Here is a 57,671-nt window from a genome sequence, read left to right on the forward strand (position 1 = left end):
TGTGAAACGGTTCACCGTGAACCGCTCCTTCCATCAAGGTCCCATACCCCCCAAATCTCCCGCCGCGCAGCGGCTTACTTGAACAATCGCGTGCACCGGAGTACGCGAGTCGAGCGGTTTTGAAGTTGAAAATCTATTGCGCGTACCCGGTGACGCGTAGCGTTCTGATGCTAGAGACGGCATCCGGCCTGGCTCCACTTGAATTTGTGCGACGGCATCCATGCCGCCGAAAACAAAGGACTTTTCATGCCATACGGAATTCCGTGGACATCCGTGATCGGCTACCGATGCGTGAAATGCGGTGACGTTCACACCGACGCGCAGTACCGACCTTATTGCGGCCTCTGTGGCGCAGAACAACCCGACGAGAGACGAGCGCAAGCAACCGGCCTCGCCATCCCTGGTCCAACGTCCGGAAAAAAATCAACGCGGGAACTGGACGAAATCGCGAGATTCATCACAGAACACCATGGCAAAGCAATACGATTGTGGAACTATTGCGTATCGCATTGCGAACTGGAACTTCGATTGCGCCATTCCGGCGGGCCGTGCGAATCCAAAGAGCCGTGGCTCAACACTGTCATTTATTGTGCCGCGACGAAGTATATTCAAGTGCCAACGTCTGCTTGGGATTCCGCAATGGTCATCGAAACAAAGGACACCAAGTATGGAATCCAATACATCTTGGTCGATGTGCCTAGCAATGTGCGTATTGAATGCAGCATGCTGACGTTGTATTTTGATGTCGAACCGGGGTATTGAAATGCAACAGAACAATGGAGTGCAACGGAGGCCGCGAGTTGACGTTGTTGAAGTGGTGAGTGGTTCGCGCGGCCCCGCTGAACCCTGCCGTTGAACTTAATCGGCAGCGACTTCATTGTGGCGGGTGATTTCTTTTGACGTTGCGTTGAGTGTGTGACGGTGGCAACGTGTCTGTCTTTCGGCACGTTTGTAGGCGCTTTTGTGGTTAGCCAGTTGTACGCGCTGGGCATTCTTGCCGCCCCTTTCCCTGTGCTTTGTTTCGTCTTTTGACTTGCGCTTTTTGCTCGTTGACACACCCTTGTTGTGTTCCCCGCATGTTGCGGTTTGAACTTCTTTGAACTCTGTTTCACTACAAGGAAATGCACTCGTGATGTCACACAAAAAACGAAATTGCAAAATCACCAAACGACTTGCCGAAGACAGTTTCGGAAGTGTGAAGTAGGAAGTTTGAAGTGAGAAGGGATTTGGTTGAGGGGCTTCACACTTCAAACTTCACCCTTCCAACTTCGCAAACCCCTTCCAGCTCCATCTGATCCAAGAACGAAAGCTTGCCTACGGTTCGTTCAACCAAGCCGTTTGTGCTCTACGGTTTTACTATCGCCACACCCAGCCCATGCCCTGGCCGGTCACGATGGTTCTGCAAGGTGACGAAGCCCGGGAGGAGATGGTCGATCAGCTTGAAGCAAAGGAATGGGTCAGCTACATCGAGCCACCTTCGACCGAGAGCAGCCGCGGCGAACACGTGGTTCGTTACTTGACGCGTTATCTGACCGGCGGACCGATCAGTGACTACCGCATTATCGCTGCAGACGACGACGAGGTCACGTTTTGGGCCCGCGAAGGCCGCACCACGGGTGGTGAATCGATTCAAGTTCCGTTCACTCTCTCGACACCGGAGTTCGTCCGACGATGGTGCCTGCACATTCTGCCAAAAGAGTTGACCAAAACACGTCAGTTTGGAGGCTGGTCGAATACGAAAGCTGAAGAATATCTCGCGAAGTGCCGAGCGTCACTCACCAATGCCGACCGATCGCAGGCGGGGATTCTCGACATGCTCTCTGATGAAGTCGACTCGTCCGAGGCCGAGCCCGAATCGACGTTGTGCTGTGAGCACTGTGGCAGCGAATCGCTTCGCCTGACGCACGAGTCCGAGAAGCGACCGTGGAGCGAGATCTTCCGGCGGGACTCGAAAGATAGCCCACGTTGGTACCGAGAGAGTCAAGAAAAAGACGACATTCGCTTTTGGGACGAGGCAATGGGTGAGGGCTTTTCGGAATGGTACGCGTGGTATCTGAAAAGTGGCATTGAAAGTGCAGGGGAGCGGACGGCCCCCGAAACCGCACCCGAATCAAACGCCAACACTGGCACGCGGCAACTGCAGCTATTCTAATAGCGGTCGACCCGAACCCGGCCAAGTCGCGCCGACAAACTTCAACGCACGATCTATCCCGGCACGTCCCGTGCCCGGATAGATCGCATTTCGTTATGCCGGACAATCGATGAACTCACCGCAATTCTTTTTCGACGATCATTCTTTTTCGCTCAAGTCAGCCCGGCTATTCGCTCACCTGAACGATCCTCGTTGGTGCGATACATGTAACCGTGGAAATGACAAGTCGCTTCGTTGGTGCATCGATATTGAGGCTGAATGCACTGAAGTGGATGAGGAGGTAGTTGCACCAACGGTGGAAATTGATGACCTCGCAATTTCGGTATCGAACTGGACAGCGCTGTCGGGGACCGTGGTTAAGTGGGACAAGTCCATACGACCCGAAACGAGGGATCGTTACGGTATGACGTATGTATGGGATCACGTCTTGATTTCGTCGTGCTCCGTGGAAATTGGTGAACGAATCGGGGATCTTTTTGCTGTAGAGATCGACGGTGAAAACGAAGATCATGAGCGATTCAAGATCGTCCATACGGTTCGTTTCCACGGGATTCAGGTGTATTTCTCCGGAAGTGACACGGCCGAATCGGTGTCCGATCGACTGGCAGGTTATTTGGATATCTCAAATCTAAACCGATCTTCGTTTCACTCCACGGGAGCCAAGTACAATGCTGGCCATGTGGTGTTCACTCCCGCGGACAAAGCGGCATAACCAATAAGAATTTGACGTCGCGTGAATGACGAGCGGTGTCTCTCTCTAATCCCTGTTTGCAGCCGAAGGGCAGCGTCCACTCCGACGGAAGAGCCGATGCTCAAATTCTCTGTTCAAGAAGCTCGGAGTCGGCGAAAAACCCGATTGGGTTTTGCTCTGATTGGCACGGCAATTCACAAGCAGTGATTCGGCTCCCGTGCCTGATGAAACACCGAGAAAGCGATGGCATGTCTTTCGTGACGGACCGCAGCGGTGAGAAGTCCGCGATCAGATGACTCTTGAAGCGGCACTCGGAGGTGTTGTCGCTGCCACGGCGCGGACCGGTAGCCACGTGCCGTCGAGCGACATTTGGCGACGTTCGGTTCGCTGGGCTTTTGACGGTCATGCGATCGTCCCTCTCTCTCCCGGTGTTTTTGAACGAGCCACAGGTGGACCTCGCACGGCAATCTGGCGACGCCAGAGCCAACGGCCGTCGCTGTCGGTCACGCCTTCGACTTCCACCTCGCCGCCGCATCGATCGCACTTCGGAGGTTTCCGCTTGATCGTCTGCGGCTGGAGCATCCCGCTGGTCAACCAGGACGTCCAGCCCAGATGCATCCACACCAGAAGTTGCAGACCGTCTAACCCGATGGCCGAATTGCTGCTCATCCATCCGTAGTGCCGCACTTTCTGGAACCCGCTGGAGAGATTGTGCTGCGTGAAACCCTCGACGAACTTGTCGCCCTCGACGGTTCGCACGACCGCACTCCCATGTGAGGTGACCTTCTGCACATGACTTCTGGGGACACGGAATCAAACGGGCCCACGGATGGCAGCGCGTCTCCACGGATGAAATGCAGTCGGGGATCCGTGGGCACGCGCTGCCATCCATGGGCCTTTGTCGGGATTGCGCCCTCGGCTGCCCAAGTGACGCAATCCGGCGTAGACCGGCTTACGGAGTTGCGTCCCAAGATCTTCGTGAAAACCGAGTTGAATTTGCCGAGATCAAGGGCGAAAAATTTCATGGTTACTGAGTCCTTGGCTTTGGGGGGTGGAGCGAATGTGACTGGCAGTCGCAAGCTGCCAGAATCACGGGTCCGAGTCGCCAGTTTGCGAGCAAATGACTCCCGCCCATCAAACCTCGGACTTCCATGGATTCTTTCGCCGTACAAAGTCCATCTATTGTGTTGAAGTAGCGTGACACACCGATTCACAATTCAAGCTGATCTAGGAAACACTTCCGGAACGATCACTTGCGACGGGCAGTCTGCTGATTTCGGTTATGTTAACTCACGACCACGATTCGGGATCGGTTCAGTTTGCTTCAAGTGGTCTGGGGAGCCGAAGTTCAAGTCCTCTGTTCAAACAGCCCGGTCACCCTCGCGCGGCCGCCTAGATCTCTCTTGGATTTTACTGCGTCGTGTTGCACTTCACTCGAAATGTACTGCCCCGCGTTCTGCCTCGTCGATTCCAGCTGCGCGCCCTCCTGCTCGTCGTATTGGTCGTCGCCGTATTCTTCGCCTGGATTGGCAAAGACTTGATTCGCAGTCGCTTACAACGCTCCGTTGTTAAATCGATTGAGGCCTCCGGTGGTCAAGTCTTCTTCGACTTTCAAAAGACTTCTTCGAGCGGATTCACCGGCTACCTTCGGGATGCGCAACCTCACGGTCCTCGCGCCATCCGCGCGTTGTTCGGGGACGATCTGTACGCAAAGGCTTCTTACGTCGTATTTCACGATCCTCAAACGGTTGACGGTGACATCGAACGTCTGGGGGAGCTTCCCGATCTTGGCGAGTTAATGATCAGTGGTGTTGGCGTTACCGATGGGGGCGTTGAGAGCATCCTGCGAATCCGAAGATTACGTAGCCTCACGTTGACGCACACCTCCGTTTCTCCGCAGGGTTTGGCAGGGCTCCAGGCAATGAGAACGCTTCAGCATCTGACGCTTGCCGGAAGCAGCGTGACTGACAAACATCTTGGAACGCTGTCCGAGTTCGACGCCCTGGATTCAATTCAAGTTATCGAATCGCCTATCACTGACGATGGCCTCCGGAGCCTAGGCGGATTGCATCGCCTAAAACGGCTTGACATCTACAGATGCATGGCGATTTCGAGTGCAGGCGTCAGCGAACTCGGTCGGCTGGAAGGACTTGAACGATTGCATCTATTGCAATCAAACATTTCCGACGCATCACTAGAAAGTCTCGTCGGTTTGCGACGGTTGCGTGAGCTTCGGTTGGACGGCAATATCACGGATGTGGGATTTGGTCACCTTGGAAATTTGACAGATATGGAGTACCTGGATCTTCATGACACGGGTGTGGGTGATCTTTCCCTTGCAACGATCGCCCAGTTTCGAAGGCTTAAGTCTCTCGATCTTTGGGGCACACAGATATCGGATGAAGGTCTGCGACTGATTTCTAATCTGCGCGAACTTGAACATCTAAACATCGCATTTACCAAGGTCACTGGCGCTGGCCTCGAGCACCTGGCCGACATGTCTTCACTTGCATCGGTTTCAGTACAGATTGACCACAGCGTCACGCTCGATCGCGTCAAAGCCCTCAAAAGCCAATTGCCCGACTGTGCGATCTCCTGTTGGACGCAGAATCCAGACGGCAGCCAGCAATGCTCACGCACACTCTGATCCTGACGGGACCGAAAACTGGCACTCTCCGCCAGAATTCACTCTAATCCGGTCCTGTGACCGGCCCACCCGAGGACCGGCAGCGACGATGGCTGTGGCTGTGTCGTAAAGGGACTGTTTTTTGACGAGCCAACGAATACATGTGCGAATCGCCTGCTGATCGGCTTGACCAGATTGCCCACGCTCTGGCTGAACGGCTGAACTCAGACGCCAGTTCTCAATCTTGGAGAACGGAATGGTGGCATACTCTTTCGGGACACCTCGGGTGTTTGAAGTGCGCCCACGAAATTAAACGCGGTTGACACCGCGACGCCGGTGAGTCGGCGGGTCAGAAGCCGCTCCAGCGCGAGAGCCCTGTTAGGGCGGCACAGTACATCGTGCCGCGCATGACGTCCATCCAATTCGATTGCCATTCATTGCTAAACCTAGACTGGACAGTGCCTTTGTCGGCCTGGCTCTTTTTACCCTCTTGCTGAACAAGCTGATCCCATCGTGACAGACAATCCGTACCAATCACCCGCGACCATTCCTTCGACGACCAACTCCGACGCGCGGCGCGAACCGACCGCGCGCCCGATCGGGGTTTCGATCCTTGCCGTGCTTCACCTTGTCGGAGGCCTTTTCCTCTTTGGCGCCCAATTCCTCATGTTTGCGAATCTGGGATCCATGGAAGAATTCCTACGCTCGGTCGGCATACCGTTTGCGCTTTTGGTGATCGGCATGATGTTCTTGTCAATCCTCACGATCGCATCCGGCGTTGGCATGTGGATGGGGACGAAATGGGGGTGGTGGCTTGCGTCATTCTATTACGTTTACAGCATCTTTCGGAATGGTTCGGCGTTGTTCACCGTTGTTACCATGGCGGATCAACTCGAAGGCAGCGCTCGCGGACCGGAGTACTACATGACCAAGCACGGGGTGCGGATCGTGATCCATTGCTTGTTGGTGTTCTATTTCTTCAAACCCAACGTGCTTGAGTTCTTCGACATGGCGAGTGTGAACAAGGCGCGCGCCGTCGGCGTTCTGGTCGGCATCTGCACCGGCCTTGCCGTGGCGATGTCGGTGTTCGGGTTGGCCGTTGATTGATCGACCTGATGTTTATCCCTTATCATCGTGCCGGTGGCAGACGCGACTTTGAATTTCGTGTGATTGGCGTGTATCGTGGTTCCTTCAGCACTCGGTCAGTACGGTGAATTCGGACTTTCCTCACCGCCCGCCTCACACAGAGCCGTCCAGAGCTAGCGAGGACCGTTTGTCTGCGGTGCGACTGGCGTGCGTTGCGAGGTGGATTCGAACAATCGCACGAGCTTCTGCGGTAGGCTGTTTCGCGGTGACGTCGTGTGGATTCGTTTTCTATCCTCGCCCATGGGGATCGCACTGGTCACTCAAGAAACGGATCACGTTCGAGATCATTCAATTTGGCGGCAGCAGTGCGTTTTGGTCCCTTCTGATTTGCATCGTCGCGAGCTGTCTAGTTCGATGGGCCAACCCCGTACCGTATCGTCCCTTGTGGCCGGCCTACGCCTTTAATGTGGCCTCGCTCACGATGGTGATTTGCACTCCGCCGTTCTGACGTATCCAACCGTGTCGTGCCCGGCGGGCTGCATCAAAGCACACCGGCCTCGTTGTCCAATGGACTGTCTGCGTTGGACTCAATCCAATCGCCGCGGCGACAAACTTTCCCGACGCGTCGCGTCGAAGTGTGTATACTCCTGGTGGCTGCCGGATAGCCACGCAGCGGCATACTGATCATTGGTGCCTTCACCGGGGAAAAGCATTGACCCAAGAACCGAATTCGACCGACGCGGAAGCGTCGGAGGGCGAGGCGGGCGGCGATCCGCAGCCCATCGCGACGACCAAGACCGGCAAGCTGAATCGTCAGCTCTCTGCTCGCTGGATCGTTTTAACGCTCTTGATTTCGATGCTGATTGCGGCCAATTGGCCGCTGCAGTATTCCGTGGCTTTTTCCAGTGGGTCGGCCTGGTCCGAGTTGCCATTCGACTTCGGCTTTCGGTCCGAAGACGCCTTGCAAACGATCGACCCCGTGGAAGCCGGTTGGCCGTTCCGCTACTACATTCGACATTCGTTCCCCGACGGCGAGGCCCAGGTTCAATGGTTCGGACGCGCGCTGGGTTGGAATCTGGCGATCGCTGCGCTCTTTGTCGCCATCGTCTTATTCTGCTTGCGGCCGTCGGCAAGGAAATCGAATCGACTTTCCCTCGCCGATTTGTTGTTTGTCGTCACGCTGATCGGGGCGGTGATGGGCTATTGGAGATGGCAAATCCGTCAGTCCGAGGCCGACAAGGATCTCGCCGACAAGCTCTCGAGCTATGGGCAGGTGTTGCGTCAGGCCTACATGCCCGCTGTTTTTGCCGACCGGATCCCGGCGTCGATGCGACCGATCTGGCAGAGGACCACCGCGGTCAATCTCCAAGACCCCAGCGACGAACAACTGCAACTGGCGTGCAAGCTGCCGTACCTGAGATCCCTGCGGATCGGAGGCGGCCGGTATGACACCACACCGCTGCGCCGATTGCCCTCGATGCGTTATTTGCAGGATGTTCGAATCGCCGGCGCCGAATTGGACGGGGAAACCGTGTTGGCGTTGTCGCAGTGTTCACTGATCGGACAGTTGAACATTTCGCACACCAACATTGCCTCCGATGCGCTTCCGCACTTGGCGAAACTTCCGCGATTGTCACGGCTGATGGCGATGGAGACGATGATTCCCTTCCAGGCCTGGCAGCAGTGTGATCTGAAGAACAAGTTGGAAGTCCTCGTCCTTTCTCGGCCGAGAACGGGGACCGGCGGTGAAATCCGTCTTGAATCGTGGCCCAAGCTGCGTCACCTCACGTTTCAATCGTTCGACGAGCCGCTGAACGCGAGCCCGTTTGCGATTTCATTGCACGACATGTCCCAGTTGGAGCACTTCGGTTTTGATTCGTTTCAGTTCGTCGATCTCGATCTGCAGCGTCTGCCGAAGCTTGCGAAAATCCAGTTGCAATACCACAACACGCAAACGCGAATGGCTGACAATGACCAGATGCCGTATTACACATGGGTTCGCCGGTGTGTTTTGAAGGATCTGCCTTCGCTCGACTCCTTCCGGTTTTACGTCCGGGACTTCGAATCCATCGACATGGAAAACTGCGATGCGATGACGTATCTGGCCGGGTGCAGCAGGATCCTGCCCGGGACCGGGGATGCGACCTATGACCGGTCGATCAGCCGCGAGTGTATTCAACGGGTGATCGACCAATTCGGAAAGCTGACCGGGCCACCGTTGCTGTCATTGCGGGGGTGTGATCTTCAAAACGTTGACTTTGCACCTCTGAAACAGAACTCGGCGGTTGCAACACTTGACTTTCAAAACAGCTCACTGGCAAAAAAATCAGCCGACGAGATTGCTTCGCTGTCTGCGACAACCATTGACCTGCGAAATGCTGAGGTGGGGGTCTCGTTTGTCAACTCGCTCAGTTCCCAGATGGCAAATCTTGAATCGCTGCTGATCAATTCGGACGTCAACGCGATTCGCGTGGAAGACAAACCGAAACTTGAGACGATCATTTTTGACCAACACAAGAAATCACAGATCACCGCCTTGCGCTTGATCAACGTCCCAGAACTTCGGTCTCCCCTGGTTCTCAGCCCGATCGGAAACTACCTGCATGTGGAGTCTGCTCCCAAGCTTTCCGGTTTGGCGGTTTTGAGTTTGCTTCCGGAGGTCAAAATCAGTGGCGTCGCCGGATTGAAGTGGTTTGTCGGGGGCGGCGCGGGGATGAATGACGAAGCGGTTTCAGAGGTGCTCAAAGCCGAAGGGTTGACTGAACTAACGATCGCGTATCCATCCGCATCGTCGCAATCGTTCAACGGGGTTCCGGCCCTGCGATCGCTCAAGCAACTTGCCCTTCCCGGGGCGGCATTGGACAACGATCTATTGCAAACGTGGCAGATCCCCGAGACGCTCACCGAGTTGGATCTTCGAGATTGTGGCCTTTCGGCCGCGACGACGCGTCGTATCATCGCTCGCGGACGCTGGGAGCGACTGCTGCTCCGCGGGAACACGATCGATGTCAGTTCCCTCTCCGAACTGCAAAACAGCCCCTCGCTTTTTGAGCTCAGCCTGAGCGGAATCACCGTCAACAAGCAGGTGATCGACGCGATGGGCCCCCTTCAATCTCTGATGAAGTTGGATCTTGCCGGCGCGACAATTGAACCGGGCGGATTTGCGGCGATCGCGGACACTGCGGAGTATTTGACCGAAATCGACCTTACCGGCGCGAGCGCTGACTGGTCGGAAATCGCGCCGGCGATCCGAAACAACTCGCTATTAAAGTTTCGACTTTCGCCGGTCGATGCGACGGTCGAACTGATCACCAAACTGACCGTCGAGGAACGGTTGGTGATGGATCGTGATGCCTATGAAACGTGGTTCCAGCCGTCAATGCCAGCCCTGCTTGGCTACGACGCAAGGGGGCTTCCGGTTTATGAAGATCCCGATCGCGACAAGGGACCGAGCGAATTCGAACGCCCCGACTGGTCGACCGAATTCTTTCGCCCCGACCCCGATTCTATCTCTGCGGCTGGAACCACGGGTGCTTCCAATGCTCAGGTCGGCGCGGGCACCGGTTCCGTGATCGGTCAGTTGCTTCAATCAATCAACTTGGCCGGCGCGGCCGCTGACGACATCGACAACTCAGACGAGGTGAAAGACGAATGAAGCGTCCAGCGATGGTTTACCTATCGGTCGTTTCGGTGATCGTGTTATCCGGTTGTGATCCGGTGCCGCCAGAGCATCCGTTTTCTGTCCCCAGCGACGAAACGCTTGTCGCTTCACACTCGGCCGCGAATCAGATCCGCTGGCCGGTGATCGAAAAAAAGTGGCAAGCCACGAAACCGACCGACAGTGCCTTCCTCCGCCAAATCGAGCCCGGAGCGATCGGCAGAATCGCCGACCAGATCATCGCCGACGGTCAAAAGCGGATCGAAGAATCGAAATCCAGTCCTGAGCCGCCACCGTGGAGCGTCGCATCGAGTGGGCTGACGGGCGAAGCATTGACCACGGCCAGACTCGCCCTTGAAGAGATTGACGGTCATCCGATGCTTCGTGAGACGATCGCCATCCCTCCCGAAGTTTCCAACCCGACCGTGTGGCTGGACAAGACGGCACGCCATCTGGTCATCGCAGGCGACAACGGGCTGTGGATTTCCCGATTGCCGTGGCGGCCGTGGTGGGCGTTGCCGGGCACGCCGCCGACGGAACTGGACGAACCGGGGGACGCAAGCACGTTTCAACAAATTGCATTGCCCCGTCGCGACGACCATTCGATTCAAGTCGGTTTTTTCGAGCGACAACCGAACGGTTCGGATTCCCGCATGATCGTCGCATCGGGAAACCAACTTCACCTGGTCGATTGCATCAATGCCTCCGTGCTTGCATCGCATTCATTCGACGAGAACATTGCACACCTGAGCGTGGCGGCGGAAACGGGGCATGCAGCCGTCGTCGATCAATCGGGCAATCTATACGTAACCGACCCGGAACTGGGCAAAGCGACAAAGATCGGCCAGGTCAACATGCAGCTTCCGATGCCCGCGATTTCGCCGGAAGCGGCTCGCATCGCGACATGGCACGATGAACGAACCGGCCGCGTTTTCAAACTCGACGAGGGGGTCGTGGACGACGATTTCTACGTCACCCATAGCAGTCCCGGCGAACCGATGATGATCCGATGTTCGCGAGCCTATGACCTGTGGATCGAGAAGAATGCCTGCCACAAGCGTCCCCATTATCCGCACAAGCCCGGAGCGGACCGCAAGAGTTGGCGGGCGTCGATCTATTGGGACATCGTTGATGTGATCGACCTGCACAATTTCCCGAACGAAAGCTCCCAGCTCTGTCTCGCTGATCGTCCACTGGCCGGCGGCGGAAGCGAGCGGGTGATGTACCACGCCGTGCTCGGCGGTCGACGGTTTGACCGACCGACCCCGACAGAGAGTTTCGGCGATCGCAAACTGGTGGTCGCCGCAACCGGCGACGTGATTGCATACCACGACGATCGGACGATCGACCTGTACGCGCGCATCATGAACGCGCCCCAGGGCGTGTTCTACTTGGGAAAGATGGCCCGGTATTGGGCTTGGCAGAATCATTTTGACGATTTAGAAGCGTTGCATTCGGTGATCCGCTCTCTACCAGAGCGGCGATTCAATCGGACCAAAGAACAACTTTATATGACATTCGTCGAGTCGATTGCTGCGCAGTGGATCGACACCGAACAAATGATTGACAATGACCAAAACAGTGAAGAAGACCGCAAAGTGGCAGAAGAGCGGTTGGCAGGGTTCGCCGAATGGGACAAAAAGCAGTCGCCCCTTTCGCTGGCAACGAGAATGCAATACTGCGTTCGAAAAGCGTGGCTGGCGAGGGGCAACGGCTGGGCCAATTCCGTCTCGGAGGAAGGCTGGGGGACGTTCGAGTCGGAAAACAAACGGGCGTTGGAGGCGTGGAACAAACTGCGTCAGACCGGTGACGTCCCGGCATTCGCTTACGGGGTTTTCGTCGGCTTGGCCCGCGACGCGTCCCTCAGCTACGAAGCGACCGATGACGAGGCTCGTGAGTTTTTGGAACGCTTCCCTCATGACGACATGCTGCATCGTCAAATGATGAACCGGCGTTTGGAACGCTGGGGCGGAACACGCGGATCGGGGGCCGCCTACGCCGCCGCGGTCGCCCGGGCGATTGGACCGCCGATGGGCGATTTCATCTACTCAAGATGTATCGATCAGGTTGCGAGTGTGTTTCCGTACGCGTTCTTCAATTACGCCCATGTCGACGGAAATCGCGTTCTTGCTGGCATTCAGTACGGATTAGACACGGGATACTACCAAGAGCAGAGCACTCCACAAGCGATCAGGTTGGTCGCCGGTTCACACAGCCGAAGCAATGCGCCGGGCGCCCGTTCGGCCTATGCCAAAAACGCACGTCGACTTTGCGAGGACTTGGCCGAGTACTATCGATCGAGGTACCCGATGTTGACCAACGAGATCGCTAACAGCACGGGGTATGAAGATCACAATCGCATGAAGTCCTATTTGCCGGAGTGATGCACTTCGTTGGCTGGAGCGGCTGAGGGATCGACGCAGAGCAACTGGGCAAGCCGACCACGGCGACGATCCCTTTGTCGATCTGCATCCGCTGCAGATCCTCGTCGGCCTGACCGCCGATGACCGTCGGACGAAGATAAGGGGTCAGGCCTCTTTGTTGTCGCATGTTCAGGTTGGGTTGCCTCAAGTGAACCGTCGACAAAAGACTTCGTAGAACGCAATTGGTGCCCCCCCATCAAATTGCGGGCAACACGCGACTGCTGGAAAATCCATGGTGCCCGCTTGAATCGCGGGTGACAGCATTCGCGATTCGGCAGCCGTGATTGAACACATCACGTCGAAATCATTGCCAGCGTTGAATGGCACCACTTGCACATGGTTTTGAATCGCAGAGGCGCAGAGGACGCAGAGATACGGAATTGAGTGCATCATCCTCTGCGCTCTCTGCGCCTCGGCGTTTAAATCTCTTTCCCTGTCTTCGTTGTCATCACGCCGATTTGTTGCCACCCATTAACCAGCCGAGAACGTGTGAAGTGAGACTGCTGGCAATTCCATGTGGGAGCGATTGATTCAGGGGCGGCACCATTTGGGGTGGCTCTTCCCACGGTCGGTCACCCTTGATCAGTTGCCCTCGCCTGGTACTGTCTTTCGTTAGTGATTCATTTGGTAGACTGACCTCTCGAAAGAACCTGAACGAAGTACAGGGGACTTTCACCCCACAAGATCACGCCGATGTTGGGCGTACTGCACGACGAGTCGCGGCGTCGTGGTTATTGAAGTGAAGGATCGCTCGCGGCGGATGCGTGATCCGTCACGTTCCGTCGATTGAAAGACCTGCAATGCGATGGCAACTCTTACTTGCGACATGCGTCACTCCGTTGCTGATTGGTGCGGCAGTTTTCGTCGTAGATGCCCGTCGGACCGCGGCCAGGATGCGTGCCCAAGGACGATTGAGCCAGCTGCATCTGGCGCTGCTGAACTATCAAACCGTGAATGGTTTTCTTCCTGATCGAAACGTGACGGATCCAAACGGTCGTCCTCTCTTTTCTTGGGTCGGCTCGATCTTGCCGTACATTGAGCAACATGAAATTGCAAGTTCACTCGACATCTCCCAACCATGGAATTCGCCGTCAAACGAGAAATCGCTCGTGAGCGGCGAGAGATTTTGGAATTGGTATACCGAGGACGGGTACTTCATTAGCACTTTCAATGGAGCTGGTTCGATGTGGGATGCCGACGGGAATCCGCTCGGAAAACTCGCTGACTATCCCTCCCATGTCGTGCTCGTCGCGACAGCTGTTGATGGCGTTCACCCACTGGAACCCTTTTCCTTGTCAGAGGCGCGGCTTCGCGAAATCCTAGCGGCTGGTCATAAGGCAGTGTATGTTGATGCAGATCGGACTCATGGAACGGTAAAGCTTGACGGCGAGTCGATCGTCTTCGCTCGTGGCACGGTGCAATAGACGACAGGGCAATCGCGTGCACGGAGTACGCGAGTCAGTCGATTTCGCAATTGAAAGTCATTCGCGCGTAACCGGTGACGCCTTTCATTCGCTGGACAAATTGGATCGTTATTAATGAATCGTCGACTCTTCGCCGTTGGCCTGTTTTCTGTGATTGGCTTTGCTCTTGCGACCAATGCAGGTCATGCTGAGGATTCAGCTTGGATCTATCCACAATCTAAGCTTTTGTCTAAGGCAGGGCCTGAAGGCGAGAACGCTGCTTGGCCGAACGAATCCATTGATGTCCGTTCGACTGACGACACAATCGAGAAGGTCGTCGCGTACTACGTCAAGCACTCTGGTTTCGAGCCGCCAAACTGGAAGATTCTCGGACGGGAATTTCCGCATCAGACAAAGTTGCCGGTTGGATTTTGGATTGGCCCCGGAAAGACCAAGACCAGTGCTGCCCGGGTGACGATCACACACCATCTTCGTTCTGACCTCGCGCACGTCACTTTTCTCGTGGTTGCCGAGGCTGGCGAAATCACATCGATTTCCGTGACTCGTGGTAAGAATGAAGATCAAACATGGATTCAAGTGCATGAGCACTCGTTCAAGAACGCGTCTCCACAGCTAGGCCAGCGAACAAAGCCGTGAACCGGTGCACTCATTCACGCGTCAACTGAAATCAAAGTCTTTATTGACCAACTCTCCTTCCGATTCACGTCCTGCTCGACCCTCCACGGCCAGCTGCGGAGGATCCTGGTCAACGCCAGGCGACGACGATGAAGGGTCAGGACTCGCTGCTGTCGCATGGCCAGGTTGGGTTGCCCCAAGTGAACCGTCGACAAACGGTTTCAGGGGACTGCCTCTAACCCGGAATCAAATCAGCCCACGGATGGCAGAGCGGACCCACGGATGGAATCGAGCCTGCCATCGGTGGAATCACCACCGCTTCCCTTGCCCGGGCGGGTATAATGGATTACCACCCTGCCGGCCGGTGCAGGCCGCGGTTTTCATCGTCTGTGAACGAGGAATTGAGCCATGAGATCGATCCGGTTGGCCATCGCGCTGATGATCCTTTGCTCGAGCGGCTTGCTGTGCTCGAGCGCATGGGGGCAGGCGGATCCACAGAAATTCGCGGAGTATCAAGCCCGGATGCAGCAACGAAGGGCCGACGCGCTGGAAATGCGGCGTCAACAGCGTTTGGCCCCGCAATCACCGACGAGCAATCGGTTTCGCCCGGCACTGGACGGTTACGTCCCGCAACCGGCCCTGCGGGGTTATGTTCCCAGGCCGGCATTGCGTAGGTACACGCCCCGCCCGGCGCTTCGCGGCTACGCCCCCCGTCCGGCACTCTACGGTTGGGCTCCTCGGCCTGCCCTGCGCGGTTACGTTCCCCGTCCGGCGCTCCGCGGCTACACGCCCCAACCTGCGCTGCGCGGGTATTCCCCTCAGCCGGCACTGCGTGGTTACACGCCCAAACCGGCACTTTCACCGAACTAGCATCGGGGCAATACCGTCACGCGGCGTCGACTGTTCAGGCTTTGGCCGCCCCACTGTCGCTGCAAAGCAGCGACCGGGAATCGCCTCAAGGCTAGACACCAGCGATGATGCCCGTGCCATTCGGATTGCGCGCTGCATGGACCCCTCGCGTGGTCCACGACGGCTTGCCGGTATACAGGGGCGAGCGTTGTGTCAGGACGTTTTGGTGAGCCGTTTTTCGATCTCGGCTTTCACCGTGTCGGCGTCGGCGGGCAGGTGGACGGCGGGGTTGGCGTATTCGCTGGTCACTTCATCCAGCCGTGATTCGTGATAAGCGACTTTAAAGTCGGTGAACTTCAGCCCGTGGGCGGTGCTGATCACAACGGTTTTATCGTCGGACTTGATCACGCCTTTCTTGATCAGCTTGGTCAACACCGCCAGCGCGACGCCGGTGTGGGGGCAAGTGAACATTCCGGTCAGGTCGGCGTGGGCGGCCGCCGCGGCCAGTTCGTTTTCGGTCGCCTGTTCCACGATCCCATCGGTTTCCCTGATCGCCCGTTCGGCTTTGGCGTAGCTGACCGGGTCGCCGATCCGGATGGCGTTGGCCAGCGTGTCCTGGGCCGTCACGCGAACCTTTTCTTTGAACCCCTGCTTGTAGGATTCATAAAACGGATTGGCCTTGGCGGCTTGGGCGGCGACCAACCGGGGCATCCGAGTGATCAACCCCAAGTCCATCATCAGCCGGAATCCCTTGTGGAGCGCGCTGATGTTTCCCAGGTTGCCGACGGGGATGACGATCCAATCGGGAACTTCCCAATCGAACTGCCGAACGATTTCGATCCCCACCGTCTTTTGGCCCTCGATCCGCAAGCTGTTCATCGAATTGGCCAGGTAGATCGAATTGTCCTGCGTCACTTCCTGGACGATCTTCATGCAGCCGTCAAAGTCGGTGTCGAGCGCCAAAACATGCGCGCCGTTGGCGACCGGCTGGATCAACTGGGCCGTGCTGACCTTGCCCGCGGGCAGGAAAATGACCGCGGGGATGCCCGCGTAGGCGGCGTAGGCGGCCAGGGCCGCGCTGGTGTCACCGGTGCTGGCACAAGCGACCGCTTTGACGGGGCTGCCCTGGGCCATCATCTGTTTGACGACGCTGACCAAGACCGTCATGCCCAGGTCCTTGAAGCTTCCGGTGTGGCTGTTCCCGCACAGCTTGATCCACAAATCCGGCACGCCCAATTGCCGGCCCAGGCGTTCGGCCCAGAACAAATTCGAATTGCCCTCGAACATGCTGACGACGTTTTCATCTCGCAGCGCCGGAATCACCCACTCCCGCATCCCCCACACGCCGCTGCCGTAGGGCCACGTCGACGTGCTGGCGCGGGAATCGAACAGCTGCTGCCACTGGTAGGGGTTCCGTTTCCGCAGCGGCTCGCGCTCGTGATGCACCTCCAGCAAGCTGCCGCACGAGGGGCAGGTGTAGATCACGTCAAAGATCGAGTGCTTGGCGGAGCAGCCCGCGATGCAACGAAAATAAACGGTCTGATTTTCCAGTTCCGACTTGGGCTCGACAGCAGACGACATGAGTGATTCCCGGTAGATTCGTGAGAAGTCCGCATTATGTCCAAATCGCCCAAATCTGGCAAAGGGCACCCGTTAATTCCCGCCATTTGAGTGCCTATCGTTGCGAACCATCGACAAAACCTACTCCGACCCGCTGGACCTGGTCTGGATCCACGCCGCCGGCCGAATGGGCATGCGGGTCGAACGCAGCGATCAAGTCAACGCCTCCTGGAACGGACGCGACGTGCTGACGATCGGGACCCCGGAAACGCTGGACCGAGACGATTCGCTGGCGCAGATGGTCCTGCACGAGGTCTGCCATGCCCTGTGCGAGGGCCCCGAAAGCGTGCAGCGACCGGACTGGGGGCTGGAGAGTTTTGATCCGTCCCAAAAATTCCATGAACACGCCTGTCTGCGGGTCCAAGCCGCCCTGGCCGACCGCTACGGGCTGCGATCCTTCTTTGCCTCGACCACCATGTTTCGGCCGTACTACGACCGCTTGCCGGCCGATCCGCTGGAAGGCGGCGACGAGAAAACCATGGCGCTGGTCCGGCCTGCCTGGCAACGCGCCAACCACGGCCCGTGGGCCGAACCGCTCGATGACGCCCTTCGCCGCACCGCCGTTATCGCCCAAACCCTCTCGGGACTGACGCCGAAGGATTCTCTGTGGCACGGCCAGGGAACAATGGTGGATCGATCATAGCGCACGTTGGTGTTTAGCCTTGAGGCGACTCCCCCTCGCTGCTTCGCAGCGAGAGGCGACGGCCCGGAAGGGCCATCGTACCCAAGCTTGGTCCCTCATCCCGTAGCGGAAGCCGCCAAGGCTTTCGACTCGAAGCAATCCACACGGGAAAAGCCGAAATTCTTGGCGAATTCCGCTACCACATACGCCCCTTGCCGAGTTTAAGGACAAAGCCTAGACACCAGCGCATTCGCTTACACCAACGTCTGCTTCGCTCCGCCCAGCAGGTGGAAGTGCAAATGCGGCACCTCCTGGCCTCCCGCCTCGCCGCAATTGACGACCATGTTGTAACCCTCTTGCAGTCCTTCCTGGGCAGCGACTTTAGAGAGCGCGACGACGCAGTGCCCGACGATCGATTCGTCTTCGTCGGTCAATTCCGCCAACGACACGATCTCTTTCTTGGGGATCACCAACACGTGCACCGGTGCCTTGGGGTTGATATCGCGAAACGCCAAACAGACGTCGTCTTCGTAAACGATGTCGGCGGGGATTTCGCGGTCGATGATTTTGCTAAAGATCGATGGCATGGTCGTCGGAGGAATTGGGGGTCTGTGAAGCGGGGGCCGGAGGCAAAGGGGGCATCTCCCAAAATGCGACCTGCCCTTCGGGCTTTTCGTTTTTGAGGCCCCCGTTCGTCATCGGGTCAACGGTAGTGGACGACGCGAGGAGTTCCGGCAGTTGGCAATCCGAAAGGACTCGTCGCCTCGTCCACTACTCGAAAACCAAGCTGACTGGGAAGACTAGGGTTCCAACCAAGCCTTGACGTCCATCGCATCGGCCTGGTCGGGCTGTCGAAACTTGCTGATTCGACCGGCCGGTTCATCGTACAACAGCATCGTCGCGGCGGACAGTTCGCTGGCGACCGGCGAATCGATTAGCAGTGACGAATCGGACGCGTTCAATTGCCCCAGCACGCGCAGTTCGACATCGTGTTGTGATTGCCGCGGCAACCAGCGGGTCAAGATCTCTGCCCCGCCGCAGACCAGAACACAGTAGACGTTCGCCGGCGGTCCGTCCTTGAGCACCTCACGCAGCGCTTGGCCGCCCGACATGCTTCCTTGTGTGGCGTCGAGCGAAAAACTGAAGGCGTCTTCATGGCGAAAATCGCGAAAACGATCCAGCGGATCGATCACGATCACGATCGGATGCACTCCCTCGGCCTCGTCGCCGCGCTGCTTCACCAACTCGGCCAGCTTGCCCATCTCCGGCGCACTCTCGCGTGGCTTCACCTGCCGCACGTTGAACCCGCCGCGTTGCAGCCAGGGATACAGCGACGGCGTTTCGTTGGGGCGATTGCCGTTGAAGTAAATCACCTCCAGATCGTGGTTGGATTTTGCGAATCCGGACACCACCGACGAGAGCAATCCCGGCCGGGCTTCCGGCGGCGGAATCATGACCACGTTGCGGCCGGCGTTGCGTGACAATTCGATCGCCACCGGCGGACCGATCTCGACCGCTTCGCCCAACAGCCCGTGCAACTCTTCGCCCGCCCGGGCCCGGTCGCTGATCGCGGCGGCGGCCAATGCGGCCGACCATTTGCAGGGGCGATTGCCTTCGAAAATGACCGGTGGGGGCAACGTTTCGGTGAACGCCCTGTCCCGCGTGGCGATCTTGGTCAAAAAATCACGGTGTTGATCGCTGCTCAGCCAGGCGACTTGGAACGGTTGGTTGCCTTCGATCAAACCGCCGGCATCGTTGTAAATCGCCTCGCCGGGACGTGAAATCAACCGTGCGGCGGTGTTGTCATCGGACAAGATCAACGCCGCGTCGGATTCGCTGCATTGCATCGCGATCCGGACGGCCATCTGCCCCAGCGTCGCACGCGGCAACGAATACGCCCCGGCCAGCGACTGGCTGCTCAAGATCACGTGGATTCCGAACGACCGACCTTGCCGAACCAAACGATCCAACAGCATCGAGCAATCCGCCGCGACCCGGTCGTCGCGAATGAATAACTCCTGGAACTCATCGATCACCAGAATGATTCGGGGCATCGGCTTGCCGCTCGCGGTGCGATAGTCCGACAATTCCTGTGTCGACTGCGCCCGGAACAGTTCACCGCGCTGTTGCAGTTCCTGGTCCAGTCGCTGTAACACGCTGCGGCCGAATTCGCGTTCGCTTTCGATGCCGATCACGCGGGCGTGTGGCAGACCGCTATCGGCATACGTTTTGAACTCCACGCCCTTTTTGAAGTCCAGCAGGTAGAACTGCAATTGATCCGGCGTGTAGTGATGCGCACCCGAGGTGATGATCGAGTGCAGCAGGGTGCTTTTTCCCGACCCCGTTTTACCGGCGATCAAGACGTGCTGGCGGACGCCTTCGCCCAACTCCAGCCCCAGCGTCCGCTGCCCGCCCTGGCTGCCGATGGTGATGTCGATGCCATCGTCGGTCCGCCCCCGACCGCCTTGGGCCGGCAAGATCGACTCCAGCGGAATCTCGACTCGGGCCGACATGGTGGCGGCGGTGCCGATTTGTTCGGCCAGCTCGCCGCGCAGATCGGCGGCGACGTTCTCCGCCGGCAAAAACTCCAATCGCTCCAGCCCCTGGTGCCGCACGCTCCAACGCCCCTCCTTGTCCACCGCCAATTCCAACACGCGATGGTCATGGGGCAACGGCAAATCGCTGGGCCAGGGGTGGTTGTCCTTGCAAACCATCAACACAAACACGCCGCAACGAATGCCGCTTTCGATCAGCGCCTTGAGATGTTTGTAGCCGCCACGCGTCAGGCCTTCGGGGAATCCCACCGCCGCGACCGCCTGATAGGGTTCGGCCATTGAACCGGCGATCTGGTTGTAATCTTCGACCCGTTGAAACTGGTCGCGCAAACTGGACTGCAAGACGTCCTCGGCGTGCTGTGCGATCTCGCCCAAACGCGTTTCGATTTGGTTCTCGGTCGTCCAGACGCGATGGCTGACCAAGCTGGGGTCATGATCGGCCAGCGACATGAACGAGGTAAAATTCTGGCCGCGACCGATCGGGTCGATCAACGTCAACTTGGTTCGGCCGCCGGAAGTACCCGAAAGCATCCGCCACAACACCTGATGGACCACGTCGACCGCTTGCGGCATCTGGTCGGCCGCCGCATGGATGATCAATCCGCTATGCAGTCGCCGGTGCAGTGCGACGGGCATTTCGTCGGGCAGGTCTCCGCTGCGAAAGATCGGCTTGACCTGTCCGGAATGGTTTCCCGACCCGTCGGAGGCTTCGCTGACGTTTTCAGAAGTCAACGTGCGGGCCAGAAACTCGGTCACCTTCAAATGGCCCAGCGGCACAAAATCCAGCTTGTCGCATTCGGTGTGCGGATCGGCGGCGACCTTGTCCCAGGGCGGAAATCGCAGCGAGCATGCCTTTCCGGTCGATTTGATCCGCTCCAGGCCCCCACGTACGCCATCGCGCATCCGATCGGTCACCCGTTGCAATTCTTCGTGTCGTCGACGCGCGTTGGATTCGCGTTGCCGATGCAAGGTTTGATCGGTATCGGCCAACTGCTCGGTGATGGTCGCGGCGACCTGTTCGGCGCGGTGATGCATTTCGGAATTGATCTTGCCATAACCGGCCAGGAAATCGTCGCCCAGCTGCGTCAATCGCGCCTTCAACTCGGCTTCGGCCGCCTGCTGTTCGGCGGCCAATTGCTGCGTCAAATGCTCCAGCTGTTCTTCGCGCCAATGTTTGGCGGCTTCCAGGTGTCGGTCCCGTCGGTCTTCGAGTTCCGCCAGTGCGTCGCGCGCGGTGTCCTTGGAAATCTTTCGCCCGGCCGCGGCCGCCTCTTCGGCCGCCGTCGCCGTTCGCATGATCAGTGGGTACATCCGCCGGGTTTGTCGACGCAGCGGGATCAGCAACGCCGCGTAGATGGCAAACCCGATCAACGCGGCGGCGACGACGCCGGAAATCATGAACACCCAGTATTGATCCGGTTGGGCGACCTGGACCCCGATGCACCACAAGAGGACGGCGACCGCGACGCCGCCGGGCAGATAAAACGAATCGTCAAACTTAGCCGCCGCACTGGTCTGTAATTCGGTGACAAAGCCGCGGCACTTGCGCGAAAGCAGGTACACCGTGTCGATCGCCTGCTTGATCGACTCCGGCGGCGGCTCACTCATGTCCTCTTCGGAGGATTCCGGCGGAGGCACATTGGGCAGGCGATCCAAGCGACGGATCGTCAGGTCGCGTGCCCAGGCGACGTCTTCACCTAGCGGCACCAGCGACGCATTGATCTGTTCGATCTCCTTCTTGCTCTGTTCGCCCGGTTGGTGCCGCCGGGCTTCGAACTGATGCAAAACGGCTTCCCGCCGCGCCTCGACCTTCCGCTCGATCGCAACCTTCCCCTCCGCCGACTTTTTGCGATAAAGCGATGCCAGACGGTTTAGCTCGGTTCGCAACCGCACCGTGTCTTCTTCATACCCGGCGAACACCTTTTCTTCGGCGGCATCCCACTGGCCCAATGTGATCCGTCGCTGGCGCCGACATTCGGCCGTCACCCCGCTGCGATCGGAAAGCAGTTGCTGTTCCTCTTCGTCCCGCTGGGCGGCGTGCCGATTGATCAGTTCCTGACGCTGCTTTTGACACGTTTCAAACCGGGCGACGAGCGCATCGATCAGACGGCGTTGTCGCTCGGGCGCGAACAGCCCGGCCGGTGCGACCGAATGGTCTTTCATGGTGCGGATCGAGATCGAGGAGTTAATCGGAATAGGGATTCAGCAATCGCTGGTGTCTCGCCTTTAGGCGATTCCCGTCGCTGCGATCGCAGCGACAGTGGGCTAAAGCCTGCACACCAACGAGGATGCCCGGGCCGTTGGTTCCTGATCCCCTTACCGTTCTAGTATAGCTCGCTGGAACGCTGATCGGTGTCGTCGATCGCGGCCTGCGATTTCCGTAGCGTCTCGGTGAACTCGGCCAAACAGGACGCAAGTCGCGACAGACTGGGCCCCAGCGGCGCCAGGTACTCACGCTCGAATTCCGCCGCGCGGTCGTCGCGCCAGTCCTCTTTCGTCGCTTGCCACAGGCGGGCGAAATCGTTGAAATCTCGCCGGAAGCGCGCTTGTGCATCCGTCAGGGGGGCCAGGTTCAGCGGATCGAGTGGCATCGCTTTAGCGGTTGATCTGTTCGCGTGCGTGGCGGGCCAGTGTTTCCTGGTACTTCTTCTTTCCCGCTTCGACGCTCTTGCGAATCGCCCGCGTGCTCTCTTCACTCTCCTTTCGCAGTTCGGCGATCATCTCCAGCGACTCGATTTGGAAATCGCTGATCGCATCGACCAGTTTTTGGACCGACTCGGGGTTGATCGTGCTCCCGTAGCCGGCTTTCAGAGCGGCTCGTTCGAGTTCCCGCCCCAGGTTGGCGACGTCTTCCAAGCCTTTGTTGACGCCATCCTTCATTGCCTCGGTCGCCTGGGTGACTTCATGCAACCCGTGCTGGCTTTGGTAGACCGTCCCCAAAATGGTGAAGACGTGCTCGTTGGTGGTGAAGAACGTCACCGCGCGACGGTACACGCGTTCTTTCACGTCGTGCGTCTGCTTCAGTTTGGTGATCAACGTTTCCCCGACGTCGTACCCGATTTCCAGGTTTTCGGCGATGTCTTTGAGCAACTGGTAGGTTTCGTCCTCGTCTTCATAGTGTTGACGTGACTCATCGCGTGCCAGTTCCAATTGGCTCTTCCCACTTTCGTCGGTGCCGGTATAAGCGTCGAGCGCCGCCTGGGCATCGGACAATGCCTTTTGCGCCGCTTCCAACCTGGGGGCGTGGGCATCGAGCAGTTCACGCGCCAGCACCTCAGCCTCCTTGAGCGCGAATCGAAAGTCGATGTATGCCTCCATGATCCGGTCTTCGCTCTTGAGTGCCTCCTTGGTGTCCTTGGCGACGTCGGCGTAGATTTCGACGATTTTTTCGAAGCGATCGTTGGGGGTTCCGCGGCGAATTTTCATCCACCAGTTGGACAGTTTTTCCGTCCCGCTGATGCGACCGTCATCCAGTTGGGCGATCAAGCGTTTGCTGTCATCGCGGACCGAGTCGAATTCCTGCGAGATCGCCAGGTAGCGGTTGCCGACCTCGATGCTCTCGACATTCTCACGCACCAACGCGTTGAACGCCCCCATGTGCTGAATCACGTCGGCGATCGCCAGCACCTTCCCTTCATCGAGATGCTTGACCCCCTCCAGCAGCGAGATCAACTCTTGCGGGGCACCGCTCTTGCTGTCGACCCCGAAATCCTTCAGCACCTGGACCGCGTCGTTCAGGTACTTCCGCATCTTGCTCGTGTCGCGTGGCTGAGACTGGGATTGGGAGGCAGTCGCTTGAGCTTGCTGGGCCATGTTTTGTGTCTTCGGCGGATGGATTTGGCGGACGAAAAAGCGGTCGACGAGCGTCGACGTGCCTACCAAGTTAGCGCACCGATGCCCCCGACGCAATCGAGACGGTATGTTGTATCCTCGGGCAACGCCCCTCCTGCCCCGTTGGCACTGCCCCCAATGGCACTTGTTTCCCATCTCCACCGCGATGAGCCAAGCACAAGCACAACAGTCACCGGTCGAATTGCCCGGGCATTCCCTGACGTTACAGGAAACGCTGCGGGTGATGGACGTCGCCCGAGAAATGCGGGACCAGCGCGAGCAGGCCGAAGAGATGTTTCGCCGCGACGACATCCGCGTCGCCCTGCGCGAAAAATTGATGCGGACCGCCCGCCTGTCCGGCGACAACGTGACCGAAGCGGAAATCGATGCCGCGATCGGCCAATACATGGAAACCCTGCACACCTACCAGGACCCCCAACCGGGGATGAAAAATTTCCTCGCCCACTGTTGGGTTTGGCGAAACAGGATCATTTGGTCGATGGCCGGTGTCGCGGGCATCGCCGGCGGACTTTGGTATTTCTTCGGTTAACCCAGGATGGTACCCACGATGACGATTTCCGGTCCGGAAATGCACCGTTTGCTGATGGACGGCTACAAAGATGTCCAACAGCGGCTGGACGAGATGCGTTCGAAGATCTCGTCGATCGATTCTCAACGCGATCAGTTGGGCGACGACCGCAGCGATGCCCTGGTCAGTCTGGCGGAGTATTACCTGCCCGAACTGACCCGCGACGCGATCGAATCCTCTTGGGGTGAAGTCCGTGATCGCGTCCGACAAGTCTTGATGCGCAAAGAAGACCACCGCCGCCGCGTCTCCAGCGCCCTGGCCGACGCGAACGAACGACGCACGCTCCAAGAAGATCGCTTGCTAGAGATCAATTCCGAATTCGACGAAGCGAAATTGAAACAGGACGAACTCGCCGCAAAGGTTGAATCCGAACTGGCCGCCGACGAAACATTTGTGTCGCTATCCCAACGCGCCGCCATGGCCGAAGCGGCCTTGGAACGGGCCGAAGCCAATCTGAACGAAATCGAACAGGACGCCGCCCGCAAACTGCCGGGCTATGAAAACAGCTCGCTGTTCACCTACCTGCGCGACCAGAACTACGGCACCGACCGCTACGGCAAACGCGGCTTCACTCGCCGCATGGACCGCTGGCTGGCCAAGTACATCGATTACCACAAGGCCAGCCAAAGCTATCGGTTCCTGGCTGAAACGCCCGACCAGATGCGCAAGATCATCGCCGACGACCGCGCGGCGCTCGACACGGTGATGGATGAACTGGAAAAACGGCGTGATCTGGTCGTCAAGCGTCTCGGGCTGGCCGCCGCGGTGGCGAAAGCCGAACAATTGGGAAAGCGACGTGAAAGCCAGCTCGTCGAACTGGACAAGACCCGCGACGAAACCGATACGCTGGAACGCGAGCTGACAGATTTGGAAGACACCCGCGGCGAATATTACCGCGAGGCCGTTTCGGCGATTCGCCAACAGCTTGCCGAGATCGATACACGGGACCTGGCATCCAACGCCCGCCGAACCCCGTCGCTGACCGACGACCAAATTGTCGCCCGGATCCAGGGGGTCGACCAGCAACTCGATGACTTGGACGGCGATACCAGACGCCATCACGACGACATCCGCGACATGCAGCGCTGCATCGAAGCTCTCGGACGGTTGATGCAGCGGTTCCGCGCGGCCAAATTCGACGCCGCACGCTCCCACTTCGAACCCTCGCTGGACATCCTGGACCTGTTGCATCGCGCCAAGAACGAACGCGACATCGACGACGCCTGGGATCGACTCCGCAGCGCCCAGCGTTGGGGACCAACGATCGGCAAACAACTCGGCAACGTCGCCTCGCACCCGATGTCCCAAGTCCTGATCGGCGCGATGGCACTGGCCGCCGGAGCGGCGATGAAAGACCACGCCGGCCGAGCCGCCCGCCGCCGCGAACGATAGTCAAAACCCCCGCGGCGCACGTTGGTGTTTAGCCTTTAGGCGACTCCCTCCTTCTCGCATGTCACGCGAGTATCCCGTCAACGACATGCGACTCTTCCACGCCGGTCAACTTGAAATCAAGCCCCTGGTGGCGGTGGGTGAAACGGTCGTGGTCGATGCCGAGCAAATGAAGCGCGGTGGCGTGTAGGTCGCGGACGTGAACGGGGTTTTCCACCACGTTGTAACTGAAGTCGTCGGTCGCGCCATAGCTAAATCCCGGCTTGATGCCCGCACCGGCCATCCAAACCGTGAAACAACGCGGGTGATGGTCACGGCCGGCCAACGGAGAGTCCCACTTGCCCTGCCCGGCGACGCCACGCCCGAATTCGCCACCCCAGATCACCAGCGTGTCATCGAGCATCCCTCGCCGTTTCAAATCCGCGACCAACGCCGCGCTGGGCTGGTCCGTGTCGATGCACCGCGAAACGCACCACGAACGGAGTCGTGAATGATGGTCCCAGTCGGGATGAAAGAGTTGAATGAACCGCACGCCGCGCTCGGCCAAACGTCGCGCCAGAATGCAGTTTGCGGCATAGCTTCCCGGCCGTCGCGAATCGGGGCCGTACATCTGGAACGTCGACTCGGATTCGTCGCTCAGATCGGTCAATTCTGGGATGCTTGATTGCATCCGGAACGCCATTTCGTATTGATCGATCCGCGTTTCAATTTCGGGGTCCAGCGTCTGTGCGTGGTGATGCCGATTCAACGAGGCCAGTGAATCGAGCATGTCGCGACGAAGCTCTCGCGGAAACCCATCAGGATCATTCAAATACAGCACCGGGTCTTTGGCACTGCGCAGTTTCACTCCCTGGTGTTTGGACGGCAAAAACCCGCTGCCCCAGTAATGGTCGTACAGCGGTTGATCGCTGCCCCGCTTCATCCGCGAAAGCAGGACGACATAGTCCGGCAGATTCTTGTTCATGCTGCCCAGCCCATAGCTGGCCCAGCATCCGAAACTCGGCCGCCCCGGCAACTGATGGCCCGTCAGAAACTTCGTCATCGCCGGGGCGTGATTGATCTGGTCGGTGACCATCGATTTGACGAAGCACACGTCGTCGGCGATCGAACCGAGGTGCGGCAGCCACTCGCCGATCAAAGCCCCACACTGACCGTGGGCGTCGAAACGGGTGATCGGCGGCAGAATCAGTTGTTTCTGGTTTTTCGTCATCCCGGTCAGCCGCTGCCCCTGGCGGACGCTGTCGGGAAGTTCCGTCCCGGCCAGTTTATGCAAGTCGGGCTTGTAATCGAACAGCTCGATTTGCGACGGCCCGCCGGATTGCGTCAGGAAAATCACTCGCTCGGCCTTTGGCGCAAAGTGCGGCAAGCCGCGTTCGACTTGCGAAGCGGCCAGCTCATCGCCCAGCATCGCGGCGGCGGCCAAGGCGCCGAAGTTCAATCCGGCCTGGTTCAAGAACGCGCGGCGCCCAAGTTTGGAATCGATCTCACTCACGGGTCATCGCCTCGTCAAGGTTCAAAAGTAAACTGGCAACGGTCATCCAGGCGGCGGTCTGCGGAGCGAATTCCGGTCGCGGCGGCGACTGCTGGCCCACGGTGCAATACTCGACCGCCATCTTCGGATCGCCGTCGTAAATCTCCGTCGCCGAATCCAACACCGCTTTCAATTCAGCTAGCTCCTCTTCGCTCAGCTCGCGCGACAGCACCCGCATGGCGAGATTCTGCAGTCGGCCATCGACCACCTGGTCTTCGGCGCCCACGACCGCATCAGCAAGCGCCCGCGACGCTTCCAGCATGCTGACGTCGTTCAGCAACGTCAACGCGTGAAGCGGCGTGTTGGTGCGACGAACACCGACTTCGCAAACGCGGCGCTGGGCGCTGTCGAACAAGAACGTCGGGGCGCTGCTGCGACGCCAAAACGCATACACCGTTCTTCGGTACTGTGCCGGACCGACGCTGGGTTGATAGTCGAAGCGTCCCATCGTGATCTCGGCCCAGACGCCTTCGGGTTGATACGGCCGTACCGGCGGCCCGCCAACCGCGGTCGACAACAGCCCGGAAACATGCAACGCGTTGTCGCGGATCATCCATGCCGGCAATCGAAATCGCGGCGCCCGCGCGAGTAGGCGGTTGTCCGGATCACTGGCCAGCAACTCCGCCGACGCCACGCTGCTTTGGCGATACGTCTCACTGGTCGCGATCAGCCGGAGGATGTGTTGTAGATCCCAATCACTTTGGATCAACTCGACCGCCAACCAATCCAGCAATCGCGGATGCGTCGGCAGCTCCCCCTGCAACCCGAAATCGCCGGGCGTTCGGACCAGCCCCTGGCCGAACATGATCTGCCAAAGATGATTCACCGCGACACGTGCGGTCAGCGGGTTTTCGGAATCGACGATCCAGCGGGCCAGATCCAGTCGTGACGTTGCTTGGGTCGCCGGCCAGTCCAGCACACTCGGCAACACCGCACGCTGCACCGTTTCGCCTTTGGCGTCCCAGACACCTCGAACCAGGATGTGTGTTTCGCGCGGTTTCTCCCTTTCGGCCAGCACCATCACCTTCCGCGGTTTGGCTTGATTTTTCAGGTCCGCGAGCTGCTTCTTGGCCGAGTCGCGTTTCTTTGCCACCGCTTGGTAGTCCGCATCGCCCAGCAGGTACTGTGCGAGCAATCGTTTGCGGAGTGCTTCGTCGACTTGATTGCCGTCGTTCAAAGTGCGAACCAGTTCTGCGATCGGAGAATCCCCATCGACTCTCCGAACCGTCTCGCCACGCTCGGCGGCCAACGCGATCTTGAATCGTCCGATGTTGGCGCGGCCGTGCGTCGAACGCTGACGCAGCAGGATCACAAACTGATCGCCGGGACGCACCTGCCACGGCGTGGCCAATTGATAAACCGCGACATGCGGCTCGATCTTCTCGACACCCTCGGTCGTCCAACCGTCGCGGGCGTCGTCGTTCAACGTCTTGCCGACCTTGGCGTAACGCTGGTCCCATTTCGTGTCGCGTTTCTCATCGGCCTCCACGTCAGCGACAACCGAACGCAGCTCCAACGGAATCTCCGATGGGCTTCCCTGTCGGCGGACCATCGCCAGGACGCTGGTGAGCGTGAATTCTCCGTTGCCGTCACGTGTGAATCGCTTCTCGACATGAGCATCATCCGGCAACACTTCGATGCGGAACCCGGACACTTGTTCCATCGGCGTCGGGACCTCCAAAGCGACTCGATAGTCATCCTGTGTCGGTTTTGGGCCATGGGTCTGGACGGTTTGATCGGCTTCGACGCGAAATAGCGTCCCCTCACTGCTGCTCACGCCGGGTGTGGGGGTCCACCAGACTTGGTGATCGGCCGGTTTCGATTCGACTCGGTCGTGCAACCAATCGTCGAACCGCCGCTCGGCCGATTGACGCGCCCGTTCGTGTTCCGCCTCGCACTGCTGGACGAAGGATGCCATTTCGTCGATGCGATCTTGGACGTGCGGCGAGGTGTACTCCAGGTACGGCTTGGCGTTCATCCCCGCCTTGCCGTCTTCGTCGATGCTGTTGAAGAACGCAGACAGCGAGTAGTAATCTTGGTGCGAAATCGGATCAAATTTGTGTGAATGGCATTGCACACAACCGAGCGTCAGCCCCAACCAAACGGTGCCGGTGGTGTTGATTCGATCGATCACGTAGTCGATCCGGGATTCTTCCGGGTCGCGACCGCCTTCCCCGTTGGTCATGTGATTGCGGTGAAAGCAAGTCGCCAGGATCTGTTCCTCGGTCGCATCGGGAAGCAGGTCGCCGGCAAACTGTTCGATCGTAAAGTCACGAAACGACTTGTTGTCGCGAAATTGGCGAATCACCCAATCACGCCACGGCCAATTCTGACGCGTCGCGTCTTGCTGAAACCCGTCGGAGTCCGAGTAGCGTGCTGCGTCTAACCACCACATCGCCATTCGCTCGGCATTGCGGGGTGATTGCAGCAAGCGATCGATGGCGTCATTCCATGCCTGATCCGAACCGTCGAAATCCGCGACGTCTTGCGGAGTGGGTGAGAGCCCCGTCAGATCCAACGTCAGCCGTTTTAGTTGGGTGTGCGGTGCGGCCCGACCACTCAGTGAGAAACCTTCGCCGGCAAGACGTGACTCGATAAATGCATCGATCGGATGCCGGTCGGCCGCGGGCGGTTCGGGCCGTGTCGGCACCTCCAGGGACCAATGCTTGCCCCACGTCGCTCCAGACAGTATCCACTCGCGAATCGCCGCTCGCTCCGATTCGGTCAGCGGCTTGCGGTGTGAATCCGTCGGCGGCATGACTTCATACTCATCATCCGTCGTGATCCGCCGCCAGAGTTCACTGTCCTCCAGATTTCCCGGAACGATGGCGGCATAACCACCGCGATCCTCTTTGGCGTGTTCTTCGACATCCAAACGAAGGCCCGCTTCGCGATTGCTTTCGTCGGGGCCGTGACAGTGAAAACATCGGTCGGACAGGACCGGCAAGACGTCGCGTGAGAACGAGACGTCATCGGCGTGGGTGACGCTTGCCTGGGCAAGTAACGCCAGTGACGTCGCGACGGTCGCCAACGCGTGGGCGGTATGGGAGATCCACCTTCGGGCAAAGGCGGCGACGTGTGTTCTTGAATTCATCTTTCTTCTGTTCCAAACCTCTTGCAGCTTGCCGCGACCACTCGCGAGCTGTCGATTGAATCGACATCCCGCTCACGCCAAGCCCTCGGAGTTTACTCCTCCCCGCTCCAACCGTCTTGGACGCCTCGGTCGCGTTTTGGTATGTTTTGACCATGAGCGATGGAACTGCGCAAGACTTTCAAGCCGATTTTTTTGCCCGCCATCCGCTGGCGGTGTCGGTCATGGCGTTGTTCGATTCGTTGCCGCAGACGTATTTTTATGCCAAGGACACGGCCAGCCGATTCGTCCGGGTGAACCGGCAATTCCTGGAAAATCACGGCCTGAATTACGAACACGAGGCGATCGGCAAGACCGACCACGACTTTCACCCGCCGCTGATGGCCGAGGCGTACATCAGCGAGGACCGCCGGGTGATGGCCGGCCGCAAACCGGTGCCGGGACAGGTGTGGCTGGTTTTGCACCGCCGCAGCGTGCCGCGTTGGTATGTTTCCACCAAGGCACCGCTGTTTGGTGCCTCCGGCGAGGTGATCGGCATCGCCGGGGCGATGTATCGTATCGAACAGCAAGACGAATTGACCCGGTACCTGCAGGAGCTGCTTCCGGTCGCACGCTACATCGAGCGACACTATGCCGAACCGATTTCGATGAGCGAGATGGCTGAACTGGCGGGCCTCTCCTCGACGCACTTCAATCGCCGGTTTCGACAACTGCTGCGTGTCTCGCCGACGGAGTACCTGCGTTCGGTCCGCGTCCAGGCCGCCCAACACTTGCTGTCGACCACAGCGCGAACACTCGGCGAGATCGCCGTCGACGTCGGGTTCACCGACCAAAGCCACCTCACCCGCCGCTTCCGCGAAGTCACCGGCATGACCCCCGCCGCCTGGCGCAAACGTTTCGTCCGCTAATCAAGCGATTCCCAGCGCACGTTGGTGTTTAGCCTTTAGGCGACTTCCCCCTCGCTGCTTGGAACGTCGATTGTATTAGTGATGGAATCAGTTGCTCTTGTTCCGTGTGTCATCAATGATCACTATGCTCGGTTCGCCAACGGCGATCTACAACTTAGCCTGGGGTGAGACCGGATGAGCCCCAGCGAATCCGGGCGTAACCCCAGGTCCACGCACACCAAGAAACCTTCCCCCCTTTCGATCGGCCGGCGGCAAAGCCGCCGGCCGATCGAAAGGGGGGAGAAGATGGGCTTTCTTTCCTGGGGTTGCGGTCACTTCGCCGCGCTCGTTCCCTGACCCCAGGCTATGGATGTGTATGCCCCTTGGGCAAACGCTTTGGAATGAATTGGGCAGCATAGTGAAACAGCCTTCTGGGCTAACAAAGAAGATCGATGATCACCACTGAGCGGTACTCACCAAAAAGTCGCTCAGTAATACAATCGACGTCCCCCGCAGCGATCGCGCGACCGCCCGGAAGGGCCGTCGTACCCACACCAGCGCACGTTGGAGTTTAGCCTTTAGGCGACTTCCCCCGCTGCTCCTCGGCGAGCGCGCGCAACACGTCATCCAATCGCCGCCGAATCAATTTCGACCACAACTCATACCCTGCGTCATTGAGGTGCAGTCGGTCGTCGACAAACAGCTCAGCCCGCGGCGTGCCGTCGGCTTTCAAGTAGTGACTGGCCGTGGGGATGAAGTACGTGTTGGGCGTCGAAAGTGCGATCTCGCGAAGTCGGGCGTTGACCGCTCGGATTTTCGGCCAAGCGTCGAATCGGCTTTCACAAGGGGTGATTTCGATCAGAAAAAATGGCGCGTCGGGCTGATGCTGCTGTGACACCGCGACGATGTGCCTCGCGAGTGCCTCGATCTGGTCGGGCGTGTGATCGTCTTCTTTTCCGACCACCCCGTTGCCGACGAACATCACGATCGCGCGGTACTGATGAGGCGTGACCAAGCGATCGACGAAAACTGCCATGTCGGTGAACTTGGCCCCGCCATAGCCGCGGCGGATGGTTTGGTACGGCGCCATGTCGACCGCCATCGTTGTCCACCGCCGGATACTGCTGCTGCCGATGAACAAGACCGCGTCAGCCGTGTTCTCCTCGGTGTTGTTCAATTCCTCAAACGCGGCAATGTCTTTGGCCCAACGTTTCTCCGCCGCGTCACGGTAGGGTGCCAGCAAGTCTTCGGAGCTGTCGGTCACCTGCGGCGCCGACTCTTGCGCAGCAAGCTTGGTGGCAATCGATGGTCCAACAAGCAAGCAAGTCATGATCAACAAAAACAATCGCATCATCAATTCAATTTCAATCGTGGAATGGTAAAAGTCATCAGCGGTGTGTTCAGCGCACGTTGGTGTCTAGCCTTGAGGCGACTCCCCTCGCTGGTGCACAGCGAAACGCGACCGCCCGGAAGGGGCGTCCTACCCAAGCCAGCGACACCGGGGTGACTAAAGCCTGGACGCCAGCTCGGCGCCCATCATACTCAAACACCAACCGCCCAGGTCGCGTACTTGCGGGCTGAAAGCACTCGCGCGACGATCGGATCACGTATGCTGTGGAATTATCCCACCTTGCCGAGGCGTTCCAACGATGAATCGGATCCGAATCGCGACTGCTTTCCTGGCCGTGACATTATGTTGCCACGCGGCCACACCGGTCGCAGCCCAAACCACGTTGCCCGACTGGATTTGGGGCAGCGCTGATCGCGCGCCCGGCCAGCAAGTCACGTTGTCCAAAGCCTTCGAAGTTCGCTCCGCCATCGCTCGAGCAACGCTGCATCTGGCCGCGGATTTCACCCGGTGCACCATTCGTTTAAATCGCCGGCCGCTTGCCAAACTGGACGAATACGCTCCGTGGATGCAGTGGGATGTGACCAACCGTCTCGTGACGGGACCCAATCTGGTCTCGCTCGACTGCACCAGCGGCGAAGGTCCCGCCGCAGCGGCGTTCAGCCTTGAAATCATTTACGCGGACGGAGCGGTGCAGAACGTCGTCAGCGGCGATGACTGGAAAACACGCCACGGCGCGGCATTCTCCTTGGGCACCGTCGCCCGGCAGTACTGGAACGTTTCAGACCTGGCCAAGATCTCCCCGCTGGAGGATTACGAACAGTGGCGGCGTGCCAGCGGTGCGGACGTGGGAACCGATCCCGCGACCTTCGTGACGGAGCCCGGTTTTCAAGTCGACTTGATCCGCTCGGCGACCGCCGACGAAGGATCCTGGGTCAGCATGGCGATGGATTCGCAAGGACGCATCACGATCGCGCGCGAAGACAAGGGGCTGCTGCGGATGACGCTCTCGCCGGACGGCAAACACGTCCGACAGGTCGAAACGATCAATGACGAATTGCTGGAATGCCGTGGGTTGCTCTATGCCTATGACAGCCTGTATGCCAACGCGAACAATTCCAAAGGCCTGTATCGCTTGCGTGACACCGACAATGATGATCGGTTCGACCAAGTCGAACTGCTGCGTGAATTCCCGGGGCAGGTGGGGCATGGCAGGAACGATCTGGCGCTGGGGCCGGACGGCCTGATTTATTCGATCCACGGTGATTCAGTCGAACTTGCGGTCGATAACATTGATGACCTCACGTCGCCACTGCGTGCCGCCCGTCGAGGACAGCGTTCTGAAGAAGGCCATTTGATCCGCACCGATCGCGACGGATCGAATTGGGAACTGGTCGCTTCGGGATTGAGAAACCCGTTCGGAATCGATTTCAATGACGACGGGGAAGTGTTCACTTACGACGCCGACAATGAATACGACATGGGCTCGCCCTGGTATCGCCCGACTCGGATCGTGCAATTGATTTCCGGGGGCGATTACGGATGGCGGCGGAAAACCAATGGACATTGGCCGCCCTATTTTCCCGATCACAGCGACAACGCACTGCCCACCGTCGACGTCGGCAAAGGATCCCCGACGGCGGTCAAATCCGGTCGACGCAGTTCTTTCCCCCCGCATTACCGACAAGCGATCTTTGCGCTCGATTGGGCCTATGGTCGTATCCTGGCCTGCCACCTTGCTCCACGTGGTGCCGGTTACGCCTGTCGCGTCCATACCTTTCTCGCCGGACGCCCCCTGAATGTGACCGACTTGGACTTCGATGCCAACGGGGACATGTTCGTGATCACCGGCGGGCGCAAGACCAAATCGGCGCTTTATCGGATTCGCTACGTCGGTCCTGAAACAAAAAGCCAGCAACCGACAACACAGCAAATCGAGCGACAGCTCTATTCGCAAACCTCTCGTGAAAGACGCCGATCCCTTGCTTCATTTCATGAGCAACGACCCGTCAAAACTCTCTCACAGACATGGCGCCACCTCGATCACCCCGACCCCGTGATTCGCAACACGGCGCGAGTCGCGATCGAACACCAACCGGTCGAGCGGTGGAGAGACATGGCGATCGCCGAGGTTTCGCCCGAGCGCGCCGCGACGGCATTGTTGGCACTCGCACGCTCCCGGCGACCTGCCGATCATCGCGTCGTCTTGCAGCGATTGGACGCAATGGACGTTGAGAAGCTAACGGGATACGGGAAACTGTCCGTGCTGCATGCGTATCGCCTGACGCTTCGAAATGCGTCGCTCGATGCAGAAGTCATCGATTCGACACATCAGCGGTTGCTCCGGTGGCTGTCGTCGGAAACCGTCTCGACGGTCGCTCCGCTGGGCAGCGGAGCCTCGGTGCGAGAGGAACTGGCAAGATTGATCGCCGACCGAGAGGTTCCCGGTGCCGTCACCCCGTTGATCGAAATGCTGCGCACCGCTCAAGGCCAGCGCGAACGGATGAACGCCCTGTCCATGCTGTGCCATCAACCGGAGGGATGGACGATAGGCGACAGAACGTTGTTCTTCGAAGCCTTGGGCGAATTGGAGCGGACGGCGTTTTCCGGAGCCGGAATGCCCGGCCGGCTGAAACAGATCCGCGACCATGCCATCGGGCACCTGTCGACCGAAGAACGCGAAACACTCGGGGCATTGATTCAGCCGGCGACGCTCGACGAGACGCTCGTCAAGAAGGTGTTGCGTCCGCATGTTCGAAACTGGACGCTTGATGAACTGGTCAATGCGATGAAAGAATTCGCCCCCCCGGGCGATGCACGTCGTGGCGAAACATTGTTCGGCGAGGTCTTGTGTGCGTCGTGCCATCGTGTCGCCGGTCGCGGCGGTGTTCTCGGTCCCGACCTGTCCTCCATCGCCGCCCGCTTTAGCACCCGCGACATCCTTGCGTCCATCGTCACACCGTCGGACGTGATCGCCGATAAGTACCGTAGTGTTCAAGTTGTGACAACCGATGGAAGAATCGTCAGCGGGCAAATCATCACCGGCGGGGACTACCGATCGTCGACGCTGCGACTGGCGACCGACCCGCTTGACCCGGCAAAGGTCATCGAAATTCCAAAGCAGGACATCCAACTGCACCGTCCGTCAGACGTTTCGCCGATGCCCGAGGGACTGCTCGACACGCTCACGGCTGCCGACATCGCGGATCTGCTTGCTTTTCTGACCCAACAGCACTAATCCTCCCTGGAAGAGGTGACGCGGATTTATAAATCCTTGATTCCAAGGTTTTCTTGCAAATATCTCTGGCCGCCCTGAACCACAGGGAGGTCGATTGCCCACGGATGGCAGCGCGAACCCGCGGATCCCAGACTGCATCACATCCGTGGGTTCGCGCTGCGATCCGTGGGCTTTTTCGGTTCCTGCAGACCTCCTGTCCGAACGCTCCACCTCAACGCAAGCTTCCTGCCAAGGGGAGTGAAGCGTGCAAACGCCTCGTCTCTCCGAGCTTAAAAACCGCACGACCTCTGGAAGGGAGCGTGTCTTCAAGAATTCGAAGTCTACGCATCTTAACGTGATGCGGATGGCGTCGAGCACAGCGACGAGAGGGTCACTTTCAACAGGACAACCCATTCTGAACGCGGTGATGCATCTCCACCCCGCAACACAAACGTCACACAAACTCTCGGCTGGCCTGGTTGCGAAATCCTCTCACGCGGATCGTGCCGTCTTGTCGAATCTCCATCGTGGAGTACCCGTTGTTTTCTTCTCCAGCCCCTTCGACCATCGCCACAAGCGTGCAGTAGTGGATGCCGCCGATCTCTTTGAGATCGTTTTGGTGGCTATGCCCTTGAAACACCGCCAGCACGTTTCCCGACGCTTCCAGAATCCGTCGCACGTCAGCGTTGTTCTTCACCCCGTGATTGTTGCTGACGTCCAAACGCTGATGCGCCAGCACGATGGTCCGGTTGTCCGTCGCGGCCAAGTCCGATGCCAACCAATCCAGCTCTTCTTGGGGCACATTCGCGTCGGTCCAGTGAAAGTTCTTTCGGCCGTACGGCTGCCCGTCAGCGCGAAAGCAGGAATCCAGAACGACGAAGTGGAATCCGTTGCGGTCGAACGAGTAGTACGACTTGGATTGCCCGACCGCACCCAGGAACTCGTCTTTCTTGAGCGTGTCGACACAGTGGTTGCCCAGCACATAATGCCGGTCGTCGCAAATCGCCGAGAACTCTCGGTTGACGGTCGCGAGATACCGCTGCTCGGTTTCGACCGTTTCGGCCGCGTCGATCAAATCGCCAAGCTCGACCAGCACATCGATTTGTTGGCGGCGAAACTCAGCCGCCGCTTCGGCAAGTTTCACCAGCGTTTCACGATAGTGTCGCGTGCCTGCGGGCGGCTTGTCCGCGTAATGCAAATCGGTGACCAATCCGACTCGCAATCCAGCGCGATCGTCATCGGCAAACAGCGCGTCGGAAAACAACGCCGTGCTGGAAAGCGTCCCGGTTGCCAGCACAAGCGTGCCGTTACGAAGTACCGCCCTGCGGCCGAGTCGTTCAATCATCATTCTGCCATGCCTCCTGCGATTCTCACCAAGTTGACAGGGCTCCGTGGTCGGGTGGAGAGGTAGGAAGATTTTGGAGGTAGGAAAATTGATTCAATCAAATGGATCGTGCGTTTCAAAATCTTCTTACCTCCGAAATCTTCTTACCTGATTACCGCTGAATTAAAAAGAGTAACCGCTTTGAATGACACCAGCGATTGCAGCGTTCCTTTTGACTTAGGCCCCGTTCCATTCGAGGCCGCTTTCATTTGCGTGCGCCCCGCAATTTGACGCAGCCCAGATTCAGCCTCAGCCGTCCGACCTGGCCGACAATTCCACGACCGAGAAAAACGCCCGATGATCCGAGGCCACTGCCTCGTCCAGCACCCGCGTCTCGATGACTCGCCAACGGCTTTGCGGACGAAAAAGGATGAAATCGATTTGTCGTGTCGGTTTTGCAACCGGAATCGTCGGCAATGCGACGTCGCTGACCCGCGTCCAGTGCGTCTCCAACCGCGTCAATGTCCGACTGCCTGCAACATCGTTCAAATCACCCATCAACAGCATGGGCTGTTCGCCAGACGACTGCTCGCGACTGGCGATCCACTGCTCGATCGCCGCCGCGGACGCGAATCGTTCCCGGTCGTCGCGGCGATGATCAAAATGCGTCGCCCACACCGCGATCGGCATCGCCGCCGACGGCACCTGAATCTCCGCTTCGATCACACCACGTTGCTCGCCATCATCAATGTTCGGCAGCAGATGATTCTGGTGGCGACGAATCGGGAACCGTGACAGGATGGCGTTCCCGTAGTGTCCGCCCTGTAAATCGATGTTCGCGCCAAAGACGACGTCCATCTTGGTTAACCGGGCCAGTTGCTGCGGTTGGTCGACCGAGCCGCTACGGCTGACATTTTGATCGACTTCTTGCAACGCGACAATGTCCGGATTGACGGACGAGATCACCCGCGCGATCCGCTCCACGTCCAACTTTCCGTCCACGCCCTCGCCGTGGTGAATGTTGTAGCTGAGCACACGCAGTCGAACGGGACCGTCCGCGGGGGCATCGGTTGCGACCAGCATGGCCGCACAAAGGGCAATCAGAAGGAGTCGAATTCGGAACATTTCGAGATTAAAAAACAATGCCAGCGGGACGCGTCAGCGAGCGGCCCGCGTAAGGACGGTATGTCAAAGAAGATGGCAAACTGATACGGGGCAGAATGATGGAGCAAAAATGCCAGCGGGACGCGTTAGCAAGCGGCCCGAGTATGGAAGGCATGTCGAGGGAGTTGGCAAAACGATGGGGGCAAAACAATACGAGGCGAAACAATGAGAGATGATAGTCGGGGCAACAAAGCAATGGCAGTCACGCAAGCGATTCGACAGATCGGCCGCCCCCCATCGTTCTGCCCCCATCGTTTTGCCCCACTCGAACGCCCTATCAAAAATCCGTCTCCGCTTCATCCAGCACCAATTCTTTGATCCAAGCATTGCGATAGCGCACATCATGGCCCTCGCATTGAAGCTTCAACCCTTGCGGTGAATCGGTGATGCCGAACCCGTTGTCATTCCCGCCGTCGACCCCCGAATTTGGACCGCCCCAGACTTTATTGATCGTTTGATTGACGTGCACCTTTTGACCGTTGAAGTACATTGTCACCATCGGTTTCTCCACCAGCGTGCCGTCCTTGAAACGCGCGGCGCGAAAGACGATGTCATAGGCGTTCCATTTTCCGACCCCGTTGTAGGCGTGGTAGGGCGACTCGGTTTCATTGATCACCGCACCCATGCCGTGTTTTGATTTGTCACCGTCGAGCACCTGAATCTCGAATCGGTTTTGCAGATACACGCCGCTGTTGCCGCCGGGTTTCATGATCAGGAATTCGATGTGCAATCGGAAATCCCGGTACGGCTTTTTGGTCACGATATCGGCCGTCCCGTACTTGCCTCCGTCGGCCGCCCGGTCATCGGTCATCACACAGGTCCCACTGTCGACCGGATCATCGACAATTTTCCATTTGATCGGCAACGAGGAACTGAACCGCGGACCCTCCCAATACGTCCATTTTTCGTCCAACATTTTGCGGGTGCCATCGATGATGACCTCCGCACCGTCAATCGGCTTGGCGCCGACACCGACGTGATCGGCGGACCAACCGACCGAGGCGAGTAACGCGAGGGGTAGAAACAGCAACGCGTGAATGGATTTCATGATGAAGTGCGAGGGTGGGATGGCAGGAGGGAACGGGAGGGAAAACGTGAAGGGGCGTCATTCTACTACGTTCCGCGAGCGCCGGGCATCGCTTTTTGCGTTCCGATCGGCCAGCCATTAAACTTTGCCCTGCGTTTCGCGTCCGTCATCTGATCCAGCATCCAACCGGGCCACGTCCAATGCGTCGCTACACAGTCGTCGTTTCCAGTGCAGCGTTTTTCTGCTTCCTGTGTCTGTGCCAGGGATTCATCGGCGGAGACGAGGCGACGGCGGGCGACTGGTCGCAATTCCGCGGAACCAACGTCGACGGCGTGGCCTCAACGGGCGACTATCCGACCGAGTGGTCGGCCACCGAGAACGTTCGTTGGTCCGTCGCCTTGCCGCAACCCGGCAACGGCAGCCCGATCGTGGTCGACGGCAACGTTTTCGTCTGCAGCGTCGAAGACCCCAAAGGCCTCGCCCGCAGCCTGCTTTGCTTTGATGCCGACAACGGCCGTCAACGTTGGTCTCGGACGGTGACGCTGGCCGAAGAAATGCCGACCCACAAGACCAACCCCTACGCCGGCGGAACGCCCGCCAGCGATGGGAAACGCGTCGTCGTTTGGCACGCCACGGCCGGCCTGCACGCGTACAACATGAACGGCGCCCCGCTTTGGTCGCGCGACTTGGGCGAGTTTCGACACATGTGGGGTTATGGATCCAGCCCGATCATCGTCGGCGACCGCGTGATCTTGAACTCCGGCCCCGGCAAGCAAGTCTTCGTCGCGGCATTCGACATCGATTCGGGGGAAACGCTGTGGCGGCACGACGAACCGGTCGCCGGCGACGGAGAGCGGAACGCGGAAGGGAAGTACATGGGCACGTGGTCAACGCCGGTGCCGATCCAACGCGACGGACGGCCGTTGGTCGTCGTCGCGATGCACGAACGGATCTTAGCCCTCGATGTCCAAACCGGCGTCGTCGAATGGTTCTTTCGCGTTGAAAGCGATCGTGGCGACCTGGCCTACAGTTCACCGATCATCCAAGGCGACCTCTGCGTGTTCAATGCCGGTTTCAAAGGCCCCACGGTGGCGTTTGAAATGAAAGGCCAAGGCGATATCACCGGCCAGCAACTCTGGCGGACCGAAAACAATCCCCAATCCATCGGCACCGGCATCATCCGAGACGGACTTGTCTATCGCTTGGGCGCCGGCCCCAACCTGATCGAATGCCTGGACCTGAAATCGGGAACGACGCAGTGGCAACAACGCAATAAAGCCGCGTTCTGGGGCTCCATCGCCTTGGCCGGTCAAACCGCTTATGCCACCGACCAATCCGGCAACACGATCGTGTTTCGGCTGTCACCGGACCAGTTTGTTCCGATCGCACAGAACCCGCTGGACGATTCCAGCAACGCGACGCCCGCGCTCGCCGCCGGCAGGATCTACTTGCGGACGAATCAAAAACTGTGGTGCGTCGAGTGATCCGATTGCCGTTTCGCACACCGAATCAGGCCGGCGCCGATGTCTGAACCATCCAACGTCACCGGCTGGATCGACCAAGTCAAAGACGGCAACTCCGTCGCGGCGGTCGAATTGTGGCATCACTACTACGACCGCCTGATCCGAGCCGTCCGCAACCGCCTGCGGGGACAGAACCGCGCCGCGTCGGACGAAGAGGACATTGTCGTCAGCGTGTTCGAAAGCTTCTACCGGGCGGCGGGCCAAGGCCGGTTCCCCGAAATGTCCGACCGCGACGACCTCTGGCGACTGTTGCTGAAGATGTCGGCGCGAAAGGTGATCGACAAACGAAGACGCGAACACCGACAGCGCAGAGGCGCCGGCGATCAGCCCCGTTCGCTGGCGACCGGCCGCGGAGACGAAGATGCGATCATCGACGTGATCGGCGACCAGCCGACTCCGGAAATGGTCGCGATGATGACCGAATCCCTCGAGCGACTGCTCGCACGTCTCGGCCAAGGCCAGATGCGGGAGATCGCGGTTGGGAAAATGGAAGGCTTCTCCAACGCCGAACTCGCCACACGTTTGAACTGTTCCGAGCGGACGATCGAACGCCGGCTGCACCTGATCCGCGAAACCTGCCAACAGCAGTTGATGAACGAGAATGAGTCGCCGCACTGAGACCGACCCGCCATTGAGCTTCAGGGAGTGTTGAAAAAGAAGAAGAATGGGTCAAAAAATGGGTTGGTCAAAAAATGCAGCGTGGACGTCGACTCAACTTTCGAAACCCTCCTGGCAGGAGAAGTCGAGCGCAGTGGGGGCATAGGCATCAAGTTAAGACGAAACCCTCCCTGGCAGGGAGGGTCGAGCGTAGCGAGGGGAGGGTCGATCGGTGGTGTTTGAGCGAACCCGCGGCACAGCGAACCCTCCCCGATGTCCCCAGTCTTCAACCACTCGCGATTGCCCCATTTTTTGACCAACATCTCCCACCTCCCCATCTCCCACCTCCCCATTTTTTGACCACCCCATTTTTTGACCCACACATCTCCCGACCTCCGCATCTCCCGACCTCCGCCAACCGCCCCCCCACCGATCCGAAACAACTATCCTATCAATACGTTCGGCCCCCCGATCCACACGCAATCGAAGCGAGCGGTGAAGTCTTCATGAGTGCATTCTGGAAGGACATTCTGCTGCAATCGCGGTCACGCGCGTTGGCGCTATCGGTGTGCCTTTGCCTCTCTCTGCAGGTCACCAGCGCGAACGTCGCGGCAATCGATTTCCAGCGTGACATCGAGCCGATCTTCCAAAACCATTGCATCGACTGCCACGGCCCGGAGGAACAGGCCAATCAGTTCCGACTCGATCGGTTGGCCAACCTGCTTTCCGGCGGCAACTCGGGCGAACCGGCCGTCGTGCCGGGCGACCCGGACGCCAGCTATCTGTTACGGCTAATCAAACACGAAGAACCCGACCGGGAAATGCCACCCGACGGCAAGTTGTCTTCCGACGAAATCGAATTGATCCGGGGGTGGATCGCCGACGGCGCGAGGACTCCGGCCAGCTACGGTCCGGCGAAGGAAACCATCCAGCTGGATCATTGGTCGTTCCGACCGCTCCATCGCCCCCGCGTCCCGGCCGGCAACAGCGCCGCGATCGATTGGTTGATCCACCGCAAGCTTGACCAGAACGGCTTGCAACCGTCACCGGCTGCGGACCGTCGCACCTTGATCCGCCGACTTTCTCTCGTGATGACCGGGCTGCCACCGACACCCGAGGATGTCACGACCTTCCTTCGCGACGACCGACCCGACGCCTGGCAGCGACTGGTCGATCGCACCCTCAGCAGCGAACACTACGGCCAGCGCTGGGCCAGTCACTGGTTAGACCTGGTACGTTTCGGCGAAACCAACGGGTTCGAAACCAACCGCGAACGCCCCGACGCTTGGCCCTACCGCGACTGGGTCATCGATTCATTGAACGAAGACAAACCGTACGACCAATTCGTCCGCCGACAGATCGCCGGCGATGCCCTGGGCGACGACGTCGGCACGGGATTCCTGGTCGCCGGTCCACACGACATTGTCAAAGGCAAGGATCCGAAACTCGGACTCGTTCAACGCATGAACGAACTGGACGACATGATCAACACGACCGGCACGGCCTTTCTCGGGCTGACGACCGGCTGCGCCCGTTGCCACAATCACAAATTCGATCCGATCAGCCAACGTGATTACTACGCGATGCAAGCCGTCTTCGCCGGAGTGCATCACGGCAGTCGGTCGTTGACTCCATCGCGTGAAACGAAACAGCAACTTGCGAAACTTGATGCCGAGATTGCCGACCTGACCGAAAAACTGAAACGGTTTCTGGCTGACGAATCGACTTCGAACTCCATGCCACGTCCGGCGGTGAATGCCGTCAGCAACGAAGAGCGCTTCGAGCCACGTTTGGCGAGCGTGGTGCGATTCACGATTAAAAAAACATCGGGCGGCCAAGCCTGCATCGATGAATTGGAGATTTACTCCGGGGATCGAAACGTCGCCCTGGCAAGCTCCGGCGCCAAAGCGACCTCGTCCGGCGACTTCAAACATCCGCTGCACAAGCTGCGTCACATCAACGACGGACAATACGGCAACGCCCGCAGTTGGATCGTCGATTCGGTTTCCGGAGGCTGGGTGCAAATCGAATTCGCCAAACCGACCGTGATCGATCGCATCGTCTGGGGACGCGACCGCCAGAAGAAATACTCCGATCGTTTAGCCACCGTCTATCACATCGAAGCCGCCGACGGAGAAAACAACTGGGTGCCGCTCGCCTCCTCCGACGACCGTCGACCCTTCAAAGGCGTCCGTTCGAACACGCCGACGTACCAATTCGAAAGTCACCCCGAGGCCGATGCGGCGCAGGGGCGGGCCTGGCTGAATCGTCTCCGTCAGGCGCGGTCGGGTAAATCGTCGCTCGAAACGTCTGCACAGGTCTACGCCGGAACCTTTTCCCAACCCGGCAAAACCTACCGCTTGTACCGTGGAGAACCCGACGCGCCTCGGGAACCGGTCGGCCCCGACACGATCGACGTGTTCGGATCGTTGAACCTGAACGAAGACGCCCCCGAACAGTCGCGTCGCTTGGCCTTGGCCGACTGGATCACCGATGCCACCAACCCGCTCACGCCTCGCGTGATCGTCAATCGGATTTGGCAGTTTCATTTCGGCACCGGAATCGTCGACACGCCCAGCGACTTCGGCCACAACGGTGCCCGGCCCAGCCATCCCGAATTGCTGGATTGGCTGGCCAGCGAACTGATTCAGCATGATTGGTCACTCAAGCACATTCATCGCTTGATCTTAAACTCCCACACCTGGCGACAAAGCAATCGGCCGGTCGCGGCGGCGATGACCGTCGATGCCGATTGCCGATTACTGTGGCGATTCCCGCCGCGACGCTGCGATGCCGAAACGATCCGCGATTCCATCCTGACCGTCAGTGATTCGCTTCGTCACGACGCCGCTGGCGGTCCCGGGTTCAGCGCCTTTGCCGTCCAGTTGGAAAACGTGCGCCACTACCATCCCAAACAAGACTACGGCCCGGACGACTGGCGGCGGATGATTTACATGACCAAAGTGCGGCAGGAGAAAGACCAGGTGTTCGGCGTCTTTGATTGCCCCGACGCCAGCATGGTCGTTCCCCGGCGAAGTCGCTCGACAACGCCACTGCAAGCACTCAACTTGCTCAACAGCCGATTCGTCATGCAGCAAGCCGGCCGCTTCGCGAAACGGCTCGAACGCGAATCCGATTCGACGTCACGACGAGTCACGCTCGCCTGGCAATGGTGCTTCGGTCGGCCGCCAAGTGAAGAAGAGTTGTCCGACAGCGCCGCATTCATCGGCCAACAGGGGCTGACGCAATTCACCCGCGCGCTTTTGAACTCCAACGAGTTTGTGTTGATCCCCTAATCGAGTTCCCATGAAACCCGCTTTCGACCGACGACAGTTTCTCTCGCAGACCGCCAGCGGTTTGGGAAGCATCGCGCTGGCCAGTTTGCTGCAACAGAACCTTGCCGCCGACGCCGCTCCGATTCGACCCAAGATCGATCCGGCGCGCCCCTTCGCCGCGCGAGCGACGCATCATCCGCCGGCGGCGAAAAACGTCCTGGTCATCTTTTGCTCCGGGGCGTGCAGCCAAATCGATACGTTCGACTACAAACCTGAACTGGTCAAACGCCACGGCCAACCGATGCCCGGCGCCGATAATCTGGTCACCTTTCAAGGCCAACAAGGCATGCTGACTAAGAGCCCGTGGGAATTCAAACCGCGTGGCGAGTCCGGGAAAATGGTTGCCGATCTCGTGCCGCAACTGGGCGAGCTGGCCGACGACATGTGCTTCATCCACTCGCTGACCGGCAAGACCAACACGCACGGCCCGGGCGAAAACTTCATGTCCACCGGTTACACGCTGGACGGTTTTCCCAGCATGGGCGCCTGGACCACTTGGGCATTGGGAACCGAAAACGAAAACCTGCCCGCCTACGTCGCCATCCCCGATCCCCGTGGGACGCCCCAATCAAGCGTCAACAATTGGGGGCCGGGATTCCTGCCCGCAGCCTTTCAAGGGACCCAGTGGAGTGCGAACAAGCCGCTGGGCAATCTGGCGATTCCCGCCGGCACGAGTGAAAAAACCGATCGCGCCACCCGTCGCTTTTTGAAACGGTTGAACGAGCGACATCTGGAACAATTCCCCGGCGATGCCGAACTCGCCGCGCGGATCTCCAGCTATGAACTCGCCGCGAAAATGCAACTGTCCGTCCCCGAGGTCACCGACCTGTCCAGCGAGTCCAAGACGACGCTCCGTGAATACGGCGCCGACGACTCCGAGAACACGTTGAAAGCCCAATTCGCCAAGAACTGCATCCTCGCCCGGCGTCTGATCGAAAAAGGCGTGCGGTTCGTCCAGCTGTTCAACGGCGCCTACCAAACCGGCGGCGAAGGCGTCAGCAACTGGGACGGCCACAAGAAGATTCACGAGCAATACAGCAAACACGGCCCGGTGCTCGACCAACCCTGTGCCGCACTGCTCCGCGATCTAAAACGACGCGGACTTTTGGAAGACACGTTGGTGGTGTGGACCACCGAGTTCGGCCGGATGCCGACGTTTCAAAAAGGAGCCAGCGGACGGGACCACAACCCCGATGGCTTCACCGCCTGGATGATGGGGGCCGGAGTCAAAGCGCCGTACAGCTATGGCGCCACGGACGAATTCGGGTACAAGGCAGTGGAAAACGTCACCACCGTCTACGATTTCCACGCCACGATCCTGCACCTGTTGGGCCTCGACCACCGTCGGCTGACGTTCTATCACAACGGATTCGAGCGTCGTCTGACCGATGTCCACGGCTCGGTCATCCGCCCGATTTTGGCATGAAGCAGCAAGCAGCCTTTCCACCAGTTAAGACAAAACCCTCCCTGGCAGAGGTCGTGCGGTTTTTAAGTCGATGTTCGTAAAGGGTTTTCTTCACGCTCCCCCTGGGCATTGGCGGCTACCCAAATCCTCAAGCACGACTGCCGGCCGGCGTCAAGAGAATTCGGCCAAAGGCCGTTTACACCCATAGCCTTGGGCATCGCCCAAGGTCTCTCAGGAATACCGAGTTCGATTGGCCAACGGCCATAAACAAAAGCTGATTCTGTCTATGGCCGTTGGCCAATTCGGAGAATGTTGCGTCCGGTTTTCCTGGGGCGGCGCGGCCTTGCTGACGCTCGGACCGCTTGCCCCAGGCTACGGATTTGCATGCCCTTCAGGCAACGAGACTTGTGTCGACCCAAAATCCCTTTGGGAGGGGCGAGCACAGCGGGAGGAGGGTCGCTTGTCTCGTTCCCGGGCTCCACCAAGGGACCAAGCCAAGCAAGCCCTTCGTTGCCCGATCACCGGTCGGCGTCTACAGTTGCCCCATGCACTACGTCGAACTCCACTGCAAAAGCAACTTCTCGTTCCTGTGCGGAGCCTCCCATCCGGACGAGCTTGTCACCCGGGCGGCGGATCTCGGCTATGGCGGGATCGCCTTGACCGATTCGGAAACGCTCGCCGGCGTAGTGCGTGGATTCGGTGCCGCCCGCGATCTGGATTTCAAGTACATCGTCGGTGCCGAAGTTCACCCGATCGACGCACCTTCGATGGTCCTGTGGCCGACCGATCGAGCCGCCTATGGACGCCTCTGCCAGCTGCTCTCGCGAGGACGATTGCGCTGCGAAAAAGGCCACTGCGAATTGCACTGGTCCGACATCGTTGAATTCAGCGAAGGCATGATCGCCGGCGCGTTTTCATCGCCCCCTAACGGGGCGTCAGAATCTGTGCCGGACGCCGCCCGCAAGCGTCCGGACCTGAATTTGAAATTCCTCCGCGATGACTTTCGCAAACAGTTCCAAAATTCCGCCTACCTGCTGTGTTCGCTGCATCACGGTGTCGACGATCGCGACCTGCTTCGTCAAATGCACACGCTGTCGCTGCAATCCGGCGTGCCCTTGGTGGCGTCGGGAAACGTTTATTATCATACGCCCGATCGGATGCTGATGCACGACTGCGTGACCGCGATTCGCAACGGCGCGAGCATCGACCAGGTGCACGAGCAACGTTTTGCCAACAGCCAACACCATCTGCGACCGCTTGCCGAAATCGCCGAACTGTTCCGCGACGTTCCCGAAGCCATCGAGCGAACGGTGCAGATCGCCCGGCAATGCACGTTCAGCTTGTCCGAGTTGCGATACGAGTACCCCCAAGAGATCGCTCCACCGGGAATGACGTTGGTGGAACATCTCAAACGGTTGACCTGGGAAGGTGCCAAGCAGCGTTGGCCCGGCGGCGTCCCGCAACGCGTCATCGAACTGCTGAAGCACGAAATCGAGCTGATCCAGGAATTGCACTACGAAGCGTATTTCTTGACCGTCTGGGACATGGTTCGCTTTGCCCGCAGCCGAAACATCCTGTGCCAGGGCCGCGGCAGCGCCGCCAACTCGACCGTTTGCTATTGCCTGGGAATCACCAACGTCGATCCCAGCCAAACGGACTTGCTGTTCGAACGGTTCATCAGCCGCGAACGCAACGAAGCCCCCGACATCGACGTCGATTTCGAACATCAGCGGCGCGAGGAGGTGCTGCAATACTTGTACGACAAATACGGTCGCGACCGAGCCGGCATGACGGCCACCGTCACGACCTATCGTGGCAAGAGTGCGATTCGTGAAGTCGGAAAGGCACTCGGTTTGTCTGCCGATCTGATCGATTCGCTGTCCAAGATCGCGGGCAGCTATCGCGCCGACGACGCGCTGCCGACCGGGATGTCCGAATGTGGTTTGGATCCCGAATCCCCGCTCGGCCAGCGTTTCAGCTACCTCGTCCGCACGTTGATGGGATTTCCGCGTCACCTGTCCCAGCACGTCGGTGGGATGGTGATGTCCGCGGGACGGCTTTGTGAGTTGTGCCCGATCGAAAACGCCGCCATGCCGGGCCGGACCGTGATCCAGTGGGACAAGGACGACCTGGATGAACTGGGGATTCTGAAAGTGGATGTGCTCGCGCTGGGCATGTTGTCAGCGATCCATCGCTGCTTTGACTTGGTCGCCGATCACTACGGAGACACCTGGTCGCTGTCCACGCTGCCTCACGGCGACACGCCGACCTATGACATGATCTGTCGCGCCGACACGATGGGCGTCTTTCAAATCGAAAGCCGCGCCCAAATGAGTATGCTGCCGCGTCTGCGACCGCGCTGTTTCTATGACCTGGTGATCGAAGTCGCGATCGTCCGCCCCGGACCGATCCAAGGCGACATGGTTCACCCGTTTTTAAAGGCCCGCGAAAACCCCGATGCCGTCGTCTACCCCAACGATGCCATTCGTGAGGTCTTGAAAAGAACTCTCGGCGTCCCGATCTTTCAAGAACAAGCGATGCGGCTGGCCGTCGTCGCCGCGGGATTCACACCCGGCGAAGCCGACCAGCTCCGCCGCGCGATGGCGGCCTGGCGACGCCCCGGCGTGATCGACAAGTTTCGGATCAAGCTGCTCGAAGGGATGCAGAAAAACGGGCTGACCGGAAAGTTCGCCGAACAGGTCTTCAATCAGATTCGTGGCTTCGGCGAATACGGCTTCCCCGAATCCCACGCCGCCAGCTTCGCGTTGTTGGTTTATGCGTCGTGTTACTTGAAGTGCCATTATCCGGCCGCCTACTGTTGCGCACTACTGAACAGCCAACCGATGGGGTTTTACGCGCCGGCACAACTGATCACCGACGCCAAAAACCACGGCGTGCGAATCCTTGCCGTGGACGTCAACCACAGCGACTGGGAATCGACGCTCGAGCCCGATCCTAACCGCAGCGGGCCGGCGGTTCGATTGGGACTGGGCACGGTGCGTGGGATGCGCGCCGAAGCGGCCGACCAGATCGTCGCGGCGCGGCGGCAAGGGGGCCCGTTCGGCGACATCGCCGAACTCGGGCGACGCGCCGGAATCGGCCAGCCCGAGATCTCGCTGCTGGCCGATGCCGACGCACTGTCCGGCATCGCGGGCGACCGCCGCGCGGCGATCTGGCAATCACTCGGGCAATCCGGCAAACCCGGCGAGGCGCCGCTGCTGGACGACGTCGATGACGATGAAGCTCTGCCCGAAGACCTGATCCCGATGTCACCGCTGGAAGAGGTCTACGCGGATTACAACACGACGGGATTGAGTCTGAAAGCCCATCCGATGTCGTTCGTGCGCGAGCAGCTCCATCAGATGCGCTGCGTGACGTCGGCCCAATTGCCGGACCTTCGCGACGGCCGGCACGTCCGCATCGCCGGACTGGTGTTGTTGCGACAGCGGCCTGGGACCGCCAAAGGGATCACGTTCGCAACTCTGGAAGACGAAACGGGGACGGTCAATCTGGTGATTTTCCCCAAGGTCTGGGAGCGATTTTTTAAGGTCGCCAAGACCAGCAATGCCTGGCTGGTCGACGGCAAGCTGGAAAATCGCAGCGGCGTCATCCATGTGATCACCGGCCGCATCACCGACCTGTCCTCCCAGGTCAGCGGCCTCAAACTCCGCAGCCGCGACTTCCACTAACACAAGTGGGATAGGCTTCCAGCCTGTCGATCTCACGTCGTAGCGGAACTCGCCAAGAGTTTCGCTCCGTCCCCTTTTCGCTCACGCGTCGACACTAGCATGATCGAATCGACTTCGGAATACGCCCTCTGCCGAACAACTCCCGCTACAACACCGACTCCGCCACGATCCGCTTGCGGAATGGCAAGCACGTCTCGACGTACCATTCCGACGTGCCGCGGTCCTTGTGCACCAAGTACTCCAACACGATCCGCAACTTGTACGCGGACTCCGTGTGGTCGGTCGCCAAAACCACCTCGGCCTTCTGGCGTCCATAGTGATTAAAAATCCGTACCGGTCGAAACAACACCCACTCCTGGTCCACCGGATACTTGACCAGATCCGTGACGGTCGTGTCGTCTTCCGCCCCTGGAGGCGAAAACTCCTCGCCGCGCTCCTGGGCTTCACGCATTTGACGCTCGATCCTCAACCGCTCCAATTCGTAGGTTTCTTCCAGCGGCATCGTCACCAGGTAGCGGTTGACGTAACTCTTTTGAAGCTCCTTCGCATAGATCTCGTTCCCGCTGCTGGCCACCCGCAGGAACTGTCGCGCGAAGTATTCCGCTTGGCTGCCCAAAGTGTCTCGCTTGAACGCGTAGCGGCCGACACCCCAAGTGCCGAACAACACCGCCACCAAGATGCCAATTCGCGCGGCCGTAGTGCCGACCGGCAACGACTGCGAGTCACTTTTTCGCAGCGCAAACATCCCGCACAGCACTGCCGCGATCGCGAACCCGACCATCGGGATCGCCACGATCGTGAATCCACTCAACAGGGACAACAGCAACGCGATGAAACCAGAAATTCGCAGCGGAGAATCGTCGACTTCGGCTTCATAGCCGGCCTCGCTGCTCATCACAGCACCGAGAGTACGCGGTGGAGTCGTTTCGGTCGTCATCAGGAGCGATAAAGTGCAATGCGATAGGAAAACCGGCCCAAAAACTGGCCCAACAGGCCCGGCCGACAAGGGGAGTCATCGTCGATGCATTACGACTCCCAGCGCTATCCGGTTTGCCCCTCACCCCCAAGAATTCACAAAAAAGCTCCGCCACCCATCATTCTGCCACCCATCATTCTGCCACCCATCGTCTTGCCCCCATCATTCTGCCACCCATCGTCTTGCCCCCATCGTCTTGCCTCCATCATTCTGCCCTCCTCCAAACCCTTCCCCCCCGCTACAGAACCCCACTACGCCGCCTGTACCCGCAATCCCAGCCCGGCTGCCGGCGACAACAAGTCCAGAATCTTCGCCGCCGCCCGATCGGTCGCCCCCGGTTTGGCATAGCGGTCCTGCAGCCCCGCCAACTGCCGTCGTTTTTGCCCCAGGTAGGCCGCGTCGCCAAGCATCCGCCCGACCGTGTCCACCAAAAAATCCTTCCCCCGGACTGGGTTGCCTACCGAGACGATTTCAGGAAACACCCGCTCGCCTGTGCTTTCGGCATCGGCCGCTTCGGGCATCAAGTTGGGCAGTGTCATGCTGTCGACTTTGACGACGCATTTTCCGAACGCGTACAGGAACCGGCCGACGCGGTAAATGACGGCCGCCGGCGTTTGCCGCGCCATCAATTCCAAGCTCACCGACCCGCTGACCATCATCGCACAGCTCGCATGTTCGACAACCTCGCTGGTCGCGCCCCGGTACAAATCGATCGGCAGACGCTCTCCCGAGGCCTCCGCTTTGGCCGCGGCCGTCGCCTTGCAGAACTCAAAATGCTTCTCGCGGTACGCGGCCACCGCGAACCGGGCTTCGGGGTGGGCGGCCGTCAGTTCGGCGATGGCGTCCAGCATCACCGGCCAATTTCGGTGGACTTCATGCGTCCGAGAGCCTGGCAGCACGGCCACCGTTTGCGACGTTGGCGCCGCCGCCTGCAAGGTTTGCATCCGCGCTTGGTCCAGCGATGACTCGCTGACGGCGTCAAAAAACGGGTGCCCGACGAAGGTGGTGGGGATCCCGTGGCCGCTGAAATACTGTTCCTCGATCGGCAGCACGGCCAACACGTGGTCCACCGTCGCCTTCATTTTCTTGATCCGCCAGCCGGCCCAGGCCCACAGTTGCGGCGGACAAAAATAGATCACCGGGATGCCGTACTTCTTAGCCCGCTTGGCGATGTGCCAGTTGAACCCCGGAAAATCGACCAGCACGACCGCATCGACCCCGCCGGCAGCGAAAATCGCTTCGGCCTGATCGGCGAAACCGAAGAATTCCCGCAGTTTCGGCAGCACCTCCAGAATCCCGACGACGGCGTGCTCGGTCAAATCCAAGTCGATGTCGCATCCGGCCCGCCGCATTTCCTGGCCGCCGAACCCGCGGATCGTTAATTCCGGCTGTCGGTCCTTGAGAGCCCGAATCAACCGAGCCGCATGCTGATCGCCACTGGGCTCACCGACCGAAAAGAAAATTGTCTTATTCATTCACCCCAAATAGTCCAAATCGCCCCCCTGAGTCAACAGAACCCGCCCCATCTCTCCCCGTACGACGGCCCTTCCGGCCGGTCGCCCCCACACGCCCCGCGTGCCGCCTCCAATGTACGACGGCCCTTCCGGGCGGTCGCCATACGGCTCAAGCTAAGCGAGGGGAAAACACACCAAGCAAAGACGAAACTCACCCTGGCAGAGGTCTTGCGTTTTAGAAGTCTCTGACTGTTCGGGGTTTTTGCAAATATCTCTAGTGGCCCTGAACCATATGGAGGTTGATAGCCGTGAGCTTTTTCGGTTCCTCCAGACCTCCTTCCTGAACGGACCACCTCAAAGCAAGCTTGCTGCCAAGGGGAGTGAAACGCCTAAACGCCTGGTATCTCTGAGGTTAAAAACCGCACGACCTCTGTCATGGAGCGTCGGTTCGTGATGTTTGACTGATTTCATGCCACAGCAAATTCCCCAGCGGCTCGCCCCCGGACATCGGCATCCACCCAACTCAGCCCGGCTCCCTTCCCCCGGCTTTGCGGGGGAGAAGGGCTGGGGATGAAGGGGCCAGCGGCCTGGAAAAGCGGCCGAAACCGGTCGCCCACTCCTCGCCCCCCCGTCGCAACCACCCACCGAGCAGAAGCGCCGAGCAGAAGCGCCGAGCAAAAGCACCGAGCACGTTGAAGAGCCAAGGCACCAAGTGCCAGCCCGGCCCGAAAGGCGTCGAAGCCCAGCCCCGTCGGTGCCGAACATCGATGCAACAAACCCGATCCACCACCGCAGTGGTGCCGATTTCGGCGGGGGGTTCCAGCCGGAAAAACCGTCAAAACCGGTCGTCAAGCGAACCTGGAAACGATTTTCGCGGTCTGGGGCAACAGATCTTGTCAGTGAAAAGTCGAGAAACTAAACTTCGCGACCCACCGGGAGAAAACGCCCGGCGGCCACCAATCCCCTGTAGCTCAGTTGGTAGAGCAGGCGGCTGTTAACCGCCTTGTCGCAGGTTCGAGTCCTGCCGGGGGAGCTTTTTGAAAAACTACGGAACGAAGTACCGTCCAATTAACGCCTGCGGCCTGAATCAGGCTGGCGGGCGTTTTTGATTTTGGCCCCGATTTTCCCAGTGTTTGCGACGCTTTGCCCCGTCAACAAGAGTTCTCTGTTTTGGCGAGAGAGTTCGGGCTGCCGCTCTTAACCGACTTGGTTGGCCTCGCACCCCGGAGACAACCCCGAGAACTCTCTGACTCTCTGTTTGACATGGCAAAACGGGTTAACACGTGAGACCGGGCTGAAGTGCGAGTTCGCAATTCGAACCCTGAGATGTTGCTATGACTTGGCAAGACCGAATCTCTGTCGACCCTCTCGTCTGTCACGGTCAAGCCTGCGTCATCGGCACTCGCGTAACGGTCTCTGTCGTCCTCGACAATTTGGCAGCAGGTGTCTCCAGAGACGAGATACTCTCGAGCTACCCAAGCCTCAAAGCGGAAGACATCGACGCCTGCATCGCGTACGCTGCCGAACTGGCCCGCGAACGAATCGTGCCACTCACTCCCTAAAGCCTTCTCTCGAGATGTGATGGCGAGATTCAAGATCGACGAGAACCTGCCGATTGAAGTGGCCGAAATGCTCGAGGCCGCGGGGCACGACGCGATGACGATCTTCGGTCAGAGCATGGTTGGCGATTTGGATCCCAAGGTTGCATCCGTCTGCAAAGCAGAAGGGCGCGCCCTGGTAACTCTCGATCTGGACTTCTCGGACATTCGCACTTATCCGCCGGCTGACTATCCAGGCGTCATCATCTTGCGTCCTCGAAACCAGGCAAAGCCAACCGTTCTGGCGATAGTCAACCAACTGATTGCACTATTGAAAACAGACGAACCACTTGCCGGCCATCTGTGGATCCTACAAGAAACAGGTTTGCGCATTCGCTAGCCGCCAAGGCCAACGTGTTGACGATTACCAATGCTGCTAAGTGAATTGGCATTGGATGTTGCGGTCACTTCCCTCTAGAAGATGACTGTTGGTTTGCTACAAGATTTTCTTCAACGCGATGTGTTTTCAGCATTTCGACCTTTTCGTAGCGGTTTCGCGGCGCCGGGGAGTATGAGATCGGTTGACGATGCACCCACGACAAATCGTTTCTGGCTATTTTGCTTTGCAAGTGATTGGAGTCGTGGCTTGGTGGGCACTGTTGAGGCTACATCCACAAAGCATCGGATGGTTTCATCCGCGGGATTGGCCAGACGATGCGTTGCTCTCCTTTTGGCTCGCAGATTTCACTCTGATCGTCGGCGGTTCTTGTCTCGCCGCTTTCAGCGTTTGGCATCAACGCAATTGGGCATCGACAGCGGTTTGGAGTGTTGCCGCGATCTGTTGGTATCCGACTTTCGTATGCATAGCCACGAGCATGAGAACGGGTGAAGCGTGGATTGCTTCAGCGATGATGGTCACCATGGCGGGACTCTCTCTTGCGATGGCTACGATTCAGGGCAAGCAAGGCGATGCTCCCGCGGCATTTCGAGTGACGTCAATGAATCGGGGTGGTTCATTACTGTCGACCCTCGGGCAGATCGTGATTTTTTGGGGAACGTTCCTCTGGATTCTGCCCATGGGAATTGTTGAGCTTCAGGAGGCGATCAACTGGAACCTGTTTGAACATTCGTTCCAGACGCAGGCGTCCATAGGTCTATTCCTGCTGGCGTCCTGTCTCGGCCTTTGGAGTGGTATCTCGATGGTGACGCTAGGCGGTGGAACACCGTTGCCGACCGCGACCGCACCGCGGTTGGTGGTTGCCGGGCCTTACCGATTCGTTCGAAATCCGATGGCCGTTGCGGGCATCCTCCAGGGCATTGCGGTGGGTTGGCTGCTCGGCAGTGTGCCGGTCATTATTTATTCATTGGCTGGCATCGTTGCGTGGCATGTTTTCGTGCGTCCCGTGGAAGAGCAGGACTTGCTGGAAAGGTTCGGCTCCGATTACGAGCGCTACCGAAGCCGCGTTCGAGTTTGGGTTCCAACAATAGGATGGACCGTTCAACAAGAATTTGAAGGTTCGGAATTCCCTGATGCCAAAAATGACGCGAAACAAAGGGAAAGCGTCTGATGGCCAATCGAATCAACGTCTTGTTCGTTTGTAGCAAGAATCAGTGGCGGAGCCCAACGGCCGAAGCTGTCTATCGGGACGATCCGCGAGTGTCGGTTCGATCTCGAGGCACGGCAAAGTCCGCAAAGCAGACGATGCGGGATGCCGATCTCGCGTGGGCGGATTTAGTCCTGTGATGGAAGACAAACATCGCCATCGTTTGCTCGCAGACTTCCCCGGCGAGACCAAGTTCCTGCCAATCGAAGTCTTGCATATTCCAGACGATTACCAGTTCATGGATCCGGAGTTGATCGAGCTAATCCGTTCCTCCGCCGATCCATTCATTGACGCGGCAGCTACGAAGGCTTGAACACAACCAACGTGTGGTCTTCTCCCTCAAGCTCTTCATTGATGATCGAACTGATTGTATCCCAATCACCACCAGCCAAACCGGCACCGAGCATTGGGTATCCGATTCGTTTACCCTTGAAGTCGGATCTGATCTTGCCAAACACCTTTCGGATCGCGTCGTAGTCGGCTTTTACGCCGGCGCCACGATAGTTGAACTGCGTGTACGCGTTTACGACGGTGAGTTGGTGATCGTCGATCGATACATCGGCTGATGAATAAGAGCCCAACTTCTCACGGCTCCCTTTCTCGGTTGCTAAATCTGCTTCATACGCGGCTGGAAATCGGTCGCGGATAGCCTTTGCGATGCCTGCCCCCATCGTGCAAAAATAATTGCATCCGTGAATGATCACGTCGAAACGGCCCTCGCCAGCAAATTTCAGTAGGTCACCTTCGATTCTGTTCACGATTTAATACTCCGTATGGCATGATCAGACACAGCTTTCACGATGGCTTGGGGGTCGCAATCGTACAAGTCGGCTCCTCCAAACGGATTCAGCTCAAGTAGACGGCATTCATCGTCCACCTCGCAGATGTCCAAGACGTAGACCGGCGATGGCGGTTCCATGGAGGATGCGATCTCCTCAGCCAGGTCGAGAGCATTCGAGTCCTCGCCTGCGGATGATGCACGCCGTGTTTCCGCGTCGTAGCTGCTGCCAGCAATCACTTGTCCATCAACGATAACAAAACGCCACTCGCGTCCAACGTTGGCGACCGGCGCGACAATAACCGGAAGCGTTTCGTCTTCGTAGTAGAACCCATGGTCGAGTGCCTTGAGGGAAATTGAATCTACATCCAGCACGCGACCGCTAAAAGGTTTCAGGGGGCTGTCTGGTCGAACAAAAATACGATCAGTGCATCCAATCGAGCTTGCGACGTCGGCAGCATTGGCGACCAAGTCATTCGCCGGCACACACCGCCAATCGCGATGCAATAACCACATACTCGCTCTCGGGTACCAAGCCGTGCAGCAAAAATCGTTCACTGGACAAAATGAGCCGGGAGACCAATTCGCCTTCATCTCAATGACGGCCGCATTGCCGAGCGACCCATGAAAAACAACCGGTGTCTGCTGATCGAATTGGGGTGGTTCGTCCAGCCACCAATCATCCCGTGACTCAACGACGCGATGCCCAGCGTCATTGATCGCCCGCCGCAGCCTTGCGTGGGAACTTGGGAACAGTTCGGATTCGAGAATCCAGATTATCGCTGTCACTTTTAGTCTCGCCAAATATCGAATACTTCAATAGAACCAAAACGCCCGCGACGGATCTCTCCGCCGCGAGCGTTGTGCAATGCTATCCAATTGTCGTCGATCTAACCGACGACTCGTGTCACCACGCCCGATCCGACGGTCCTGCCGCCTTCGCGGATGGCGAAACGGTCACCGTCAGCGACCGCGATCGGTTGTTTCAGCGTGACTTTCAACTGCACGCCGTCGCCGGGCATCGCCATGTCGATTCCGCCCAGCACGTTTGCG

42 protein-coding genes and 1 tRNA gene (1 of these 43 running past the window's edge) are annotated in these 57,671 nt (G+C 58.8%); 25 read left to right on the forward strand and 18 right to left on the reverse strand.

The features are described 5' to 3' along the window. The first annotated feature begins 246 nt into the window (after window positions 1–246). The gene (locus tag H1B37_RS25820) at window positions 247–762 is read left to right on the forward strand and encodes a hypothetical protein (RefSeq protein WP_182870167.1); all 516 of its coding nucleotides are present in this window, start codon (window positions 247–249) and stop codon (window positions 760–762) included. Between the two features lie 96 nt (window positions 763–858). Here the strand turns inward: H1B37_RS25820 and H1B37_RS25825 are convergent, their stop codons facing one another. Then, on the reverse strand, window positions 859–1,251 hold the full coding sequence (locus H1B37_RS25825) for a hypothetical protein (RefSeq protein ID WP_182870168.1): 393 nt from the start codon (window positions 1,249–1,251) through the stop codon (window positions 859–861). A 124-nt stretch (window positions 1,252–1,375) separates the two neighbouring features. On the opposite strand from H1B37_RS25825, the gene H1B37_RS25830 reads away from it, so the two are divergent. Together H1B37_RS25830 and H1B37_RS25835 are read left to right on the forward strand one after the other, a co-directional pair. Next, window positions 1,376–2,152: a transposase gene (locus H1B37_RS25830; protein WP_182870169.1), complete on the forward strand. Its 777-nt coding sequence runs from the start codon at window positions 1,376–1,378 to the stop codon at window positions 2,150–2,152. Between the two features lie 109 nt (window positions 2,153–2,261). After that, window positions 2,262–2,864, forward strand: coding sequence for a hypothetical protein (locus tag H1B37_RS25835; RefSeq protein ID WP_182870170.1), 603 nt, complete (start codon window positions 2,262–2,264; stop codon window positions 2,862–2,864). A gap of 381 nt (window positions 2,865–3,245) precedes the next feature. On the opposite strand, the gene H1B37_RS25840 is transcribed toward H1B37_RS25835, so the two are convergent. After that, window positions 3,246–3,635 carry a transposase gene (locus H1B37_RS25840; protein ID WP_220498374.1) on the reverse strand — a complete coding sequence of 130 codons (390 nt, stop codon included), beginning with the start codon at window positions 3,633–3,635 and terminating at the stop codon, window positions 3,246–3,248. 628 nt (window positions 3,636–4,263) lie between these two features. Here H1B37_RS25840 and H1B37_RS25845 point away from each other — a divergent pair. The 7 genes from H1B37_RS25845 (at window position 4,264) to H1B37_RS25875 (ending at window position 15,545) form a co-directional block, all read left to right on the forward strand. Beyond that, on the forward strand, window positions 4,264–5,490 hold the full coding sequence (locus H1B37_RS25845; protein WP_182870172.1) for a leucine-rich repeat domain-containing protein: 1,227 nt from the start codon (window positions 4,264–4,266) through the stop codon (window positions 5,488–5,490). A gap of 666 nt (window positions 5,491–6,156) precedes the next feature. Then, window positions 6,157–6,576 carry a hypothetical protein gene (locus tag H1B37_RS25850; protein WP_182870173.1) on the forward strand — a complete coding sequence of 140 codons (420 nt, stop codon included), beginning with the start codon at window positions 6,157–6,159 and terminating at the stop codon, window positions 6,574–6,576. Between the two features lie 691 nt (window positions 6,577–7,267). After that, window positions 7,268–10,210, forward strand: a complete 2,943-nt coding sequence (locus tag H1B37_RS25855; RefSeq protein ID WP_182870174.1) for a hypothetical protein — start codon at window positions 7,268–7,270, stop codon at window positions 10,208–10,210. Next, window positions 10,207–12,597 (forward strand): hypothetical protein, encoded by a 2,391-nt coding sequence (locus tag H1B37_RS25860; protein ID WP_182870175.1) that lies wholly within the window; start codon window positions 10,207–10,209, stop codon window positions 12,595–12,597. Before H1B37_RS25855 ends, H1B37_RS25860 begins: the two co-directional genes overlap by 4 nt. Before the next feature lie 839 nt (window positions 12,598–13,436). Further along, window positions 13,437–14,060, forward strand: coding sequence for a DUF1559 family PulG-like putative transporter (locus H1B37_RS25865; protein ID WP_182870176.1), 624 nt, complete (start codon window positions 13,437–13,439; stop codon window positions 14,058–14,060). Window positions 14,061–14,174: 114 nt separating this feature from the next. Further along, window positions 14,175–14,696 (forward strand): hypothetical protein, encoded by a 522-nt coding sequence (locus tag H1B37_RS25870; RefSeq protein WP_182870177.1) that lies wholly within the window; start codon window positions 14,175–14,177, stop codon window positions 14,694–14,696. A gap of 387 nt (window positions 14,697–15,083) precedes the next feature. Next, window positions 15,084–15,545, forward strand: a complete 462-nt coding sequence (locus H1B37_RS25875; protein WP_182870178.1) for a hypothetical protein — start codon at window positions 15,084–15,086, stop codon at window positions 15,543–15,545. 192 nt (window positions 15,546–15,737) lie between these two features. Here the strand turns inward: H1B37_RS25875 and thrC are convergent, their stop codons facing one another. After that, on the reverse strand, window positions 15,738–17,105 hold the full coding sequence (thrC, locus tag H1B37_RS25880) for a threonine synthase (RefSeq protein ID WP_182870179.1): 1,368 nt from the start codon (window positions 17,103–17,105) through the stop codon (window positions 15,738–15,740). Between the two features lie 100 nt (window positions 17,106–17,205). On the opposite strand from thrC, the gene H1B37_RS25885 reads away from it, so the two are divergent. Beyond that, window positions 17,206–17,787, forward strand: coding sequence for a hypothetical protein (locus H1B37_RS25885; protein WP_182870180.1), 582 nt, complete (start codon window positions 17,206–17,208; stop codon window positions 17,785–17,787). A gap of 233 nt (window positions 17,788–18,020) precedes the next feature. Here H1B37_RS25885 and H1B37_RS25890 read toward each other — a convergent pair whose 3' ends face one another. From H1B37_RS25890 to H1B37_RS25905, 4 genes are all read right to left on the reverse strand, one after another. After that, window positions 18,021–18,353 (reverse strand): histidine triad nucleotide-binding protein, encoded by a 333-nt coding sequence (locus H1B37_RS25890; RefSeq protein ID WP_182870181.1) that lies wholly within the window; start codon window positions 18,351–18,353, stop codon window positions 18,021–18,023. Window positions 18,354–18,566: 213 nt separating this feature from the next. Then, a complete protein-coding gene (locus tag H1B37_RS25895) occupies window positions 18,567–22,484 on the reverse strand; it encodes an FtsK/SpoIIIE domain-containing protein (protein ID WP_182870182.1) in 3,918 nt (1,305 codons plus the stop codon). Between the two features lie 161 nt (window positions 22,485–22,645). After that, window positions 22,646–22,912 carry a hypothetical protein gene (locus tag H1B37_RS25900; RefSeq protein WP_182870183.1) on the reverse strand — a complete coding sequence of 89 codons (267 nt, stop codon included), beginning with the start codon at window positions 22,910–22,912 and terminating at the stop codon, window positions 22,646–22,648. Window positions 22,913–22,916: 4 nt separating this feature from the next. After that, window positions 22,917–24,134: a cell surface protein gene (locus tag H1B37_RS25905; protein ID WP_182870184.1), complete on the reverse strand. Its 1,218-nt coding sequence runs from the start codon at window positions 24,132–24,134 to the stop codon at window positions 22,917–22,919. Window positions 24,135–24,318: 184 nt separating this feature from the next. On the opposite strand from H1B37_RS25905, the gene H1B37_RS25910 reads away from it, so the two are divergent. After that, on the forward strand, window positions 24,319–24,702 hold the full coding sequence (locus H1B37_RS25910; RefSeq protein ID WP_182870185.1) for a DUF6384 family protein: 384 nt from the start codon (window positions 24,319–24,321) through the stop codon (window positions 24,700–24,702). Between the two features lie 18 nt (window positions 24,703–24,720). Further along, window positions 24,721–26,133, forward strand: coding sequence for a hypothetical protein (locus H1B37_RS25915; protein WP_286178195.1), 1,413 nt, complete (start codon window positions 24,721–24,723; stop codon window positions 26,131–26,133). Between the two features lie 61 nt (window positions 26,134–26,194). Here the strand turns inward: H1B37_RS25915 and H1B37_RS25920 are convergent, their stop codons facing one another. Both H1B37_RS25920 and H1B37_RS25925 read right to left on the reverse strand, forming a co-directional pair. Beyond that, a complete protein-coding gene (locus H1B37_RS25920; RefSeq protein ID WP_182870187.1) occupies window positions 26,195–27,622 on the reverse strand; it encodes a DUF1501 domain-containing protein in 1,428 nt (475 codons plus the stop codon). Further along, window positions 27,615–30,755: a PSD1 and planctomycete cytochrome C domain-containing protein gene (locus H1B37_RS25925; protein ID WP_182870188.1), complete on the reverse strand. Its 3,141-nt coding sequence runs from the start codon at window positions 30,753–30,755 to the stop codon at window positions 27,615–27,617. Before H1B37_RS25925 ends, H1B37_RS25920 begins: the two co-directional genes overlap by 8 nt. A gap of 152 nt (window positions 30,756–30,907) precedes the next feature. Here H1B37_RS25925 and H1B37_RS25930 point away from each other — a divergent pair, with 152 nt between their 5' ends. Next, the gene (locus H1B37_RS25930; protein WP_182870189.1) at window positions 30,908–31,660 is read left to right on the forward strand and encodes an AraC family transcriptional regulator; all 753 of its coding nucleotides are present in this window, start codon (window positions 30,908–30,910) and stop codon (window positions 31,658–31,660) included. A 550-nt stretch (window positions 31,661–32,210) separates the two neighbouring features. On the opposite strand, the gene H1B37_RS25935 is transcribed toward H1B37_RS25930, so the two are convergent. Beyond that, window positions 32,211–32,993 carry a GDSL-type esterase/lipase family protein gene (locus H1B37_RS25935; protein WP_182870190.1) on the reverse strand — a complete coding sequence of 261 codons (783 nt, stop codon included), beginning with the start codon at window positions 32,991–32,993 and terminating at the stop codon, window positions 32,211–32,213. A 295-nt stretch (window positions 32,994–33,288) separates the two neighbouring features. On the opposite strand from H1B37_RS25935, the gene H1B37_RS25940 reads away from it, so the two are divergent. After that, on the forward strand, window positions 33,289–36,225 hold the full coding sequence (locus tag H1B37_RS25940; protein ID WP_182870191.1) for a c-type cytochrome: 2,937 nt from the start codon (window positions 33,289–33,291) through the stop codon (window positions 36,223–36,225). 433 nt (window positions 36,226–36,658) lie between these two features. Here the strand turns inward: H1B37_RS25940 and H1B37_RS25945 are convergent, their stop codons facing one another. From H1B37_RS25945 to H1B37_RS25955, 3 genes are all read right to left on the reverse strand, one after another. Continuing rightward, window positions 36,659–37,552 (reverse strand): metallophosphoesterase family protein, encoded by an 894-nt coding sequence (locus H1B37_RS25945; RefSeq protein ID WP_182870192.1) that lies wholly within the window; start codon window positions 37,550–37,552, stop codon window positions 36,659–36,661. 285 nt (window positions 37,553–37,837) lie between these two features. Next, a complete protein-coding gene (locus tag H1B37_RS25950; RefSeq protein WP_182870193.1) occupies window positions 37,838–38,653 on the reverse strand; it encodes an endonuclease/exonuclease/phosphatase family protein in 816 nt (271 codons plus the stop codon). A 316-nt stretch (window positions 38,654–38,969) separates the two neighbouring features. Then, window positions 38,970–39,740 carry a 3-keto-disaccharide hydrolase gene (locus H1B37_RS25955; protein WP_182870194.1) on the reverse strand — a complete coding sequence of 257 codons (771 nt, stop codon included), beginning with the start codon at window positions 39,738–39,740 and terminating at the stop codon, window positions 38,970–38,972. 179 nt (window positions 39,741–39,919) lie between these two features. On the opposite strand from H1B37_RS25955, the gene H1B37_RS25960 reads away from it, so the two are divergent. The 5 genes from H1B37_RS25960 to H1B37_RS25980 all read left to right on the forward strand — a co-directional run bounded on the left by H1B37_RS25960 (window position 39,920) and on the right by H1B37_RS25980 (window position 50,268). Beyond that, window positions 39,920–41,203 (forward strand): PQQ-binding-like beta-propeller repeat protein, encoded by a 1,284-nt coding sequence (locus tag H1B37_RS25960; RefSeq protein WP_182870195.1) that lies wholly within the window; start codon window positions 39,920–39,922, stop codon window positions 41,201–41,203. Window positions 41,204–41,242: 39 nt separating this feature from the next. Next, entirely contained in the window at window positions 41,243–41,860 is a 618-nt protein-coding gene (locus H1B37_RS25965; RefSeq protein WP_182870196.1) for an ECF-type sigma factor, read from the forward strand. A 485-nt stretch (window positions 41,861–42,345) separates the two neighbouring features. After that, a complete protein-coding gene (locus tag H1B37_RS25970) occupies window positions 42,346–45,135 on the forward strand; it encodes a PSD1 and planctomycete cytochrome C domain-containing protein (protein ID WP_182870197.1) in 2,790 nt (929 codons plus the stop codon). Window positions 45,136–45,145: 10 nt separating this feature from the next. Further along, on the forward strand, window positions 45,146–46,600 hold the full coding sequence (locus tag H1B37_RS25975; RefSeq protein WP_182870198.1) for a DUF1501 domain-containing protein: 1,455 nt from the start codon (window positions 45,146–45,148) through the stop codon (window positions 46,598–46,600). Window positions 46,601–47,124: 524 nt separating this feature from the next. Beyond that, window positions 47,125–50,268 carry an error-prone DNA polymerase gene (locus tag H1B37_RS25980; protein WP_182870199.1) on the forward strand — a complete coding sequence of 1,048 codons (3,144 nt, stop codon included), beginning with the start codon at window positions 47,125–47,127 and terminating at the stop codon, window positions 50,266–50,268. A gap of 145 nt (window positions 50,269–50,413) precedes the next feature. Here the strand turns inward: H1B37_RS25980 and H1B37_RS25985 are convergent, their stop codons facing one another. Beyond that, the gene (locus H1B37_RS25985) at window positions 50,414–51,163 is read right to left on the reverse strand and encodes a hypothetical protein (protein ID WP_182870200.1); all 750 of its coding nucleotides are present in this window, start codon (window positions 51,161–51,163) and stop codon (window positions 50,414–50,416) included. A 332-nt stretch (window positions 51,164–51,495) separates the two neighbouring features. Then, window positions 51,496–52,719, reverse strand: coding sequence for a lipid-A-disaccharide synthase (gene lpxB / locus H1B37_RS25990; RefSeq protein ID WP_182870201.1), 1,224 nt, complete (start codon window positions 52,717–52,719; stop codon window positions 51,496–51,498). A gap of 939 nt (window positions 52,720–53,658) precedes the next feature. Between lpxB and H1B37_RS25995 the strand changes: the two genes are divergently transcribed. From H1B37_RS25995 to H1B37_RS34100, 5 genes are all read left to right on the forward strand, one after another. Beyond that, window positions 53,659–53,731, forward strand: a tRNA-Asn gene (locus tag H1B37_RS25995). A gap of 301 nt (window positions 53,732–54,032) precedes the next feature. After that, window positions 54,033–54,260: a DUF433 domain-containing protein gene (locus tag H1B37_RS34555; RefSeq protein ID WP_150079985.1), complete on the forward strand. Its 228-nt coding sequence runs from the start codon at window positions 54,033–54,035 to the stop codon at window positions 54,258–54,260. 19 nt (window positions 54,261–54,279) lie between these two features. Then, window positions 54,280–54,636: a DUF5615 family PIN-like protein gene (locus tag H1B37_RS26005; protein WP_182870202.1), complete on the forward strand. Its 357-nt coding sequence runs from the start codon at window positions 54,280–54,282 to the stop codon at window positions 54,634–54,636. 187 nt (window positions 54,637–54,823) lie between these two features. Continuing rightward, window positions 54,824–55,804, forward strand: a complete 981-nt coding sequence (locus tag H1B37_RS26010) for a methyltransferase family protein (RefSeq protein WP_182870203.1) — start codon at window positions 54,824–54,826, stop codon at window positions 55,802–55,804. 172 nt (window positions 55,805–55,976) lie between these two features. After that, window positions 55,977–56,153 (forward strand): hypothetical protein, encoded by a 177-nt coding sequence (locus tag H1B37_RS34100; RefSeq protein WP_286178197.1) that lies wholly within the window; start codon window positions 55,977–55,979, stop codon window positions 56,151–56,153. Here H1B37_RS34100 and H1B37_RS26020 read toward each other — a convergent pair. The 3 genes from H1B37_RS26020 to tuf form a co-directional block, all read right to left on the reverse strand. Further along, window positions 56,140–56,598: a macro domain-containing protein gene (locus H1B37_RS26020; RefSeq protein WP_182870204.1), complete on the reverse strand. Its 459-nt coding sequence runs from the start codon at window positions 56,596–56,598 to the stop codon at window positions 56,140–56,142. The two genes, H1B37_RS34100 and H1B37_RS26020, sit on opposite strands and share 14 nt — an antisense overlap. Next, complete coding sequence (locus tag H1B37_RS26025; RefSeq protein WP_182870205.1) at window positions 56,595–57,407, reverse strand: ATP-grasp domain-containing protein; 813 nt, start codon at window positions 57,405–57,407, stop codon at window positions 56,595–56,597. The genes H1B37_RS26020 and H1B37_RS26025 overlap by 4 nt, the downstream gene beginning before the upstream one ends. A gap of 101 nt (window positions 57,408–57,508) precedes the next feature. After that, window positions 57,509–57,671, reverse strand: partial view of an elongation factor Tu gene (tuf, locus tag H1B37_RS26030; RefSeq protein WP_182870206.1) — the final stretch only. It continues 1,040 nt past the right edge of the window; the window shows 163 of its 1,203 coding nt (coding positions 1,041–1,203); the start codon falls outside the window, past its right edge; it ends in the stop codon at window positions 57,509–57,511.

This window comes from Stieleria mannarensis, assembly GCF_014154935.1.
Lineage (GTDB): Bacteria > Planctomycetota > Planctomycetia > Pirellulales > Pirellulaceae > Stieleria > Stieleria mannarensis.

Excerpts from the sequence above, each read along its gene's own strand:
- H1B37_RS25820 (WP_182870167.1), top strand. The coding sequence starts at position 247 with ATGCCATACGGAATTCCGTGGACATCCGTGATCGGCTACCGATGCGTG.
- H1B37_RS25830 (WP_182870169.1), top strand. The coding sequence starts at position 1,376 with ATGCCCTGGCCGGTCACGATGGTTCTGCAAGGTGACGAAGCCCGGGAG.
- H1B37_RS25835 (WP_182870170.1), top strand. The coding sequence starts at position 2,262 with ATGAACTCACCGCAATTCTTTTTCGACGATCATTCTTTTTCGCTCAAG.
- H1B37_RS25850 (WP_182870173.1), top strand. The coding sequence starts at position 6,157 with ATGGAAGAATTCCTACGCTCGGTCGGCATACCGTTTGCGCTTTTGGTG.
- H1B37_RS25860 (WP_182870175.1), top strand. The coding sequence starts at position 10,207 with ATGAAGCGTCCAGCGATGGTTTACCTATCGGTCGTTTCGGTGATCGTG.
- H1B37_RS25865 (WP_182870176.1), top strand. The coding sequence starts at position 13,437 with ATGCGATGGCAACTCTTACTTGCGACATGCGTCACTCCGTTGCTGATT.
- H1B37_RS25870 (WP_182870177.1), top strand. The coding sequence starts at position 14,175 with ATGAATCGTCGACTCTTCGCCGTTGGCCTGTTTTCTGTGATTGGCTTT.
- H1B37_RS25875 (WP_182870178.1), top strand. The coding sequence starts at position 15,084 with ATGAGATCGATCCGGTTGGCCATCGCGCTGATGATCCTTTGCTCGAGC.
- thrC (WP_182870179.1), bottom strand. The coding sequence starts at position 17,105 with ATGTCGTCTGCTGTCGAGCCCAAGTCGGAACTGGAAAATCAGACCGTT.
- H1B37_RS25890 (WP_182870181.1), bottom strand. The coding sequence starts at position 18,353 with ATGCCATCGATCTTTAGCAAAATCATCGACCGCGAAATCCCCGCCGAC.
- H1B37_RS25895 (WP_182870182.1), bottom strand. The coding sequence starts at position 22,484 with ATGAAAGACCATTCGGTCGCACCGGCCGGGCTGTTCGCGCCCGAGCGA.
- H1B37_RS25900 (WP_182870183.1), bottom strand. The coding sequence starts at position 22,912 with ATGCCACTCGATCCGCTGAACCTGGCCCCCCTGACGGATGCACAAGCG.
- H1B37_RS25905 (WP_182870184.1), bottom strand. The coding sequence starts at position 24,134 with ATGGCCCAGCAAGCTCAAGCGACTGCCTCCCAATCCCAGTCTCAGCCA.
- H1B37_RS25910 (WP_182870185.1), top strand. The coding sequence starts at position 24,319 with ATGAGCCAAGCACAAGCACAACAGTCACCGGTCGAATTGCCCGGGCAT.
- H1B37_RS25915 (WP_286178195.1), top strand. The coding sequence starts at position 24,721 with ATGACGATTTCCGGTCCGGAAATGCACCGTTTGCTGATGGACGGCTAC.
- H1B37_RS25925 (WP_182870188.1), bottom strand. The coding sequence starts at position 30,755 with ATGAATTCAAGAACACACGTCGCCGCCTTTGCCCGAAGGTGGATCTCC.
- H1B37_RS25930 (WP_182870189.1), top strand. The coding sequence starts at position 30,908 with ATGAGCGATGGAACTGCGCAAGACTTTCAAGCCGATTTTTTTGCCCGC.
- H1B37_RS25935 (WP_182870190.1), bottom strand. The coding sequence starts at position 32,993 with ATGATGCGATTGTTTTTGTTGATCATGACTTGCTTGCTTGTTGGACCA.
- H1B37_RS25940 (WP_182870191.1), top strand. The coding sequence starts at position 33,289 with ATGAATCGGATCCGAATCGCGACTGCTTTCCTGGCCGTGACATTATGT.
- H1B37_RS25945 (WP_182870192.1), bottom strand. The coding sequence starts at position 37,552 with ATGATGATTGAACGACTCGGCCGCAGGGCGGTACTTCGTAACGGCACG.
- H1B37_RS25950 (WP_182870193.1), bottom strand. The coding sequence starts at position 38,653 with ATGTTCCGAATTCGACTCCTTCTGATTGCCCTTTGTGCGGCCATGCTG.
- H1B37_RS25955 (WP_182870194.1), bottom strand. The coding sequence starts at position 39,740 with ATGAAATCCATTCACGCGTTGCTGTTTCTACCCCTCGCGTTACTCGCC.
- H1B37_RS25960 (WP_182870195.1), top strand. The coding sequence starts at position 39,920 with ATGCGTCGCTACACAGTCGTCGTTTCCAGTGCAGCGTTTTTCTGCTTC.
- H1B37_RS25965 (WP_182870196.1), top strand. The coding sequence starts at position 41,243 with ATGTCTGAACCATCCAACGTCACCGGCTGGATCGACCAAGTCAAAGAC.
- H1B37_RS25970 (WP_182870197.1), top strand. The coding sequence starts at position 42,346 with ATGAGTGCATTCTGGAAGGACATTCTGCTGCAATCGCGGTCACGCGCG.
- H1B37_RS25975 (WP_182870198.1), top strand. The coding sequence starts at position 45,146 with ATGAAACCCGCTTTCGACCGACGACAGTTTCTCTCGCAGACCGCCAGC.
- H1B37_RS25980 (WP_182870199.1), top strand. The coding sequence starts at position 47,125 with ATGCACTACGTCGAACTCCACTGCAAAAGCAACTTCTCGTTCCTGTGC.
- H1B37_RS25985 (WP_182870200.1), bottom strand. The coding sequence starts at position 51,163 with ATGAGCAGCGAGGCCGGCTATGAAGCCGAAGTCGACGATTCTCCGCTG.
- lpxB (WP_182870201.1), bottom strand. The coding sequence starts at position 52,719 with ATGAATAAGACAATTTTCTTTTCGGTCGGTGAGCCCAGTGGCGATCAG.
- H1B37_RS34555 (WP_150079985.1), top strand. The coding sequence starts at position 54,033 with ATGACTTGGCAAGACCGAATCTCTGTCGACCCTCTCGTCTGTCACGGT.
- H1B37_RS26005 (WP_182870202.1), top strand. The coding sequence starts at position 54,280 with ATGGCGAGATTCAAGATCGACGAGAACCTGCCGATTGAAGTGGCCGAA.
- H1B37_RS26010 (WP_182870203.1), top strand. The coding sequence starts at position 54,824 with ATGCACCCACGACAAATCGTTTCTGGCTATTTTGCTTTGCAAGTGATT.